The organism is Acinetobacter sp. S-1, from assembly GCF_059579785.1.
The window spans coordinates 576,715-634,385 of sequence record NZ_CM184207.1 but is presented as its reverse complement, the minus strand read 5'-3'; the positions used below and the strand labels follow the sequence as shown (position 1 = coordinate 634,385).

At 40.0% G+C, this 57,671-nt stretch carries 53 protein-coding genes, 2 pseudogenes and 1 riboswitch (2 of these 56 only partly in view); of the genes and pseudogenes, 26 read left to right on the top strand and 29 right to left on the bottom strand.

The genetic code is table 11. From position 1 onward, the window contains the following. Window positions 1–187 carry the 3' end of a thiolase family protein gene (locus AC52J8_RS03140; RefSeq protein WP_014207591.1) on the top strand. It extends 989 nt beyond the left edge of the window, so the window shows 187 of its 1,176 coding nt (coding positions 990–1,176); the start codon falls outside the window, past its left edge; its stop codon occupies window positions 185–187. Window positions 188–317: 130 nt separating this feature from the next. Continuing rightward, window positions 318–761 carry a VOC family protein gene (locus AC52J8_RS03135; protein WP_005072758.1) on the top strand — a complete coding sequence of 148 codons (444 nt, stop codon included), beginning with the start codon at window positions 318–320 and terminating at the stop codon, window positions 759–761. 51 nt (window positions 762–812) lie between these two features. Here the strand turns inward: AC52J8_RS03135 and AC52J8_RS03130 are convergent, their stop codons facing one another. The 6 genes from AC52J8_RS03130 to AC52J8_RS03105 form a co-directional block, all read right to left on the bottom strand. Further along, window positions 813–1,166, bottom strand: coding sequence for a DMT family transporter (locus AC52J8_RS03130; protein ID WP_002116446.1), 354 nt, complete (start codon window positions 1,164–1,166; stop codon window positions 813–815). Window positions 1,167–1,247: 81 nt separating this feature from the next. Beyond that, on the bottom strand, window positions 1,248–1,733 hold the full coding sequence (locus AC52J8_RS03125; RefSeq protein ID WP_002116122.1) for a DUF934 domain-containing protein: 486 nt from the start codon (window positions 1,731–1,733) through the stop codon (window positions 1,248–1,250). After that, complete coding sequence (locus tag AC52J8_RS03120; protein ID WP_005064287.1) at window positions 1,726–3,369, bottom strand: nitrite/sulfite reductase; 1,644 nt, start codon at window positions 3,367–3,369, stop codon at window positions 1,726–1,728. The genes AC52J8_RS03125 and AC52J8_RS03120 overlap by 8 nt, the downstream gene beginning before the upstream one ends. Before the next feature lie 166 nt (window positions 3,370–3,535). Next, the gene (locus tag AC52J8_RS03115; RefSeq protein WP_086399655.1) at window positions 3,536–5,941 is read right to left on the bottom strand and encodes a glucose/quinate/shikimate family membrane-bound PQQ-dependent dehydrogenase; all 2,406 of its coding nucleotides are present in this window, start codon (window positions 5,939–5,941) and stop codon (window positions 3,536–3,538) included. Window positions 5,942–6,115: 174 nt separating this feature from the next. Then, window positions 6,116–7,348, bottom strand: coding sequence for a carbohydrate porin (locus AC52J8_RS03110; RefSeq protein WP_080612991.1), 1,233 nt, complete (start codon window positions 7,346–7,348; stop codon window positions 6,116–6,118). A gap of 155 nt (window positions 7,349–7,503) precedes the next feature. After that, window positions 7,504–8,622, bottom strand: coding sequence for a CaiB/BaiF CoA transferase family protein (locus tag AC52J8_RS03105; protein WP_086399654.1), 1,119 nt, complete (start codon window positions 8,620–8,622; stop codon window positions 7,504–7,506). 210 nt (window positions 8,623–8,832) lie between these two features. On the opposite strand from AC52J8_RS03105, the gene AC52J8_RS03100 reads away from it, so the two are divergent. The 5 genes from AC52J8_RS03100 to AC52J8_RS03080 all read left to right on the top strand — a co-directional run bounded on the left by AC52J8_RS03100 (window position 8,833) and on the right by AC52J8_RS03080 (window position 14,667). After that, window positions 8,833–9,843, top strand: a complete 1,011-nt coding sequence (locus tag AC52J8_RS03100; protein WP_002116561.1) for an AraC family transcriptional regulator — start codon at window positions 8,833–8,835, stop codon at window positions 9,841–9,843. Between the two features lie 169 nt (window positions 9,844–10,012). Next, window positions 10,013–11,218, top strand: a complete 1,206-nt coding sequence (locus tag AC52J8_RS03095) for an acetyl-CoA C-acetyltransferase (protein WP_086399653.1) — start codon at window positions 10,013–10,015, stop codon at window positions 11,216–11,218. Between the two features lie 18 nt (window positions 11,219–11,236). Continuing rightward, window positions 11,237–13,372: a 3-hydroxyacyl-CoA dehydrogenase NAD-binding domain-containing protein gene (locus AC52J8_RS03090; protein ID WP_086399652.1), complete on the top strand. Its 2,136-nt coding sequence runs from the start codon at window positions 11,237–11,239 to the stop codon at window positions 13,370–13,372. 164 nt (window positions 13,373–13,536) lie between these two features. After that, window positions 13,537–13,791 (top strand): hypothetical protein, encoded by a 255-nt coding sequence (locus AC52J8_RS03085; protein WP_086399651.1) that lies wholly within the window; start codon window positions 13,537–13,539, stop codon window positions 13,789–13,791. 15 nt (window positions 13,792–13,806) lie between these two features. Further along, the gene (locus tag AC52J8_RS03080) at window positions 13,807–14,667 is read left to right on the top strand and encodes a patatin-like phospholipase family protein (RefSeq protein ID WP_086399650.1); all 861 of its coding nucleotides are present in this window, start codon (window positions 13,807–13,809) and stop codon (window positions 14,665–14,667) included. A 29-nt stretch (window positions 14,668–14,696) separates the two neighbouring features. On the opposite strand, the gene AC52J8_RS03075 is transcribed toward AC52J8_RS03080, so the two are convergent. Both AC52J8_RS03075 and AC52J8_RS03070 read right to left on the bottom strand, forming a co-directional pair. Further along, window positions 14,697–15,116 (bottom strand): GNAT family N-acetyltransferase, encoded by a 420-nt coding sequence (locus AC52J8_RS03075; RefSeq protein ID WP_086399649.1) that lies wholly within the window; start codon window positions 15,114–15,116, stop codon window positions 14,697–14,699. Between the two features lie 12 nt (window positions 15,117–15,128). Next, window positions 15,129–16,340 carry a class I SAM-dependent methyltransferase gene (locus AC52J8_RS03070; RefSeq protein ID WP_078219684.1) on the bottom strand — a complete coding sequence of 404 codons (1,212 nt, stop codon included), beginning with the start codon at window positions 16,338–16,340 and terminating at the stop codon, window positions 15,129–15,131. A gap of 129 nt (window positions 16,341–16,469) precedes the next feature. Between AC52J8_RS03070 and trhA the strand changes: the two genes are divergently transcribed. Together trhA and AC52J8_RS03060 are read left to right on the top strand one after the other, a co-directional pair. Continuing rightward, a complete protein-coding gene (gene trhA / locus AC52J8_RS03065; RefSeq protein WP_031944657.1) occupies window positions 16,470–17,111 on the top strand; it encodes a PAQR family membrane homeostasis protein TrhA in 642 nt (213 codons plus the stop codon). Window positions 17,112–17,243: 132 nt separating this feature from the next. Continuing rightward, window positions 17,244–18,554 carry an MFS transporter gene (locus AC52J8_RS03060; RefSeq protein ID WP_002116183.1) on the top strand — a complete coding sequence of 437 codons (1,311 nt, stop codon included), beginning with the start codon at window positions 17,244–17,246 and terminating at the stop codon, window positions 18,552–18,554. Between the two features lie 67 nt (window positions 18,555–18,621). Here the strand turns inward: AC52J8_RS03060 and AC52J8_RS03055 are convergent, their stop codons facing one another. Both AC52J8_RS03055 and secA read right to left on the bottom strand, forming a co-directional pair. Continuing rightward, window positions 18,622–19,065: a hypothetical protein gene (locus AC52J8_RS03055; protein WP_033850706.1), complete on the bottom strand. Its 444-nt coding sequence runs from the start codon at window positions 19,063–19,065 to the stop codon at window positions 18,622–18,624. Between the two features lie 131 nt (window positions 19,066–19,196). Further along, on the bottom strand, window positions 19,197–21,917 hold the full coding sequence (gene secA, locus AC52J8_RS03050) for a preprotein translocase subunit SecA (RefSeq protein WP_086399648.1): 2,721 nt from the start codon (window positions 21,915–21,917) through the stop codon (window positions 19,197–19,199). A 406-nt stretch (window positions 21,918–22,323) separates the two neighbouring features. Here secA and AC52J8_RS03045 point away from each other — a divergent pair, with 406 nt between their 5' ends. From AC52J8_RS03045 to AC52J8_RS03035, 3 genes are all read left to right on the top strand, one after another. Further along, entirely contained in the window at window positions 22,324–22,974 is a 651-nt protein-coding gene (locus AC52J8_RS03045; RefSeq protein WP_005050084.1) for a peroxiredoxin, read from the top strand. A gap of 204 nt (window positions 22,975–23,178) precedes the next feature. After that, window positions 23,179–23,991, top strand: a complete 813-nt coding sequence (locus AC52J8_RS03040; RefSeq protein ID WP_197739000.1) for an MBL fold metallo-hydrolase — start codon at window positions 23,179–23,181, stop codon at window positions 23,989–23,991. Beyond that, window positions 23,988–24,566, top strand: a complete 579-nt coding sequence (locus tag AC52J8_RS03035) for a dual specificity protein phosphatase family protein (RefSeq protein ID WP_197738968.1) — start codon at window positions 23,988–23,990, stop codon at window positions 24,564–24,566. Before AC52J8_RS03040 ends, AC52J8_RS03035 begins: the two co-directional genes overlap by 4 nt. A gap of 29 nt (window positions 24,567–24,595) precedes the next feature. On the opposite strand, the gene AC52J8_RS03030 is transcribed toward AC52J8_RS03035, so the two are convergent. The 5 genes from AC52J8_RS03030 to AC52J8_RS03010 all read right to left on the bottom strand — a co-directional run bounded on the left by AC52J8_RS03030 (window position 24,596) and on the right by AC52J8_RS03010 (window position 29,881). Then, on the bottom strand, window positions 24,596–25,615 hold the full coding sequence (locus AC52J8_RS03030; protein ID WP_086399645.1) for an SPOR domain-containing protein: 1,020 nt from the start codon (window positions 25,613–25,615) through the stop codon (window positions 24,596–24,598). Then, a complete protein-coding gene (gene folC, locus AC52J8_RS03025; RefSeq protein WP_086399644.1) occupies window positions 25,606–26,892 on the bottom strand; it encodes a bifunctional tetrahydrofolate synthase/dihydrofolate synthase in 1,287 nt (428 codons plus the stop codon). Before folC ends, AC52J8_RS03030 begins: the two co-directional genes overlap by 10 nt. Then, a complete protein-coding gene (accD, locus tag AC52J8_RS03020) occupies window positions 26,889–27,785 on the bottom strand; it encodes an acetyl-CoA carboxylase, carboxyltransferase subunit beta (protein WP_002116475.1) in 897 nt (298 codons plus the stop codon). The genes folC and accD overlap by 4 nt, the downstream gene beginning before the upstream one ends. Next, the gene (gene trpA / locus AC52J8_RS03015; RefSeq protein ID WP_002116163.1) at window positions 27,782–28,585 is read right to left on the bottom strand and encodes a tryptophan synthase subunit alpha; all 804 of its coding nucleotides are present in this window, start codon (window positions 28,583–28,585) and stop codon (window positions 27,782–27,784) included. The genes accD and trpA overlap by 4 nt, the downstream gene beginning before the upstream one ends. Window positions 28,586–28,831: 246 nt before the next feature. Beyond that, window positions 28,832–29,881 (bottom strand): AraC family transcriptional regulator, encoded by a 1,050-nt coding sequence (locus tag AC52J8_RS03010; protein ID WP_086399643.1) that lies wholly within the window; start codon window positions 29,879–29,881, stop codon window positions 28,832–28,834. 121 nt (window positions 29,882–30,002) lie between these two features. Here AC52J8_RS03010 and AC52J8_RS03005 point away from each other — a divergent pair, with 121 nt between their 5' ends. Next, the gene (locus AC52J8_RS03005) at window positions 30,003–30,878 is read left to right on the top strand and encodes a metal-dependent hydrolase (protein WP_197738967.1); all 876 of its coding nucleotides are present in this window, start codon (window positions 30,003–30,005) and stop codon (window positions 30,876–30,878) included. A gap of 8 nt (window positions 30,879–30,886) precedes the next feature. Here the strand turns inward: AC52J8_RS03005 and AC52J8_RS03000 are convergent, their stop codons facing one another. The 4 genes from AC52J8_RS03000 to AC52J8_RS02985 are packed head-to-tail and all read right to left on the bottom strand — an operon-like array spanning window position 30,887 to window position 34,314. Beyond that, window positions 30,887–31,882, bottom strand: a complete 996-nt coding sequence (locus AC52J8_RS03000; protein ID WP_014207614.1) for a DUF2804 domain-containing protein — start codon at window positions 31,880–31,882, stop codon at window positions 30,887–30,889. A gap of 37 nt (window positions 31,883–31,919) precedes the next feature. Beyond that, a complete protein-coding gene (locus AC52J8_RS02995) occupies window positions 31,920–32,432 on the bottom strand; it encodes a DUF1543 domain-containing protein (RefSeq protein ID WP_005072710.1) in 513 nt (170 codons plus the stop codon). A gap of 9 nt (window positions 32,433–32,441) precedes the next feature. Further along, the gene (trpB, locus tag AC52J8_RS02990; protein ID WP_060466013.1) at window positions 32,442–33,671 is read right to left on the bottom strand and encodes a tryptophan synthase subunit beta; all 1,230 of its coding nucleotides are present in this window, start codon (window positions 33,669–33,671) and stop codon (window positions 32,442–32,444) included. Then, window positions 33,646–34,314, bottom strand: coding sequence for a phosphoribosylanthranilate isomerase (locus AC52J8_RS02985; RefSeq protein WP_032005535.1), 669 nt, complete (start codon window positions 34,312–34,314; stop codon window positions 33,646–33,648). The genes trpB and AC52J8_RS02985 overlap by 26 nt, the downstream gene beginning before the upstream one ends. 126 nt (window positions 34,315–34,440) lie before the next feature. Then, a riboswitch (cobalamin riboswitch) is annotated at window positions 34,441–34,647 on the top strand. Between the two features lie 36 nt (window positions 34,648–34,683). Here AC52J8_RS02985 and AC52J8_RS02980 point away from each other — a divergent pair. From AC52J8_RS02980 to AC52J8_RS02970, 3 genes are all read left to right on the top strand, one after another. Then, the gene (locus AC52J8_RS02980; RefSeq protein ID WP_086399642.1) at window positions 34,684–36,516 is read left to right on the top strand and encodes a TonB-dependent receptor plug domain-containing protein; all 1,833 of its coding nucleotides are present in this window, start codon (window positions 34,684–34,686) and stop codon (window positions 36,514–36,516) included. A gap of 93 nt (window positions 36,517–36,609) precedes the next feature. Further along, complete coding sequence (locus AC52J8_RS02975; protein WP_086399641.1) at window positions 36,610–37,188, top strand: cob(I)yrinic acid a,c-diamide adenosyltransferase; 579 nt, start codon at window positions 36,610–36,612, stop codon at window positions 37,186–37,188. Window positions 37,189–37,263: 75 nt separating this feature from the next. Continuing rightward, window positions 37,264–37,977 carry a glycerophosphodiester phosphodiesterase gene (locus AC52J8_RS02970; RefSeq protein ID WP_064786015.1) on the top strand — a complete coding sequence of 238 codons (714 nt, stop codon included), beginning with the start codon at window positions 37,264–37,266 and terminating at the stop codon, window positions 37,975–37,977. 28 nt (window positions 37,978–38,005) lie between these two features. Here the strand turns inward: AC52J8_RS02970 and AC52J8_RS02965 are convergent, their stop codons facing one another. Next, window positions 38,006–38,539 carry an META domain-containing protein gene (locus AC52J8_RS02965; RefSeq protein WP_064786014.1) on the bottom strand — a complete coding sequence of 178 codons (534 nt, stop codon included), beginning with the start codon at window positions 38,537–38,539 and terminating at the stop codon, window positions 38,006–38,008. 208 nt (window positions 38,540–38,747) lie between these two features. Here AC52J8_RS02965 and AC52J8_RS02960 point away from each other — a divergent pair, with 208 nt between their 5' ends. The 3 genes and pseudogenes from AC52J8_RS02960 to AC52J8_RS02950 form a co-directional block, all read left to right on the top strand. Further along, a complete protein-coding gene (locus AC52J8_RS02960; protein WP_017385625.1) occupies window positions 38,748–39,920 on the top strand; it encodes an acyl-CoA desaturase in 1,173 nt (390 codons plus the stop codon). Window positions 39,921–40,019: 99 nt separating this feature from the next. Continuing rightward, complete coding sequence (locus AC52J8_RS02955; RefSeq protein WP_086399640.1) at window positions 40,020–41,462, top strand: protein adenylyltransferase SelO; 1,443 nt, start codon at window positions 40,020–40,022, stop codon at window positions 41,460–41,462. 71 nt (window positions 41,463–41,533) lie between these two features. Beyond that, window positions 41,534–41,689: pseudogene (locus AC52J8_RS02950) on the top strand (L,D-transpeptidase family protein); the annotation flags it as partial. Between the two features lie 29 nt (window positions 41,690–41,718). Here the strand turns inward: AC52J8_RS02950 and tnpC are convergent. The 3 genes from tnpC to tnpA form a co-directional block, all read right to left on the bottom strand. Next, window positions 41,719–43,323 (bottom strand): IS66 family transposase, encoded by a 1,605-nt coding sequence (tnpC, locus tag AC52J8_RS02945; protein ID WP_130120076.1) that lies wholly within the window; start codon window positions 43,321–43,323, stop codon window positions 41,719–41,721. Window positions 43,324–43,392: 69 nt separating this feature from the next. After that, window positions 43,393–43,728 (bottom strand): IS66 family insertion sequence element accessory protein TnpB, encoded by a 336-nt coding sequence (gene tnpB / locus AC52J8_RS02940; RefSeq protein WP_004691519.1) that lies wholly within the window; start codon window positions 43,726–43,728, stop codon window positions 43,393–43,395. Then, complete coding sequence (tnpA, locus tag AC52J8_RS02935) at window positions 43,725–44,108, bottom strand: IS66-like element accessory protein TnpA (RefSeq protein ID WP_004762545.1); 384 nt, start codon at window positions 44,106–44,108, stop codon at window positions 43,725–43,727. The genes tnpB and tnpA overlap by 4 nt, the downstream gene beginning before the upstream one ends. A gap of 90 nt (window positions 44,109–44,198) precedes the next feature. Here tnpA and AC52J8_RS02930 point away from each other — a divergent pair. Continuing rightward, window positions 44,199–44,630: pseudogene (locus AC52J8_RS02930) on the top strand (L,D-transpeptidase family protein); the annotation flags it as partial. A 69-nt stretch (window positions 44,631–44,699) separates the two neighbouring features. Here AC52J8_RS02930 and AC52J8_RS02925 read toward each other — a convergent pair. Further along, the gene (locus tag AC52J8_RS02925; RefSeq protein ID WP_002116101.1) at window positions 44,700–45,386 is read right to left on the bottom strand and encodes a response regulator; all 687 of its coding nucleotides are present in this window, start codon (window positions 45,384–45,386) and stop codon (window positions 44,700–44,702) included. Window positions 45,387–45,407: 21 nt separating this feature from the next. Beyond that, window positions 45,408–47,066 carry a sensor histidine kinase efflux regulator BaeS gene (gene baeS, locus AC52J8_RS02920; protein ID WP_086399860.1) on the bottom strand — a complete coding sequence of 553 codons (1,659 nt, stop codon included), beginning with the start codon at window positions 47,064–47,066 and terminating at the stop codon, window positions 45,408–45,410. 132 nt (window positions 47,067–47,198) lie between these two features. Here baeS and AC52J8_RS02915 point away from each other — a divergent pair, with 132 nt between their 5' ends. The 3 genes from AC52J8_RS02915 to AC52J8_RS02905 all read left to right on the top strand — a co-directional run bounded on the left by AC52J8_RS02915 (window position 47,199) and on the right by AC52J8_RS02905 (window position 51,618). Continuing rightward, window positions 47,199–47,576 (top strand): hypothetical protein, encoded by a 378-nt coding sequence (locus AC52J8_RS02915; RefSeq protein ID WP_086399638.1) that lies wholly within the window; start codon window positions 47,199–47,201, stop codon window positions 47,574–47,576. 290 nt (window positions 47,577–47,866) lie between these two features. Continuing rightward, a complete protein-coding gene (locus AC52J8_RS02910; protein WP_005804712.1) occupies window positions 47,867–49,669 on the top strand; it encodes an acyl-CoA dehydrogenase C-terminal domain-containing protein in 1,803 nt (600 codons plus the stop codon). A gap of 167 nt (window positions 49,670–49,836) precedes the next feature. Further along, window positions 49,837–51,618: an acyl-CoA dehydrogenase C-terminal domain-containing protein gene (locus tag AC52J8_RS02905; RefSeq protein ID WP_002116088.1), complete on the top strand. Its 1,782-nt coding sequence runs from the start codon at window positions 49,837–49,839 to the stop codon at window positions 51,616–51,618. 72 nt (window positions 51,619–51,690) lie between these two features. On the opposite strand, the gene AC52J8_RS02900 is transcribed toward AC52J8_RS02905, so the two are convergent. After that, window positions 51,691–52,569 carry a LysR substrate-binding domain-containing protein gene (locus AC52J8_RS02900; RefSeq protein WP_080973434.1) on the bottom strand — a complete coding sequence of 293 codons (879 nt, stop codon included), beginning with the start codon at window positions 52,567–52,569 and terminating at the stop codon, window positions 51,691–51,693. Between the two features lie 123 nt (window positions 52,570–52,692). Between AC52J8_RS02900 and AC52J8_RS02895 the strand changes: the two genes are divergently transcribed. Continuing rightward, on the top strand, window positions 52,693–53,403 hold the full coding sequence (locus AC52J8_RS02895; protein WP_032006075.1) for a glutathione S-transferase family protein: 711 nt from the start codon (window positions 52,693–52,695) through the stop codon (window positions 53,401–53,403). A 161-nt stretch (window positions 53,404–53,564) separates the two neighbouring features. Next, window positions 53,565–54,047: a phosphate-starvation-inducible protein PsiE gene (locus tag AC52J8_RS02890; RefSeq protein WP_086265224.1), complete on the top strand. Its 483-nt coding sequence runs from the start codon at window positions 53,565–53,567 to the stop codon at window positions 54,045–54,047. Window positions 54,048–54,085: 38 nt separating this feature from the next. Here the strand turns inward: AC52J8_RS02890 and AC52J8_RS02885 are convergent, their stop codons facing one another. Beyond that, window positions 54,086–54,469 carry an RcnB family protein gene (locus tag AC52J8_RS02885; RefSeq protein WP_130625697.1) on the bottom strand — a complete coding sequence of 128 codons (384 nt, stop codon included), beginning with the start codon at window positions 54,467–54,469 and terminating at the stop codon, window positions 54,086–54,088. Window positions 54,470–54,634: 165 nt separating this feature from the next. Between AC52J8_RS02885 and AC52J8_RS02880 the strand changes: the two genes are divergently transcribed. Next, entirely contained in the window at window positions 54,635–55,081 is a 447-nt protein-coding gene (locus tag AC52J8_RS02880; protein ID WP_130625696.1) for a hypothetical protein, read from the top strand. A 196-nt stretch (window positions 55,082–55,277) separates the two neighbouring features. Here AC52J8_RS02880 and AC52J8_RS02875 read toward each other — a convergent pair whose 3' ends face one another. Then, window positions 55,278–56,741 carry a phospholipase D family protein gene (locus AC52J8_RS02875; RefSeq protein ID WP_208753403.1) on the bottom strand — a complete coding sequence of 488 codons (1,464 nt, stop codon included), beginning with the start codon at window positions 56,739–56,741 and terminating at the stop codon, window positions 55,278–55,280. 75 nt (window positions 56,742–56,816) lie between these two features. Beyond that, a protein-coding gene (gene znuD, locus AC52J8_RS02870) for a zinc piracy TonB-dependent receptor ZnuD (protein ID WP_208753404.1) crosses the window boundary here: on the bottom strand, window positions 56,817–57,671 show its 3' portion. The gene runs 1,221 nt beyond the window's last position; 855 of the gene's 2,076 nt are visible here — the last part of the coding sequence; its start codon lies beyond the right edge, outside the window — the gene reads right to left on this strand; it ends in the stop codon at window positions 56,817–56,819.

Below are 57,671 nucleotides of genomic sequence, written 5' to 3'. Positions count from 1 at the left end.
ACTTGATGCAGAGAAAGTGAATATCAATGGCGGTGCTTGTGCCCTAGGTCACCCTGTAGGTTCTACGGGTTCTCGTATTATTCTTACTCTTATTCACGCACTCAAACGTACTGGCGGTAAAAAAGGTATTGCTGCACTCTGTATTGGTGGTGGTGAAGCAACAGCAGTTGCAATTGAACTCATTTAATCCAAATTCATTATTTTAAAATCCCACTTCGGTGGGATTTTTTTATGAAAAAACTACAAAAAATGACCCACAAAATCACTTTTAAGTTATAACTTACTCCTTTAAACGAAAACAACAATGGACAATAACAATGCAACTCAATCACTATCTCAATTTCCAAGGCCAAGCAGAACAAGCCTTTAACTTTTATAAATCAGTATTTGGTGGTGAATTCGGTATGTTAAGTCGTTATGGCGATATGCCAGCGCCTGAAGGTGTGACGTTATCGGAAGCCGACAAAAATCTGGTTCTACATGTTTCACTGCCAATTAATGAATACACTGTGCTTATGGCCTCAGATACAAATGATCAGTTCTGTGCTCCTAACAGCGTTTTTACCCAAGGAAATAATCACTATATCTCGATCAATCTTGAAAAAGATGAGCAAGAAAAAGCAAAACAACTTTTTGATGCTTTATCTGTTAATGGTCAAATTGAAATGCCTTTAGAAAAAACGTTCTGGGGCGCATTGTACGGTGCTTTTACCGATCAGTTCGGTATAAAGTGGATGGTTAACTGCCAGCTTGATACCTAATATTTTCAATATTTAGCCCTTATAGAGATACCCACTATTTCTATAAGGGCTTTAAACATCGATATTGGAATATTGTGCAATAATCATTAAACCTACAGTAATAAAACCAATTCCCACCCATCCTGCCACATCAATATTCTGACCAAGAAAAATCTTTGCCAAAAAAGCTGTTGCTAATACACCTATCCCAGACCAAAGCACATATAAGATTCCGGCTTGCATATATTTCAAAGCAATAGCAGCGCATGCAAAAGAAATAATATACAAAACCAGAGCAATACCCTGAGCTGTTTTATTGACTAAGCCATTCCCCTTAGCAGAATAAAATGTTGAGAGTACATCTGTCGCAATAGCAAAAAGTAGCCACCAAGCACCAGGATTTATTTTTGAAATTAAACCTAACATTGTTGTTCTTCAGTTGAGTCATTTAAAAATTATTCATAAAAAAAGCTGAACCTGAGTTCAGCCTTTATATTTAAAAACTATTTAAGCACCAGTTTGATAACTTGCTTGCGGTACGGCTGTTGAAGCTTGGTATGGGTTGGTAAAGTCTTGCAAACCAGCTGCCGCTTCTTGCACATCTTTACCTTCTTTAATCACAAAACTATCAAAACCTGAACGTTTTAAGTAGTTTAAGACATCCTTAAACACATCACCAGTTGCACGCAATTCACCTTGGAAACCTTGACGGCGCAATAGTGCAGCAAATGAATAACCACGACCATCACCAAAACCTGCAAACTCAATGAAGATTGCATCAAGTTCACTTAATGGAAATGTGTGCTCTTCAGGTGAATCATTTACGGTCACATACAAAGCTTTTTTGCCTTGAACGTTAGCTAATTGATCGAGTTGAGCTGTTGTGACCACAACATCACCTTGGGGAATAACACCATCTTCAGCAATGATTTGATAAGTATTATCTGCAATCGTGCCATCTTTATAAAGCACTGGTAGAGCTGTATTAAGCATATGCACGCTCCTTAAATGGTTGAATTCCTACACGGCGATATGTATCAACAAAACGCTCACCTTCAGTACGCAAATCAAGATAAGTATTCAATACTTCTTCAATAACATCAGGCACAGCATCTGCTGCAAAAGATGGCCCTAAGATGTCACCGATTGATGCATCATGGTCTGAATTACCACCTAATGTAATTTGATAGAACTCAGCGCCTTTCTTATCTACACCTAAAATACCGATGTTACCTACATGGTGGTGACCACAAGCATTCATACAACCAGAAATATTTAGATCTAAATGACCAAGATCATAAACTTTGTCTAAGTCATCAAAACGACGTGTAATCGCTTCAGCAATTGGAATTGATTTCGCATTTGCAAGTGAACAGAAATCACCGCCTGGGCAACTAATGATATCGGTAATAAAGCCGATATGTGCACGCGCCATATTTTGTTGTTCAAGCGCTTGCCATACATCGAACAAATCTTTTTGAGGTACATCCGCCAAAGCAATGTTTTGTTCGTGAGTTGTGCGAAGTTCACCAAACGTATATTTATCAGCAAGATCTGCAATAAAATTCATTTCTTCGGTGGTCATATCACCCGGTGCGATGCCTGCACGTTTTAAAGAAATCGTAACAATACGATAGCCCTTTACTTTATGTGCATGCGTATTGATGTTGAACCACTGTTTGAATTTTGGATGCTCAGCAAATAAAGCTGTGAAGTCTTCATCTGCTAAATCTTGGTAAGCAAATGGAGTGAACTCTTCATCCAGTTTTTTCAAGATTTCTGGCTGAATCTTCAATGCTTCACGTGTATGTTCAAATTCAGCTTCAACTTTCTGTGCAAACACTTCAGGAGTTAATGCCTTAACTAGAATTTTGATACGCGCTTTATATTTGTTATCACGACGACCATGCAAGTTATAAACACGTAAAACCGCTTCTAAATAAGCAATTAAATCTTCACGTGGTAAAAACTCACGAATCACACTACCGATGATTGGGGTACGGCCTAAACCACCACCAGCCATAATTTTATAGCCGATCTCGCCTGCTTCATTACGCACGATATAAACACCAATATCGTGGAATGCAGTTGCCGCACGATCTTTTTCTTCAAGTGCAGAAACAGCAATTTTGAACTTACGTGGCAAGAATGCAAATTCTGGGTGGAATGTACTCCACTGACGAATCAACTCACATGTTGGACGTGGGTCTGCAATTTCACCAGCAACCACACCTGCATATTGGTCAGTTGTCGTGTTACGAATACAGTTACCACTGGTTTGAATGGCATGCATTTGTACAGTTGCAAGTTCAGCCAAAATATCTGGCACATCTTCAAGCGCAGGCCAGTTCAACTGGATGTTCTGACGTGTAGATACATGTGCATAACCACGGTCATAAGCAGTTGAAACTTCAGCAACTTTACGTAATTGTTTAGAATTCATTAAGCCATACGGCACAGCTATACGCAGCATAGGCGCATAACGTTGCACATATAAACCATTTTGCAAACGTAATGGACGATATTCGTCTTCAGAAAGTTTGCCAGCTAAATAGCGTTCTGTTTGATCACGGAACTGAGCAACTCGTTCATTAACCAGCTGCTGGTCGAAATCGGTATATAAATACATGGCGTATGGCTAGTAGATTCATTATTAAGGCGGATAGCATAGCGAGCTTTTATTCATCAATAAAATGCTTTTTTTGCATATTTAATAACGGTTTTATTGATAAGCTTTAATATAAATCGATATAAAAAAAGCCCGGATAAATCCAGGCCCTTTCTATAAAAGCTTTTTATTTGTTATCTGGTAAGGCATAAGCCACTAAATAGTCGCCCATTTTCGTACCAAATGAACCATGACCACCAGCCATGATCACAACATATTGCTTACCATTGATTTCATAAGTCATTGGTGTTGCTTGTCCACCTGCTGGTAAACGCGCTTCCCAAAGTTTCTTACCGTTAGTAACGTTAAACGCACGTAAGTAGTTATCTTGAGTTGCACCAACAAACATGACATTACCGGCAGTAGAAATTGAACCACCTAAACCAGGCACACCAATTTTCACAGCTGGTAACTGGAACAAGTTCGGCAAGCTGTCACGAATTGTACCAATACGTTTTTTCCATACCACTTCATGCGTTTTCAAATCAACGCCAGCTACATAGCCCCAAGCCGGTTGTTTACAAGGTAAACCAAGCGGAGATAAGAATGCGCTAATTTCAACACCATATGGTACGCCGTACATCGGTTGTACGCCCTGCTCAGTTCCCGCACCTTTTGCAGTTTGTGCACGGTTTGGATCAGCAGGAATTAAACGACTGACGAATGGCAGACCAATCGGGTTCATTACAGCAACCTGACGATCAGGGTTAACTGACATACCGCCCCATTCAAATACACCTAAGTTACCAGGGAAAACTAAAGTACCGTTTTCAGATGGTGGCGTATAAATACCGTCGTAATTTAAACGTTTGAAAGATACACGACACATGAGCTGATCAAGCATAGTGGCACCCCACATGTCTTTATCAGTCAATTTATCTTGTGGCGCCAAGTTCAAGTCAGAGAATGGCTGAGTTTTTGAATAGAACTCACCTTTAGTTTGTGGTCCACGTTTAACTATTTGTGGAACCGGTTTCTCAGTTACAGGAACAATCGGTTGACCATTACGGCGATCAAGCACAAAGGCATTACCTGTTTTCGTCAATACATAGATTGCAGGAACAGTTTGGCCAGCTTTATTTTTGATATCAGCTAAAGATGGTTGTGATGGTACGTCCATATCCCATAAATCATGATGGGTCGTCTGGAAGTTCCACACTAATTTACCAGTAGAAGCATTAATCGCTAACATTGAGTTTGCATAACGCTCTTTCAGCTCGGTACGGTCACCACCCCAGATATCTGGTGTACCTACACCTGTTGGTACATAAACGATATCAAGTTTGGCATCGTATGCTAAAGGTGCCCACGCATTTGGTGAGTTATGAACAAAAGTAGTACCTTCGCCCGGCATTGCATTTGGATCTGCTGCGCCAGTATCAAATACCCAAAGAAGTTTACCAGTGTTAACGTCATATCCACGAATCACACCAGATGGCTCTTTATTGGAGTAGTTATCTGTTACAGAACCAGCAATCACAACAGTTGAACCAGTCACGATACCAGGAGATGTTGGGTTGTAACCGCCTGGATAAGCATATGGCATAAACTCTTGTAAGTTCACTTCACCATTTTGACCAAAGTCAGTACATGCTTTACCAGTGTCAGCATTTACAGCCACTAAACGACCATCGTTGACTGGTACAAATACCTTACGTGGACATTGTGTAGAGCTAGATTTCTTGCTTTGAAGACTCGTTGCAAACTCAGTTGTATTGTTTGCATCGTAGTACATCACACCACGACAAGTTAAATGCTGGAACGATTTATCCGTTTTAAGTTTCGGATCAAAACGCCATTTTTCTTTACCTGTAGCAGGATCAATCGCAATTAACTGCTGGTGAGCTGTACAGATAAACATGTTATTACCGATTTTAATCGGTGTAACCTGATTGGTCGTTTCGCCAGAGTCGTTATCTGTCTTAAGATCGCCAGTACGTAAAGTCCAAGCAACTTTCAAGTCTTTTACGTTTTGGTCATTGATCTGTTTCAATGGAGAATAACGCACACCTGCTTGAGTACGACCATAAGCTGGCCAATCACTTTCAGCAACACCAGGCACGGCTTGAGCTGTTTCTGGTTGAGGTGTTTTGATTTCACCATTAATTTCTTGCGGATCATTGAAGATAGAATAAACCATCAACACGATTGCAATTGCTAAAGTTGAAGATAAGGCAATCTTACTTGATCCAAGGTTGTTGATTCCACGAGTTACAGCCGGAACCAATAACCATAAACCAAGAATACCTAAAATATCTAAACGTGGTGCAAGCGCCCAAAAGTCTGTTCCAACTTCCCAGACACTCCAGATAATAGTTCCTAGCATTAATGCAGCATAAACCCACAAAGCAGTAGAAGCACGCTTGTAGAGTTGCCATGCAACAATGAGGAGTAATACTCCAGCTATAATGTAGTAAATTGAACCGCCTAGTGTAGCGAGCCAAATACCTCCAATTAACAGGAATAACGCCAGTAACCCAATAATAATTACGGTAAAAGTCGTTAAACCTGATCTTGAAGTAGGTTGATTCATAAACCACCTCTTATCAATCATCATTTTTATAGGAAAGATGTGCCAAGAACCTTATAGAAAAATGGCATCACCAATACATCTAAAACAAATTCAGGCATCAAGAAAAAACGGAAGGTCAGGATAATTCAATCAATGACTTAGCCCTCGACAATCCGTTTTTCGGAGTAATTACGCTTAGAATGCAGTTGAGAATTTAATACCGCCAACCCAAGTGTTATCACCATTTTTTAATGCACCAACATGACGAACATATTGCACATTTGGACGAATAGTTAACCAGTTAGTGGCATGAATACCGTAGTAAAGCTCGGTATTGTATTCAGTGTCATATTCTTTAGTTTGAACATCGTTCCAGTCATCATTGATATGGATACGAGCAACACCGAGTGCCAATTCATCTTGAGGACGTTGATTGAGCAAACCTTTATAGACCAAGCCTACATTTTGCATGTTATCAATTTTGTTGGTATCAGAGTCGTGGAAAGTCAGGTTCACAAAACCTGTTAAACCGCGATCTGTTTGATCAGCAGGCTGGAATAATTTTTGTTTTGCAGTTACCCAAACACCTTGTTTATGAGAGTTTTTAGTTTCATCTGCAATTTCTTTGGCATCAGCAGTGCTGTAGTAATAACCTAAACGGTATTCACCCGCCATACTTTGAGCACCTAATTTAGGTGACCAAACCACTTCGGCAGGAATAATTGCACCGTGAGAACCATCAGTACTTAAGTTAAAACCTTTGCCTCGCTCCAGATTTTCTGGGTTATATTCATATACACCAACTTGAGTATATAAGTCAGGTTGCAAGTTATATTTAACACGCATTGCCCATTGGCTAACCGGCCAGTTATACCACTGATCACCCACCCAGTTACCGACTTGCGAACCACAAAGCGCTAAATTCTGGAAATCACAGTCAAAACTGTTAAAGTCTTCACCTTCACCAAAACGACCGACTTTAACGTCTAATTTTTGATCCATGAATTTTTTCTTAATCCATAAATCTGTTAAACGCCAAGTTTGCTCACGCCCCCACACTTCTTGTACCGAGCTTAAGTGCCCTGCTAAAGCTGGTGAATGTTCAGAAAGCGACTGCCCATCACGATATGTTAATGTGATTTGAGCTTCCGTATCTTGCCAACCTAAAATTTTATTTAGGTCAAAATGAGTTCCTAGTGCAAGTTGCCCCGTATAAGCACTACCATGCGTAGACGTATTTTTTGAATCTAAAATACCGGCATATTCGCCGGTATATCCAAAAGAAAAATCATAACCTTGTGCTTGTAACGCGGTGCGTTGACCGTTCCAATCACCCAACATCCAAGGACTATTTGGGTCGAATGCAGCAGCAGCTTGTGCATGCTGTATAAAAAGAGTAATTGATAAAACGGATAAACAGGAAGCCATCAAGGATTTATGTGTTTTCATGTTTACATACCTTTTATGTCTTTGTTTATAAAGGGTACGCTAATTTTATGTAAAGAAATTATTCAAAATGTTAATCGATTGATTAATCTAATAATAATCTTAATACACATTGTATGAAAAATGACCCCAGCTCTTTACCACTGCCCTTCACCAAGTTTTTGACCTATAAAGGAATATCTCATTTTCGATCTTGAAAACTTAATTGGACAAGCCAATTGTGGTTCTGTATCCGCTGTATTATTTTGCAAAGGTACATCCACAATCCATCCACGTTCTTGTGCTAAAGGCGAGTTTAAGGACTCCGTTAGGCTTAAAACAGGTTCTACACACACATCAAGATTTGCAAAAATTTCATGCCATTCTTTAAATGATTTCGTTTTGATTTTCTCTTGAATGGCTTGTTTAACTTCCTGTCGGTCTTCTACATCTAAAGAAGCACCTTTTTGTAATAATAAAGGCAAATCAAGGGCTACTGACAAACCAGACATAAATTGTGGTTCAAGACTACCTATTGAAAAATAACGGCCATCTTGAGTCATATAATAATCATAGAAAATGCCGCCATTGAGCATGCCATGCTCTGGTGCCTGTTCAACCTGTGCAGCAAGTGTGGCGGATGCCGCCATACTATTTAGGCTAGCAACACAATCAGTCATAGAAATATCAATATATTGTCCCATTCCACTATGTCCGCGTTCGACGACCGCAGCTAAAATCGCAATGACAGCATGAAGTGAACCACCTGCAATGTCTGCAACCTGAATACCGAGCGGTGGCGGACCACTGTCTTGTCGGCCGCTATATCCAGCAATACCAGCTAAAGCTAAATAGTTAATGTCATGCCCAGCCCTGTCTTTATAGCTTCCTGTTTGTCCATATCCTGTAATTGAACAATAAATGAGACGCGGGTTAATTTCGGCAAGCGTCGCGTAGTCTAATCCTAGACGGCGCATGACATCAGGTCGGAACTGCTCTATGACAATATCAAACTCAGAAATTTTGGCTTTAATCAGATCAATACTCGCTTTATCTTTTAAATCGAGAACAATCGACTGTTTATTTCGGTTTAGATAGCTATGTGCTGTTGCTTGACCATTTGCGTATGGCGGCATGATTCGGATTAGATCTGGTCGTGATGGAGATTCGATATGGATGACTTCTGCTCCCATATCGGCCAGATACATTGTGGCAAAAGGTCCAGGTAAGAGCGTCGAGAAATCGAGAACTTTAAGTCCATTTAATGCTGTCGTCATCGTATTTTTAACCACTATTATTCGAATTTTCTTTTATATTAGTTAAGCAAATATACTAAAACAATGTCATGTTCAGCCATTTACCTTGATCATTTCGGCAATTTAACATGTAAAAAGTGCTTTTACTCTGTTGTAAATCGCCAATTTATTTTTTTAGACGGTCATTTAGGTCAATTTAAAGTGAACATCAAAGAGACTGAAGGATTCAATATGAGTCGCGATACGATTAGCATCCACTTCGTGAATGCGGCTTTGACAGGCGTAAAACGCCTTGGCATGGATGTTGAAATGCTCCTTTCACATGTGGGTATTGAAGCGGAATTATTACGTCAACCTAAAGCTCGAATCTCACCAGAACAATATACTCGTTTTATAAAAATGTTGTGGATGGTCACACAGGATGAACACGTTGGATTTGACGTACAACCGCGTCGTCTGGGCACTTTTGCCATTATGTGTCAGTTGATTATTCACGCAAAAACATTAGGTCAAGCCCTTGAACTGTCATCTCAATTCTACAAATTATTTGGCGATGAATGGTCTGTAACTCTAGAGCGTGACAAACATGAAGCACGCCTAGTTCCCCTCATTCCAAAAACTTTAGATCCAGACCATTTCATTACTGAAAGTATGCTTATGATTTGGCACGGTCTAGCATCATGGTTGATTGAACGCCGCTTGCCATTAGAACGTGTTCATTTTAGCTATCCACGTCCTGCACATGCAGATGAATATGATGCATTATTTTTTGCACCAGTTATGCAGTTTGATGCACCGCGTACTGAAATTACCTTTGCAGCTGATTATCTTGATTTACCAATCCGCCAAGATGAGAAAACGCTAGAAGAATTCTTAAAAGCAGCACCTGCTCAGCTTTTAGTAAAATTCAAAAACACCAACTCGCTAACTTCTCGTATTCGTGAAGTACTTAAAAGCCAAATTGGTGAAGAAATGCCAACGCTTAATGACGTTGCATCAATGTTGTATTTATCTCCGCAAACTTTACGCCGCCGCTTGGCTGCCGAAGGTAAAAGCTACCAAGGCGTAAAAGATGCTTTACGCCGAGATGCTGCGATTCACTTGTTACTTAACCCAGAATTAACACTTGAAGACGTTGCTCAACAAGTTGGTTTTAGTGAAACCAGTACGTTCCACCGCGCATTTAAAAAGTGGACGGGTGTAACTCCTGGCCTATATCGCCAGCTACATGGTTATCACTAACTCTTAAATCTCTTTAGTTTCACATTTAGCCCAAGTTCAACTTGGGCTTTTTTGTATTTCTATTGGCAAAAATCATCACCTGACTGGTGCGCTTATCGTCATTGCGTTGCCTTTTAAAACCAGTACACTCAAAACACAACAAAGTTTAAGTAATAAAAAAGGAACTGTTATGAGCGAGGCTTATATTATTGATGCCATTCGCACACCACGCGGAAAAGGAAAAAAAGATGGCTCTCTTTACGAAGTAAAACCAATTACCTTACTCACCACCTTATTAAATGAATTACAGCAGCGCCATCAACTCGATACGTCTAAAGTCGATGACATTGTTTTGGGCTGCGTAACACCAATTGGCGATCAAGGTGGTGATATTGCCAAAACTGCAGCGATTGCAGCAGGTTGGAATGATGATGTTGCTGGGGTGCAAATCAATCGCTTTTGTGCATCAGGCTTAGAAGCAGTCAATATGGCAGCAATGAAAGTCCGCTCTGGTTGGGAAGATTTAGTGGTTGCTGGTGGCGTTGAATCAATGTCACGCATTCCAATGGGTTCTGATGGCGGACCATGGGCTCTAGATCCAGAAACAAATCTTAAGTCATCATTTGTTCCACAAGGTATCGGCGCTGACCTCATTGCAACCCTAGATGGCTATAGCCGTGAAGATGTTGATAATTTTGCTGTAAAGTCACAACAAAAAGCGGCAGCAGCTCAATCAAATGGTTATTTCAATCACTCAATCGTACCAGTAAAAGATCACGCAGGTGTAGTGATTTTAGATAAAGATGAATTCATTAAAGGCAATACAACACTCGAAGGTCTAACGAAGCTCAACCCAAGTTTTGAAATGATGGGGCAAATGGGTTTTGATGCAGTTGCTTTACAAAAATATCCAGAAGCACAAAAAATAAATCATGTTCATCACGCAGGTAACTCATCAGGCATTGTCGATGGAGCAGCTATAGTTTTATTGGCTTCTGAAAAAGCGGTAAAAGAACAAAATTTGAAACCACGCGCTAAAGTTTTGGCGACTGCATTAGTCGGGACTGACCCAACCATCATGCTGACTGGCCCTGCTCCTGCTGCACGTAAAGCTTTAGAAAAAGCTGGCCTCACGATTGATGATATTGACCTATTTGAAGTCAATGAAGCCTTTGCAGCTGTTGTAATGCGTTTTATTAATGAACTCAACGTCCCTGCTGAAAAAGTCAACGTAAATGGTGGTGCGATTGCTTTAGGCCATCCATTAGGAGCAACAGGTGCCATGATTTTAGGCACACTACTTGATGAGCTTGAACGACAAGATAAAAAGCGCGGTTTAGCGACGCTCTGTGTTGGCGGTGGAATGGGTATTGCCACCATTATTGAACGCGTATAAAAATTAGGGATATAAAAGATGAGTGCAATTCAATACGAAAAAAATGCCGACAATATTGTCATTTTAACGCTTGATTCAACAGGTCAATCTGCGAACACCATGAATGCCGAGTTTCGTGACTCGCTTGATGAGGCGACTCAGAAACTTAAATCAGAAACAGAACTTTCAGGTGTTATTTTCCGCTCAGCTAAGAAAACTTTCTTTGCAGGCGGTGACCTAGATGAGCTAATTCAAGTTCAACCTGAACATGCGACTGACTTTTTCAATATGGTTGAAAAGCTAAAAGGTCATTTACGCACAATTGAAACGTTAGGCATTCCAGTCGTTGCAGCATTAAATGGCACTGCACTTGGCGGTGGTTGGGAAATCGCATTAAGTTGCCATCACCGTATTGCAATCAATGACGCGAAAAGTAAATTTGGCCTACCAGAAGTCACTTTAGGTTTGTTACCGGGTGGCGGCGGTATTGTGCGCATGGTACGTCTGCTTGGGCTTCAAAATGCATTTCCTTTCTTAATGGAAGGCAAACAGTTCGGTGTTGATAAAGCAAAATCTTTAGGCTTAATTCACGATACTGCTGAAAATGAACAAGAGCTTTTAGATAAAGCAATTGCTTGGATCAAGGCTAATCCAAAATCTCAACAGCCTTTTGATGTAAAGGGCTACAAAATCCCGGGTGGTGATCCAAAAACTCCAGCAGTTGCACAAGTTCTTGCAATTGCGCCAGCCATGTTAAGAGACAAAACCAAAGGTTGTTACCCTGCCCCTGAAGCAATTATGGCTGCCGCAGTTGAAGGTGCTCAAGTTGATGTCGATACTGCTCTGCGTATTGAGTCTCGCTACTTTACTCAGCTTACCACAGGCCAAATTTCTAAAAATATGATCGGCACTTTCTGGCATGGTCTAAATGCAATTAAGTCTGGTGCGAGCCGCCCTGCCGACGTTGCAAAATGGCAAGCCACGAAAGTGGGTGTTTTGGGTGCAGGCATGATGGGTGCAGGGATTGCATATTCAACAGCCATAAAAGGCATTCCAGTTGTACTTAAAGATGTATCTGTTGAAAATGCTGAGAAAGGCAAAGCATATTCACAAAAGCTCTTAGATAAACGTGTATCACAAGGCCGCATGACCGCAGAAAAACGTGATCAGGTTTTATCACTCATTACCGCTACAGCTTCAGCTCAAGACTTACAAGGTTGTGATTTAATTATTGAAGCGGTATTTGAAAACCAAGAACTCAAAGCTAAAGTCACTCAAGAAGCTGAACAATACTTAGCGCCTAACGGTGTGATGGCATCAAACACCTCAACCCTGCCAATTACAGGTTTAGCTCAAGCAAGTAAGGATGATAAAGCATTTATCGGCCTACACTTTTTTAGCCCTGTCGACAAAATGCAATTAGTCGAGATTATTAAAGGCAAAAACACCTCCGCAGAGACACTTGCCAAAGCTTATGACTTTGTACAACAAATTGGAAAAACACCGATTGTTGTTAATGATAGCCGTGGTTTCTTTACCAGTCGTGTGTTTGGTACCTTCATTCAAGAAGGTATGCGCTTGCTTGCCGAAGGTGTCCACCCAGCGCGTATTGAAATGGCAGCACTGAAAGCTGGTATGCCAGTTGGCCCCCTCGCTATTCAAGATGAAGTATCTTTAACATTAACCGAACATGTTGCCAGTGAAGCACGCAAAGCTCTTCAGGCCGAAGGAAAAGATTTACCTAAAACTTCTGTAGATGAAGTGGTTCACACCATGATTCATGAGTTAAACCGTAAAGGTAAAGCTGCTGGAGCTGGTTTTTATGAATACCCTGAAAATGGTAAAAAGCACCTTTGGGAAGGCTTGAACCGTTGGCAAAAAGATCACGATATTTCTGAACAAGATATGATTGATCGCATTCTGTTTGTACAGGCCTTAGATACTTTACGTTGTTATGAAGAAGGTGTGTTGGAGTCTGTAATTGATGCCAATGTCGGTTCTATTTTTGGGATTGGTTACGCACCTTGGACGGGTGGAGCAATTCAATTCCTAAATCAATACGGCACTGATAAAGCACAAAAACGAGCTGAAGAGTTAACTGCCAAATATGGTGAACGTTTTACACCGCCTGCACTGCTAAAAACCAAAGCTGAGCAGAAACAAAATATTCAATAACTTAGACTTATTAAATATTTAAAAACTGCATAAACCTTGCCCATATAAATATATTTTATTTATATGGGTTTTTCTTTATGACCTTTAAGATTTCAGCCTCACACCTAAATATGCTATAAATAGACTTCATTTTTGTGCTTCTACAGCACATTCGAGAAATCCTTATGTCCGATAAAAATTCTTCCGAGTCAGCAGTTCTAGGCTGGAAATTTGTTCTGATCGTTGGTGTTTTAAGTGCGATTTTCCTTGGCTTTTTCTATTTAGCAATGAGTAATGAACCTGACTATATGCCAGGAGCACAGCGCAAAGCACAACAAGAGCAAATGCAGCAAAAAGCTGAACATTCTACAGAGCAACACGCGCAACATGACGATATGCCTGGAATGGATATGCAAGAACATAAGCACTCAACTCAGTAATCAGATATTTTTCAAATGACAGATTTTTCCCGCAACGCACTGGTTGTAGAAGGTGGAGGCATGCGTGGTGCCTTTACCAGTGGTGTACTTGACGCGTTTTTACAACAACAGTTCGACCCATTCGATTTATATGTTGGTGTATCGTCTGGTTCAACTAATGTCGCCAACTACCTAGCAGGCCAGCAAGGCCGCACTTTAACATTTTATATTGATCATTCACTGCGTCCTGAATTTATCGATTACAAGCGCTTTTTTAAGGGCGGCGATTTACTTGATTTAAAATGGATGTGGGAAATTGGTGAGCAAGAGCATCCTCTTGATCAACAGAGTCTTTTTTCCAAAAATCCTGATTTTTATATGGTGTTGACGCATGCCAAAACAGGTCATGCAGAATATCTTCGTGCGGGTAAAGACAATTTACTCAATGCGCTTCGTGCTTCTAGCTCAATTCCAGTTTTAACGCGTCATCCCGTCGATATTATGGGTGAACCTTATTTTGATGGTGGTGTTGCAGATGCCCTACCCGTTCGCTGGACGGCTCAGCAAAGTGGCGTCAAAAAACTGTTAGTTTTACGTACTCGTCCGAAAAACTATTTCAAAGCAAGTAGTCGAGGTGATCAATTCCTCGCAAAATATGCGTTTAAACATCATTATGGTTTCGCTAGTAGCTTGCGTAGCCGCTGTGCTCGTTATAACGCTTCGGTCGATTTTGTTCGTGGTGAAAATCCAGACCAGCAAATTTTAGAAGTGTGTCCACCGCCTCTTAAAAATATGGCTGGCCGTTTAACTACCAATCCAAAAAAGCTTCGCTACAGTTATGAAGTCGGTTTAGAAACTGGCTTACAGGCCATCGAAAGTTGGAATGCAATGAAATAAATTAAAATTGAGATTTCTAAAAAGAAGTCTCAATTTAACTTCAAAACCATATCAATATGTGGAATACCACAGTCTTGGTAAACTTCACCTTGTACTTTAAAGCCTAAAGCTTCGTAAAAAGCGGTCACATAGGTTTGCGCTGAAAGCTTTAAGTAAGGCAGTTTATGACGACGTGCATAGTCAATAATATGCTGCATTAAAATTTTACCAATACCCTGCTTTCGATAAGGCATTAAAACAGCAACACGCCCTACGCTATGCTGCGGCAACAAACGTGCTGTAGCGATAGGCTGCTCTTTGTCATAGACAATAAAATGTAGAACTGTGGCATCCAAGTCGTCCCATTCATCTTCAGGTGCAATTCCCTGTTCTCGGATAAAGACTTGTTCACGGATGTATTTGGCATCTTGCTCAAGCTGTTCCCAACCACCCTCTACAATTTTATACATCCATTCACCGTCCTAGCACTTACAGCCGATATTTTCGATCGGCAACTGATCTTGCAATAATAATTCCAACGTTTGTTTTTTAATTCCGTACATTTCTTTCAATGCTTGGATTTGAGCCATAATCTTGGTGTCAGGCTGTGAAACGTTTTTGCGTTTCGTTGCCAAAATCATTTTATTTTTGCTGGTATGTTCAAGCGATACAAACTCAAAAACTTTGGTTTCATAACCATACGCTTTTAAAAGTAACGCACGTAAAGTGTCAGTCAGCATCTCAGCTTGTTGTCCAGCATGAATACCAAACTGTAGCATTGGTTGTAAAACTTCTGGGCTATGTAATTGAGGGCGTAACTCTTTGTGGCAACATGGCGCACACATAATCATCGAAGCGTTTAAACGGATTCCAGTATGAATAGCAAAATCTGTCGCAATATCACATGCGTGTAAGGCAATCATTACATCCAGCTTTTCCGGTTGATAACTACGAACGTCACCTTCAAAAAAGTCTAAGTGGTTAAAATGCACTTTGTCTGCAACGTTCTGGCAAAATTCCACCAAATTACGGCGCAGCTCTACACCAGTAATTAATGGCGTCTTCTGTTGTTGTTGCAGATAATCATACAATGCAAAAGTTAAATAACCTTTCCCCGAGCCAAAATCGACAATGCGTAACTCTTGTTGAGACGCATCAATCTGTTCATAGGCACTCGCAAAAATTTCGATAAATTTATTAATCTGTTTCCATTTACGGGCCATGCTTGGAATGACCTGAGCTTTTTCATCAGTAATACCCAGCTCTTTTAAAAATGCATTGCCCTGCTGTACATAGCGCTGCTTTTCACGGTCATGCGCCTGAACCGTTTGTGTCGTATTTACGGCCTGCTTTTTACCCATATTTAATATGGCTTTTTTCTTATTTTTTTTAAGTTGAATTTCTTGAGTAGTCGAAAATAAGTTTGCTTGCTTACACTGAGTGATTAATTGCTCAATCTGCTGCAAGCCTTCTTGAAATGAATAGTTTTTAGTCACATCTTGAGTCGTGTGATGGTATAGAGCTGAAAGCTGTTTTTGTCCATGTAGCTCTACAACGCGGAAAGTGATTTTTTCCAGCTGCGCCAGCTCTCCCTTATATTGGCTCAAGATCAAACGTTCAAAAGCTTGTTGGTCAAGCATTTGCTTGATTTCATGAAAGAATTGCTGTTCTTGCTCAAAGGAGAAAACCGACACGGATATACCTGAAAAATGAAGACTCATATAAAATAGAAGTTTAAAGGGTCTAGGATTAAAAATAAAATAACTTTACGACTGTTTTGTATTTCTATACATTTGTATTTTTAATCAAAAAAAATTAAAGTTATGAGTAAATCTGTGTTGGAAACTTACGATCCAAAAGAAGAACTATTTAATGCCTATAGTCATGGTGCTGGCGTTGTTATGGCGGTTGTAGCTTCTATCTTTTTAATTATAAAGGGATCTTATCTTTCCACTGCTCAATGGGTGGGCTTATGGGTATATTCATTTAGCCTAATTTTAGTTTTTACCAGTTCTACACTCTATCATTTTGCTCAAACACAAAACCTACGCTACTGGTATAAAAAACTCGACCACACTGCTATTTATTATTTAATTGCGGGAACATATACCCCGTTCTTAAGCATTGCTATACCTACGCAAAAAGCTCATATTTTACTTATTGCTCTCTGGAGCATTGCTGCAATTGGTACACTTTTCAAGTTAGTTTTTATTCATCGTTTTCAGAAAATTTCGCTACTTGCTTATGTTCTTATGGGTTGGCTTGCTGTATTTGTTATGGATGATATGCGCACCTATCTGAGTAAAGACGCGTTGATTTTGTTAATTATTGGCGGATTAGCTTATACGGTTGGAGCATTGTTTTACGCGTTAAAAAAGGTAAGATATACCCATGCGATCTGGCATATTTTTGTGCTTTTAGGTGCAGGGGCACATTTTCTTGCAATCTATTGGTACGTAGTTTAGTCCATTTTTCACTCATATTCAGTGATCCTGAAAGAGTCATGGATGATGTTCTTTCACGCTATTCTTTGAGAAAAATACGTCTTTAAAAAGAATAGTCATTAAAAATAAATTTTAACGGATATAAGGACTTATATGGAGTCAACTTCTGCGACTGCTGCTCCTGTAGTAGCCACTAATTCAAAAACACGAGTTTTGTTTGCAAGCTTAGTCGGTACAACCATTGAGTTCTTCGACTTTTATATCTATGCAACAGCTGCCGTGATTATCTTTCCTCACCTGTTTTTCCCTGCTAGTAGTGGCAGTGCCGCAGTCTTACAATCTCTGGCAACCTTTGCAATTGCCTTTATTGCTCGTCCTATCGGTGCCGCATTATTTGGCCATCTAGGAGACCGTATTGGCCGTAAAGCAACTTTAGTTGCAGCTTTACTGACCATGGGTATTTCAACCGTATGTATTGGTTTACTTCCCACCTATGCCCAAATCGGGATTGTCGCACCATTACTATTAGCTGTTTGTCGTTTAGGACAAGGCTTAGGTTTAGGCGGTGAATGGAGTGGCGCAGTATTATTAGCGACTGAAAATGCCCCAGAAGGTAAAAGAGCATGGTACGGCATGTTTCCGCAGCTAGGTGCTCCAATCGGCTTTATTCTGGCAACAGGTTCATTCTTATTATTGAGTGCAGTTATTCCTGAGCAAGCATTCATGCAATGGGGTTGGCGTATTCCATTCATTGCCAGTGCTGTATTGGTTATTGTTGGCTTATATATCCGTTTAAAACTTCATGAAACTCCAGCTTTCCAAAAGGTTTTAGATAAGCAAAAAGAAGTTAATATTCCATTTAAAGAAGTCTTAACCAAACATACAGGTAAGCTTATTCTTGGTACAGTTGCAGCAATCTGCACCTTTGTTGTGTTCTATCTTACTACCGTATTTGCCTTAAACTGGGGAACCACTAAACTGGGTTATGCGCGTGGAGAGTTTTTAGAACTTCAATTGTTTGCCACACTTTGCTTTGCCGCATTCATTCCTTTATCGGCTATTTTTGCAGAAAAATTTGGTCGGAAAACAACTTCTATTGGCGTCTGTATCGCTGCTGCGATTTTCGGTTTGTTCTTCTCTAGTATGTTAGAGTCTGGAAATACCTTAATCGTATTCCTTTTCTTATGTACTGGCTTGGCAATTATGGGCTTAACCTATGGTCCAATTGGTACAGTTCTTTCTGAACTTTTCCCAACTTCAGTTCGTTATACAGGCTCAGCATTAACCTTTAACCTGGCTGGTATTTTTGGTGCATCGTTTGCCCCACTGATTGCGACTAAACTTGCTGAAACTTATGGTTTATATGCGGTTGGTTATTATCTTACTGCTGCATCACTTTTATCATTAGTTGCCTTCTTACTTATTCGTGAAACAAAAAATGATGATGTAAATAATCAGATTTAAAGTTTTAAAGACACCCCTATAAAAAAAGCCAGTTCAATTTGAACTGGCTTTTTTATACGTAAATGAATTAATTCATTGATGCAGGATTTGCTGGAGCAACACTATTTGTTGCAGCTGACGTTGTCACATTGCTTGCTGCAACTGCCGCTGGTCCTGCTACAGCTGCTTCACCGATTAAAGCAACTTTTGCTTTTTCTTGGCTTTTTGCAGAGAGAGCTGGGTTACTTGCCACAATACGATTAATATTTGCTGAGTTTGCGGGAGCAATCGCAGTAGTTTGTAAAATAATTGGGCGATTACCTGTATTACCCAACGTATAGCGAATACCTGTACGTGGACTAATCACTGTAGTATTTTCTTGCTTCACTACAGCTTGAGCCGAAGTTGGGCCTTTTGCTGCAAGTACTTTGTCAACCGTTGTCGTTTGAGGGGCTGAAGCTGCTTCTGCTGCAAAAACAAAACTTGGTACAGCAAGAACAGTTAAAAATAAAGGTTGTAATACTTTTTTCATTGTCTTTCCAACATACACTCTGGATGAGAAGTAAATAGCATTTAATGCTTAAAACTGCAAACATTATTCACAGGCTTACTACAAACATAAAAAAAGCAGAACAATTGTTCTGCTTTTTTTGTGAAGGCAGATTAGATCTTACCGTGACATTGCTTATATTTTAGTCCTGAACCACATGGGCATGGTGCATTACGGCTTTCTGGAACAGGGAAAGCTTGCTGTTCAGCAGACTCGTTCATGGTTTCTTGAGAAAGTGTAACTTCACCAGTTAAACCATCTACATCATCATGTTCAAAAGAAAGCTTCATTGATTCAGCTTGCTGCTGCTGTTGAGCTTCCATTTCTGCAAGTTCTTCTGGTGTTGGGATATGTACACGAGACAAATCAGTCACAACATCAGTTTTAATAATACCCAACATGTTTACGAACAGGTTGAAAGCTTCTTTCTTATATTCCTGTTCAGGGTTCTTTTGCGCATAGCCACGTAAGTGAATACCTTGGCGCAAATAATCCATTGCAGCCAAGTGATCTTTCCAATGGCGATCAAGAGAGTTTAAAACGAAATGGCGCTCAAGCATTGCTGCTGATTCATCACCCATTTGAGCGCGGCGCTGACGATAACGTTCAATTACTTCATCACTAATACGCTCAACCAAACCTTCTTCATCTAAACGACGATCTTGGTCTAACCATTCTTGAATTGGCAGCTCAATACCTAAATCAATACGTAAAGCATTTTCTAAACCTTCCACATCCCACTGATCATGAATTGACTCTGGTGGAATAAAGTTAGCAATCATGCCTTGCATCACTTCACGATGCATTTCTTCAACGTAGTCTTTTAAGGTGTTTTCAGCTAATACTTCATCACGTTGAGAATAAATGATCTTACGCTGTTCATTATTCACGTCATCGTATTTCAATAAGTTCTTACGAATATCAAAGTTACGCGCTTCAACTTTACGCTGAGCATTCTCAATCGAACGGCTCACCATTTTATGTTCAATCGCTTCGTCTTCTTTCAAACCCATCGCACGCATCATGCCAACAACACGATCGCCTGCGAAAATACGCATAAGGTCATCTTCAAGAGACAAATAGAAACGAGAAACACCAGGGTCACCCTGACGACCGGCACGACCACGTAACTGGTTGTCAATACGACGTGATTCATGACGTTCAGAACCAATGATATGCAAACCACCTGCTTGCAATACATCTTCGTGGTCTTGTTCCCATTGTGCTTTTAGACGTGATTCATCTTCTGCAGTTGGGTTCTCTAGTTTGGCAAGCTTAGCTTTCCAGTTACCACCCAAGATAATGTCCGTACCACGACCCGCCATGTTAGTTGCAATCGTTACTGCATTCGGGCTACCCGCTTGAGCAATAATGTCAGCTTCACGCTCATGCTGCTTTGCATTCAACACTTCATGATGAATACCAGCTTGCATTAACTTAGAAGATAAAATTTCGCTGGCTTCAATGGTTGCTGTACCAATCAGAATTGGAGCCACACCCTGCCCACGAATGTTCATAATCTCTTGAATAATCGCGTTATATTTGCCGTTACGGTTTAAATAAATTAAATCGTTTTGGTCGTTACGAATCATTGGACGGTGAGTTGGAATAATCACAACATCAAGACCGTAAATTTCTTTCATTTCCGCAGCTTCAGTATCAGCAGTACCTGTCATACCTGAAAGCTTTTTATAGAGACGGAAATAGTTCTGGAATGTTGTTGTCGCTAAAGTTTGGTTTTCAGGCTGAATTTCCAAGCCTTCTTTTGCTTCAACAGCTTGATGCAAACCTTCTGACCAACGACGACCCGGCATCGTACGACCCGTATGTTCATCGACAATAACCACCTCACCATCATGAATAATATAGTGAACATCACGTTGGAATAGGAAATGCGCACGAATGGCAGCAGATACATGGTGAACAAGGTTTAGGTTTGTTGCTGAATATAAGCTTTCGCCTTCAGCCAACAAGCCCATTTGAATAAGTTCTTGTTCAACAGTTTCATAACCAATTTCAGTCATTTCAACTGAACGTTGCTTTTCATCAATCCAGAAATGCCCACCATCTGCAACTTTTTCTTCTTTTTGCGGATGTAATTTAGGAGGAATCGTATTGATTGCAGAATACAGATGCGAAGAGTCTTCACTTTGACCAGAAATAATTAATGGTGTACGTGCCTCGTCAATTAAGATGGAGTCAACTTCATCGATAATGGCATAGTGCAAACCACGTTGTTTCTTTTCTGCTAAAGAAAACACCATGTTGTCACGTAAGTAGTCAAAACCGAATTCATTATTGGTACCGTAAGTGATATCAGCAAGATAAGCTTCCGCTTTTTCTGACGGACCTTGCATTGAATAAATTGTACCAATTGATAGACCCAAAAACTCAAATAATGGGCGGTTCAACTCAGCATCACGCTGTGCCAAATAATCGTTCACAGTAATGACATGTACACCTTGGCCACTCAAAGCGTTTAAATAACACGCCAGAGTGCCCATAAGGGTTTTACCTTCACCAGTACGCATCTCGGCAATCTTACCTTCATGTAAGGTAATACCCCCGATTAACTGAACGTCATAGTGACGCATACCCATCACACGCTTAGCAGCTTCACGACAAACCGCAAACGCTTCTGGAAGTAATTTATCTAAACTTTCGCCATTATTATAACGTTGTTTGAATTCTGGAGTTTTTGCAGATAAGTCTGCATCGCTTAAAGCTGATATCGTCGGCTCGAGCGCATTGATTTGCTCAACAATTTTGCGCATGCGTTTGAGTTCACGCTCATTTTTTGTACCGAAGATACCTCCGATCAGACTTGCCAACATGGATAAACTCTCTAAATCTTGCTTGGTCAAATGAATAAACTTTTTCTCAGTCGTTTATTATGGTGTCAGAAATTTGAAGTACAAGGGGTTTGCACAAAACCCCTAAAAAAAATCTGATAGTTAGACGAATGGTTTTTCATTCATCTAATCTCCCCTTAATGTGCCGAGCACCAAAAACACACCATTAACGCTCATCGATTAAGCATAACTTCCGAGAAATCTAATTTAGCAAATTTACCTTAAAGTTACATTGATTAAGCACTTAAAATAATGAGTTTTAGTCATATATATTTACACTTATATAAAAAGTTCATAATAAAATACAAAAACAATAATTTTAATCATAAAGTAAATGCTGCATATTCATTCAATCGAATAACAAATTATGAGCAATTGAGGAAAGATCATGACACTACGATTAGGAGATACTGCTCCCGATTTTCAACAAGAATCGAGTGAAGGCACAATTAATTTTTATGATTTTTTAGGGGATAGTTGGGGAATTTTATTTTCACATCCAGCCGACTATACTCCCGTATGTACCACTGAATTAGGTTATACAGCAAAATTAAAAGATGAATTTACGAAGCGTAATGTTAAAGCGATTGCTTTGTCAGTAGATGATGTAGAGTCTCACAAAGGCTGGATCAACGACATCAATGAAACACAAAATACAACTGTAAACTTTCCAATCATTGCAGATAAAGATCGTAAAGTATCTGAGCTCTATGGCTTCATTCACCCTAATGCCAGTGAAACTCTAACAGTGCGCTCATTAGTGATTATTGATCCTAACAAAAAAGTTCGCTTAATCATTACCTACCCTGCTTCGACGGGCCGAAATTTTAACGAAGTCTTACGTGTTGTGGATTCATTACAATTAACAGACAAGCATAAAGTCGCTACACCTGCGAACTGGCAGCAAGGTGAAGATGTCGTTATTGTGCCATCACTTAAAGATGAAGAAGAAATTAAACAACGTTTCCCTAAAGGTTATACAGCTGTTAAACCTTATTTACGCCTCACGCCACAGCCTGAAAGCAATAAAACCGACTAAAGGTTTTATTGCTTGCAAGACAAACGCAGTGCGTAGGCAAGCATCTGAAAAATTCCCTACCAGATAAGCAAACACTTAGATTAAATATCACACCCGAAAAAGTCATCCGTAGTGATGGCTTTTTTATTTATGTATTGAATACTCATGGTTTTTATTGTTCAGATCAGTTATAACTCGAAGCGATTCGGTAAAAAAATAAAAATCATGATCTATAAAATTCATCATTTAAAGTGTGGCAGCATGTGCCCAGTTTGCGCCCCTTTATTTGGACAAAAAGGCTTCCGAGCTGAAGTCATCTGTCATTGTCTTTTAGTTGAAACTGATCGAGGCTTAGTGCTTATCGATACAGGCTTTGGCTTGCAAGATTACTTACATATGAAGCAACGCCTAGGCTCATTAGTTAAGCGTTTAGGCAAAATTGAGCATAATCTTGAATTTAGTGCGATCCAACAAATTCAAAAGCTAGGATTTAATCCGAAGGATGTACAGCACATCTTTGTCACTCATCTTGATTTTGATCATGCTGGTGGAATTTCAGATTTTCCACATGCCACTGTGCATGTTTTAGCTGCAGAATATAACGCAGCCCAACTTCCAAATTTTAAGGGCAAACTTCGCTATAGAACCAATCAATATAAAGATCATCGCTACTGGAACTTTATTGAATATCAAAAAGGTGAAGCATGGTTTAACCTCGAAAAAGTAAAAGGATTTCCACTGTTTCAAGATGAAATTTTAATGGTACCACTGTTGGGGCATTCAGCTGGACATTGCGGTATTGCAATAAAGCAACAAAATCAATGGTTATTATTTTGTGGAGATGCCTACTACTCACACCTAGAGTTAAACCCTAAAAATAAATTAAGATCACTTGGTCTGTTGGAAAAAACATTTGCAGAAGACAATCAAAAACGTCTTTTTAATCTCAAGCGTTTACAGCATTTAGCTCAACATGAACCAATGATTGAAATAATTTGTGCTCACGACCCTGATGAGCTGAAACGGTATCAAACATGAAAAAATTATCGCTCCTTACACTTGTCATCTGTATAAGTTTACAAGGGTGTATGCAGCACGAAAGTATCGCCCATGAGCATCGACCACAAGATTGGGGAAGCTTAGTTTCTCAGACTCATAACTTTTATCAAATTAGTAATGATGTTTATCGCAGTGAACAGCCTGATGCTGCAATGATTTCTGAATTAAAGAATCATCAAATTGGAACGATCATTAATTTAAGAGCCAAAGACGCAGATACTTTAGTTTTTAAAAATGAAAATTTTAATCTTGTGCATATTCCTATCAACACTTGGGCAATTGACCGACAAGATCTCTTAGAAGTCATGCAACAAATCAAAATTGCCAAGCAGAATGACCAGCGCGTTTTATTACACTGCTACCATGGTTCAGACCGTACCGGCGCCAGCGTTGCCATGTATCGCATTATTTTTGAAAATTGGGCAATTGACGATGCGGTTAAGGAAATGAAACAAGGTGGTTACGGTTATCATATTATCTGGAAGAACATTGACCGTTTATTTACACCTGAAAATGTAAAATGGATTCAACAGCAACTGTCGAATCCATCTTAGTAACATTTTGAGTGGAATTTTTAATCTGGTTAACGTTGGTCTAACGGTACCCAGTCAATCACCCACGCTGATTTCATGTTTAAACTTGAATCAGAAGTAATTTTCTTACGAGCAGCATCTGCTGTATCACGGTCTTTTGCAGGTCCAACCATAATACGAATCCCCTTACTGGTTGGGCTTGTAGTGACCTTATAGCCTTTAGCTCGTAATTTAGAAACAACTGCATCTGCATTTGCTTGGTTAGCAGCCAAAGCGACTTGAACCATCCACTTTTTATCGCCATTTTCAAGCAGTTCACGTGCTTTTTCAGCTTCAGCTTTTTTCTCAGCTTCAGCTTTTCGTTTAGCATCAGAGGCTTTTTTATCAGCTTCTGCTTGTCGTTTGGCTTCAGCAGCTTTCTTGTCTGCTTCTGCCTGTCGTTTAGCTTCAGCTGCTTTCTTTTCTGCTTCTGCTTGGCGTTTTGCTTCAGTTGCTTTTTTGTCTGCTTCTGCTTGACGCTTAGCATCAGCCGCTTTCTTGTCTGCTTCTGCTTGGCGTTTTGCTTCTGCAGCTTCTTTGTCTGCATCTATTTTTGAAGTATCAGTTGTTTTATTCACCGTATTGGTTTGCTGGTTTTTAGCTTTCGCCTCACCCACTAACTCCGGTGGAATATTATCTGAACTTTCTTGAGCCGCTGTACGGCGCGCATTAATCGCAGCGTACTCTGCTGCAGCTTTACGAGCAGCATCAGCTTCAGCTTGCTGCTGCATTGCTAAGAACTCAGCTGCACGTGCTTCTTGTTCAGCAACGGCCTTTTCACGCGCACGACGCTGTTCTTCTAGCAAACGTTTTTCAGTTTCAACATCAACCGCAAGAGGTTGTAGTTGTACCATTTGCCCTTCAGTTGTCTGTTTTGGTTTAGTTTGAGTTTTTGGCGATGTGGATGCGGATGGTTGAGCTTCAACCTGTTTTATTTCCTCATTTCCTTTTAGAAGTAATGCTGCCAATAAAACACCACCTCCTAGTAAAACAACGCCACCCATCCAGCGTTGTTTGTTATTCATTGACATTCTTCCAAATACTCCCAAATCGCTTCTAAAGTATGAAACGAACCACAGGCCAAAATCAGCTGATTGTTATTTGTTTGCTCAAGCGCTGATTTAAAAGCCTCTTTGATATTGCCATATTGTTGTACTGTCTGGCCTTGCAAGGCATCATTGAGTTGCTGAATCGGTGCAGCACGCGGCACATTCAATTCAGCAATTTTCCAATGTAAAACAGTAGGTTTCAATAAATCGACTACTGATTTTATATCTTTATCTGCCAGCATTGAAAATACTGCGACAACTTCTGTGTACTGTTTATTGTATTCTAAGAAATTTCGCAATTGCTTTAACAAAAATTCAACACCATGTGGATTGTGCCCAGCATCAAAAATGACCGTTTTCCCGTCCACTTGGCGCTGTTCAAAACGCCCTGCTAAGCGAGCAGATTGAATACCTTTTTCTAATGCTGACTGAGAAATCTCAAGTCCGCTATTTAAAATGGCCGCAACTGCTCCTGCAATATTTTCAATCGCTAATGTACCTAAAGGAAGTTTTAAAGTGGTTCCTTCCGAAGCAAAGTACCAGTTTTGTCCATCTTCTGCGAGCTTATAAAAATAATCACGATTAACGGTATATAAGTCTGCTTGTGAACTTTGTGCTTTATCTTGAATTGCTTGCGGTAATTGTTGCTCACCCGCGAAGATAACCGGAATATATGGACGAATAATGCCTGCTTTTTCAAAAGCAATTTTTTCGATGGTATCGCCTAACCAGTCTATATGATCTAGGCCAATATTAGTAATCACTGCAATGTCGGGATCAATCACATTGACGACATCTAAACGTCCGCCCAAACCGACTTCGAGCACCCATACATCACATTGTTGTTGTTTAAAAATAACAAAAGCAGCCAAAGTGGTTGCTTCAAAAAAAGATAAGCTTAAATCACAATCGCGACGAGCCTGATCGACTTGAACAAAAGCATCAATCAGACTTTGATCATCGACTTCAACTCCACCTAACTTAACTCGCTCATTAAAGTGATAGATATGCGGTGACTGATATAACCCAACTTTATAACCCTGTGCGTTTAATATCGCAGCCAGTGTGGTTGTGGTTGAGCCTTTACCATTCGTTCCGGCTACTGTAAAAACTTTAGCATTAGGCTGAGTTACACCCAGCTTTTCTGCAACAGGAATTACACGTTCCAGACCAAGATCTATCCCTGTAACGTGAACATGGCTCCAATAATTGAGCCATGTATCTAAAGAGTCTATTGAAAGTGGAGCTTGTTGGTTCAAGGTAAATTCATCAATTTCGATACAAGTCGAGATACAGTATCACGTAAAGCATGACGATGAACAATCTGATCGATTACACCATGATCAAGCAAATATTCAGCACGTTGGAACGGTTCTTCAAGAGTTTCACGTACAGTCTGCTCAATTACACGCTTACCAGCAAAGCCAATCATCGCTTTAGGTTCAGCAATATGAATATCACCCAACATTGCTAAAGAAGCTGTTACACCACCATACACAGGATGTGTTAACACAACGATATATGGTAAGCCAGCATCTTTTAATTTTTGAATCGCGGCAGAAGTACGCGCCATTTGCATAAGCGATAACATACCTTCTTGCATACGCGCGCCGCCAGAAGCTGCGAAACAGATTAATGGCTGACGTTTTTCAATTGCAAGCTCGGCAGCCTTTACAAAACGGTCACCTACAACTGTACCCATTGAGCCGCCCATAAAGTCGAACTCAAAAGCACAAGCAATCATATCTACGCCATTTAAGTTACCTTGCATGGCAATTAACGCTTCCGTTTCACCAGTTTTGCTTTGCGCTTCACGCATACGATCTGGATACGGTTTAGAGTCAACAAACTTTAATGGATCTTTAGCAGTAAATTCTTGACCCAATTCAGTTACAACATTATCGAAGAACCAGTTCAAGCGGTCACGAGCTTTCATTCGTAAGTGTTCGTCGCATTGCGGACAAACATATGCATTGAAAGAAATTGCTGTACGTGTCACTAGTGCATGACATTCAGGACATTCAATCGTTGGCTCAGTAAATGTTGCTTTGAGAATTTGTTGCTCATCTGCGACTTCAATACCTGGAACCGGACGTTTTGTCCATGGTGTCGAAGGGCTAAGAACTTTCCCTGGTTTCACTTCTTGATTCATACTAACTCATCGAGCGCTGCTCGAAGCTCCTTGACTTTACTCACCGTCTGTTCAACAGCGTCATCCGCTGCCAACGTTGCAAAATTTTTAACGAAAGCACTACCTACAATCACGGCATCAGCAACATTACCCATTGCTTTTGCTGAAGCGGCATCACTAATACCAAAACCAACACCCACTGGAATATTCGTGGCATTTTTGATTTTTTGAATACGCGCAGCAGCTTCTGCCGTATCAAGTGTTGCTGCTCCAGTTACACCCTTAAGTGAAACGTAGTAGATAAAACCACTTGCCTGATTTGTCACATGTTGAATGCGTTGATCTGTAGAAGTTGGCGCAAGTAAGAAAATTTGGTCCATATCATGTTGTTTCAACACAGCACCAAACTCTTTTGACTCTTCTGGTGGTAAATCTACAAGTAGTAAACCATCTACACCACATTGTTTCGCATGAGAAACAAACTTCTCGTAACCAATCACTTCAACCGGATTCAGATAACCCATTAAAACAACAGGTGTTTCCTGATCCTGCTCACGGAACTCTTTTACCATGTTAAGTGCATCCAACGTATTGGTCCCTGCTGCAAGCGCACGTTCAGCTGCAAGCGCAATTACCGGACCATCAGCCATTGGATCTGAAAATGGTAAACCAAGCTCAATGACATCTACTCCTGCCGCAACCATTTTATGCAGTAACGGAACCGTTACTTGTGGCTGTGGATCACCCGCCATAACATAAGATACAAGCGCTTTACGTTGTTGGGACTTAAGCTTTTCAAAACGGGTGGCAAGACGTGACATAGGGTTGTGCTTTCCTTGAATTATTTAAAATTGAGGAGTTGTTTGTAGAAATACAAGAACATCGCATTTTAACGCTATTTTTTGTCCATTGAACAGGTCTAACGTTATGGCGATATTCGATTGTATGATTCATACAACCCATGGTGTACATTTATCAATATTTTGAAACTTTTCTCAATGATCAAAGCTTCCTATTTTCGAGCCATTATTAGATCGCCATCAGATCAAAAAACAATCACGCAAAACTTATTTCTCAATATTTTTATTGGCGAGTTGTAATTCCCTTTTCCGCGTGAGTAAAGTTTGTCCTGTCAAATTTTTATGAGCCCGTGCAAGTGCCGACTGATCCGAATATCCCAACTGTTCAGCAATTGTAGTAAGGCTTTCATTTTGGTGAAGTAATATTTCACAGCGTTTCATGCGTTCAGTATCTAAAATTAATTTAAATGAAGTATTTAATGACTGTAATTGACGCTGCAAGCTCCGTACTGAAATATTCAACTCGATGGCAATATCCTCTATTTTAGGGGCTTGTTGCTTGTGTTTGAAATATTCATGAACAATCCAATGTATTTGCTGGGCTAAATCTGTATGTATTTTCCGCTGAGCTAATGCCTCTTCTGCTTGTTTCACTAAAAGTTGCATTAAGCTGGGGTCTGCATGTCGAGGGCGAACATTCAATCCCTCACTTGCAAAAGTTAATGCATAGTAAGGTTGCTCAAATGATAATTTACATTGAAAGAAACGCTGATAGTGAACTAAGGGACCACGTGAGCGATGCACAAACTCAACATGCTGCAAGAGAAAATCATGGAAAGGAGCAATTTGTTTAGCAAGCTGAACCATAGCAGCTAAAGTCAGTTCACAAAGTATGATATTACTGGCATCAACTAGCGGCCAATACAAACGAATGTTAGAAGCATCTTGTTCAACTTGCATAGGCACGACTTGCTCACCGTCAATCACGAGACGATGAAATTTCATGACATATTCAAGAACCTCTGCAAAGCTGCCACTTCGAGAAGCCATATATCCCAGTACACCAAAATTGGCAGGTGTAATACAAGTTGCCATTTCTAGGGCTAAATTAGAAACTTGTAGACGAGACTCTGTCAGCTCTAAAAGTTCAAGAAAAAAGTTTAAAGAAGATTGAGCATCAATAGATGAAGCTAAGATATTTTGAACTTGACGGGCCTGAACATCTGTAAGGTTTAATGCCTGCCAATCGACTCCTTTTTCTTTTAGATAAGTATTCCACAGATAAAAGTAGCCATTTGAAATCGTAAAATCCTGCATGGCTCATCCTTTTTTTAATGCCATCTTGTCGCAAACTGTATAAAAATTGGCAATAACTGTCAAAACAAAGCCGACTATTAGCGACATACTAATGAACATGTTAGATGCGAGAAATAAAAATATGAACGCACATGTTTCTTATCAGGTCGAGCCAGTAGTTCGTAAAGATCTAGATTTTCATTTAAACGAAGCGCCTCGCTTTTGGTTTAATAATGATCCTTTTTTGACTCGTATGTTTGATGCGCTCAGCTTAACCTTTCCAGATGGAGAGCGTTATTTTATTGAATGTGTTCGTATGTTCCGAGACAAAATTGATGATCCCGAACTACAAAAACGGGTTGCAGACTTTATTAAACAAGAAGCTCAACACGGTATTGCACATGACAAAATGAATCAGCTCATGAAAGAGCAAGGTATGCCTGTTGACCAGTTCACAGCCACACTTAAAAGAGTTTTTCGTTTTGAACTCACCAAACGCTCACCACAATACAATATTGCGATGACGGCAGCAGCTGAACATTTAACAGCGTTAATGGCGGAAACTTTTTATAGCAATAAAAAAACTTTGGAAAATGCTCACCCCTATGTTCGAGCGCTATTCGCGTGGCATGCCATTGAAGAGATGGAGCACCGCGATGTTGCTTTTGATGTTATGAAACAGGTGGGTGAAGTTCCTGAGTCGACTCGTCGTTTTGTCTTGGTTCTTACGACAGTACTGATGTTTGGCTTTACACTTTACCGCACGAATATCATGTTGAAATGTGATGGCTTTAGTCCAAGAGAAAGACTCTTGATGAATGTTAAAGGTTTACCTTGGTTCTTTGGCAAAAATGGCACATTAACCGCTATGAAAAACCAATATTTAGATTGGTTTAAAAAAGACTTTCATCCAAGTCAGCATCCAGTCATTCGTCAATATCCTGTTTGGATTGAAACACTCGAAAAGACAAATGATCCTATTGCAGCTGGTGAGGCATTCTGGCAAGCAGGTTTATAACCTGCTTGTTACCATTTTGCATAATGTTGTTCTAGTAAACCGTATTGCTCATTGCAATTGATTATATCGGTTGCCTCATGCTCAATCGTGCCGCTAATTTTAGCTTGCCACTGATTGAACTGGCTGCCGATCATTCTTAAGTTTATATTTTCATATCGGCACCAACCAATATGCACTTGGAGATTAAGCTTTTGATCTAAAGAGCTAATTTGCCAAAGCTCATCATTTACTTTTTCAAATAAAACATCAGTTAGTGGAAATAAAACGCCGTTAATCCACAAGCAGTTTTCATTACCAAAACTTTCATTAACACCAGAAGCTAAATTTAAACCAATACGACGCCCTTGCTCATCCCAGAAATTACATGAAAGCCAGAACCAAGCCGTTTCAGGTCGCAAAAAACCGCAGGTATCATCTAAAGAGGCAAATGTCTTTTCATCAAATTGTACGACTTGGTTTTGCTTATTAATAAACATTCCCTCTACAGCCAATGTGGTCTGCTTTTGGGTATAAGTCCAACCATTGATTCCTGTTGGTGTACACAAGCTTAATATATCGGTTCCAGCACAAAAAATACGAGCGCTAAGTTGAATCTCACCATATTTAGTGACTCGAATGTATCGCACACCATTGGCATGCTGGATATCAAACTGATAAGGCGATTTAGAAAAATAGCTTTGATTAAACAATGGCTGTTCATCGAGATAGGTTTTATGACCTAAAGGCTGAATGGCATTCCACTCGATGACTTGCTGAGTTTCATGGTCATAAATATAGAAAAAGCCATGCCCAACCCAGCCAATATCTGCAATTGCCAGACCAATACTATAGTGTTTATGTTGAATGCCGCAGAATTTAAATTTTTTATATTTTAATTGTTTACGCCAGCCTTTAAGGACCTTACCGTAAGGGGTTTTATAAATATAATGTTGTACGTGAATGGTTGACGGTACAGATTCAAAACGCCCGTAGCGAGGCTGTCCATTTTCTTGAATTAAATCCATTTACCCACTTCCATATGAATATTAGATTTCAAATGACCTATACCACGGTCAAATACGTATTTTCCCAAATTGTTTCAGCAAAATCGCCTTTTATTAAATGAATATAGCGCCCTGCTACACAATCTATCGCTAAGCAGTCATCAATATCAATGACTCGATCTGTATGTGCTTTTTGCCACTGTCGATCTATAAATTGTTTACCTAATTGTTTGGCAACTACCGCATTTGGTGCAACCACAAACTCATAACGGTGAAGTTCACCGAATTCACTTGCATTATATCCGCCCAGATTAATTAAATATAATTTTAAATCATCTGGTTGTGGAGCAGCGTCTGTAAAGTGAATTTGATAATTTTGCCCTTGAGAGCTAACACCAGAGAGCTTGGCCCAAGCATCAATATGTAATCCTTGAGCCTCACCAAACCAAGCCTGTTTAAGTTGAGGATAAACTTCTTCCAAAGTATCTCCTACAGCCATGACTACATCATGAACTTCTGTATTAGCACGTGCATGACGCCCGCCTAACATCACCATAAACAAACTTGGCATTGTATCCTCTTATATCTCAACCATTTCTACGCCATCAATACGTGCAACTGTCATTAAATCTTTATCACCGCGACCTGAAACAGTCGCAATAATAATCTGATCTTTAGACATCGTCGGTGCAAGCTTAGACACATAGGCCATCGCATGCGAGCTTTCAAGTGCAGGAATAATCCCTTCGATTTTGGTTAAATCACGAAAACCTTGCAAAGCTTCTGTATCATTAATCGGCACGTATTCTACGCGCTTCATATCTTTCAAGAAGCTATGTTCAGGACCAACACCCGGATAATCAAGGCCCGCCGAGATACTATGTGTCTCAATAATCTGGCCTTGTTCATCACTCATCAAGTAAGTACGGTTACCATGTAATACACCCACGTGACCCGCATTTAATGGTGCAGAGTGTTTACCAGTTTCAATACCAAAACCAGCTGCTTCAACACCATACATTTTCACGTTGGCATCGTTTAAGAATGGATAGAACAAGCCCATTGCATTTGAACCACCACCCACACAGGCAACTAATGCATCTGGTAAGCGACCTGCTTGTTCCAAAATCTGTTTACGCGCTTCACGACCAATAATTGACTGGAAGTCACGAACCAATTGAGGATATGGATGCGGGCCTGCAACTGTACCAATCACATAGTACGTCGTATCAACATTCGTTACCCAATCACGCATCGCTTCGTTCATGGCGTCTTTCAGCGTTTTAGAGCCGCTTTGTACAGGAACAACTGTAGCACCCAACAAACGCATACGATAAACGTTCATCGCTTGACGCTTAACGTCTTCAGCGCCCATATAAACAACACATTCGAGACCTAAACGTGCTGCAATTGTTGCTGTCGCTACACCATGCTGCCCTGCACCAGTTTCGGCAATAATACGTTTTTTACCCGAAAGCTTTGCCAATAACGCCTGACCAATCGTGTTATTTACCTTGTGTGAACCTGTATGGTTTAAGTCTTCACGTTTAAGGTAAATTTGCGCACCACCTAACTCTTTTGACCATCGCTCAGCATAATAAAGTGGACTAGGACGACCTACATAGTAGGCGAGGTCACGGTCGAATTCTGCCAAAAACTGTTCATCATTTTTCATACGGGAATAGAGATTTTCTAAATCTTCTAATGCCGCCATTAGAGTTTCTGACACAAAACGTCCGCCATGGATACCGAAATGCCCTGCAGCATCTGGGTACTGTGTATAGTCAATCACATTGTTTTGCTGATCCACGTTGGACTCCTTGCATAAATCGTTCAATGAGTTGTTGGTCTTTTATACCTTTTGCGGACTCTACGCCTCCGCTCACATCTACTGCAAAAGCACCGGTAGTATGAATAGCGTCAATGACATTGTCAGGGGTTAAACCACCTGCCAAGATTAAGGGAATATCAAGTTTTGGGAATTTAGACCAGTCAAACTGATGTCCTGTGCCCCCTTTGAGCTCAGGATGCCACGCATCGAGCAATACAGCACTGGCACCAGCTGCCTGATATTTTTGAATTTCAGCAACTACATCCAGATCAGGTTTAACCTGAATCGCTTTATACCAGCGACGTTTACAATGGCGAGCAATTTCCTGACATTGTTCTGGAGTTTCATCGCCATGTAGTTGTAATACATCTAGGGGAACACAATCAAGTACATCCTGAATTTCAGTAGCACTCGCATTTACAAACAAACCTACCATTTGTACATAAGGTGGAATTACTTTTGCTAATTCTTGGGCCTGTTCAACTGTTACATGTCTTGGACTTGGCGGAAAAAAAACAAAACCAATCGCATCTGCTCCAGCAGCAACAACTGCCTGAACATCTTGAATACGAGTAATTCCACAGATTTTTGCTCGTGTACGTTTTTGGTTTGATGGGCTCATGATCTGCCTAAACTACAACCATTTCTTAAAATAAGCGCCATTGTAATGCAATTTTTGTCCCTTGCGTAAAAGTTCTCGGGGAATTGCTCCAAATGACATTGTATGAAGTAAATCGCCACTTTATACTGCGTAAAATTGGAAGCAAGTGTAAGCAATTCATGCTTTAGGGAAGCTGGTGAAAGTCCGGCACTGCCCCCGCAACGGTAACAATGTAAAGCATATTTTTTAAGTCGTTCTCGACTTACGCCACTGCAGTAATGTGGGAAGGTGAATATGTCCATAAATTAAATATGGCGCTGAAGTCCGGAGACCTACTTGTTTCATCTATCTACCCGATCATTCACGTGGGGTGAATGTATGGAGCATGTTATGTCTAAGTCTTTTCAACCTACTCGTCTGGTAGGGGCTATCGCTATTGCGATGGGGTTTTCACCTGTTATTTTTGCTGAAGATACAATGAATGTAACTCAGCTTGATCCAATTGTAGTGACTGCTTCAAAAAGTGCTGAAAAAGCAAGTGAAGTTCCGGCACGTATTGATATTATTGAACCAAAAGTTCTCGAACAATCTCCTATCGCTTCTTTACCACAATTATTACAAACCGATGCTTCCATCAATATGGTACAAAGTGGTGGTATGGGACAACTTGCAGAGATTTATTTAAGAGGTACAGAATCTGATCATACTCTCGTGCTACGAGATGGAATTCGATTAAATAATGCATCCTCAGGAACAGCAAGTCTTGCATTTATTGACACAACAGATATTAAACAAATTGAAGTATTGAAAGGGCCTGCCTCTGTTCTCTATGGTACTGATGCCATTGGCGGAGTAATTCAGCTCGTTTCAAAAACACCTGAAAAGAATAGAGCTTTTATCACAGGTGAAATTGGTGAGAATAAAACTTATAAATCAGTTATTGGTGCTGATTTATATGAAGATGGTTTTTATGCCCAAATTCGTGGACAACGCTTAGAGTCTGATGCAACTAAAGTAACTAACCAAAAAACTAACTCATCGGATACAGCATCATTTGATCAAAAAGGTTTTAGTACAAAGTTTGGTGTTGAGCAGAAAGATTACGGTATTTCTGTCGACTATAGCCATAATGAAGGTTCAAGTCTTTATGATGCTTATACATTTAATGGTGCATTGCTTAAACAAGACTTCGAAAATGAGATTATCAATTTACGTAGCCGTTTAAATGTAACAGATAACTTAGAATTAAATACTCGTTTATCACAATTCAAAGATGAAGTTAATCAAAAAGACTCTACTGATTTCGTTCATAGCAAAACTCAGGAAGTAGAGCTATATAGCAAATGGAAGTTTTTACCACAGCAAACACTCTTAGTTGGTGCCACCCACCGTACATTGGATGGAGATATTCTATCTTATGGAGCACCATACAATGAAAACGTAGACTCGACGGGGTATTATTTTCAACATCAATTCAATGGTGATAGATTAAACACTCAAGCCGGTGTTCGTATAGAAGATAATGAAAAATATGGCTCACATACTGTTGGTCAAATTGCTGCACGTTACCAACTTTTAGATAAAACAAGTATCTATACTAATATTGGTACTGCTTTTAAATCACCAACGCTTAATGAACTTTTCAACTCATGGAACGGCAACCCAGATTTAAAACCAGAAGAAAGTACATCTTATGAAATTGGTATAGATCAAACTCTACCAGCAGGTTTTAAAACTGGTTTATCTGCTTACTATACGGAAGTTGAAGATCTTATCGGCTCAGTGAACTTTGGCAAATTAACTAATATTAATAAAGCAACTTACCAAGGTGGTGAATTTTATGTTGGTTGGCAGAAAGATGATCTATTTGCAAAAGCAACTTATAGCTATGTCAAACCTGAGAATGAAGAGACTCATCAGGATTTAAATCGCCGCCCTCGTCAAGGATTAACCTTAACAACAGGCCTGCAAAATGAAGTTTATGGTATTAGCGCTTCTCTCGTTGCAAAATCAAAGTCGAAAGACTGGGATAGTAATTACAAGAATCCAGGTTACGCAACTGTAGATATTAATGCTTATTGGAATATGAATCCGCATATTAAATTGTTTACTAATATCCAAAATATTGGAGACGTGGATTATAAAACAGCTTATCAAGACCAAGGATACTACTATGTAAATGGTGGCCGCCTTGCATCAGCTGGTGTGACCTTAAGCTACTAAGCAAAACTTTATTATAAAAATATTTTCTTAACTCCAGTTTCGGGGTAATGTTCTGACCGACATTATCCCTTTTTTATGTTCAGGATATCCATCATGGGACACCGTTTAAGCAAAATCTATACACGCACAGGCGACTCAGGTACAACAGGTTTAGGCGATGGTTCTCGTGTTGCCAAGGACGATTTACGAATTGCAGCACTTGGTGATGTTGATGAACTCAACGCCATTATTGGGGTACTTCGTGCTCAAATCACAGATAGCCAAGTAACTAACAAGGTTGATTGGGATAAAAGCTTAAGTCTGATTCAACATTGGCTTTTTGATTTAGGTGGAGAGGTTTGTATTCCAAACTACAATTTACTTCAGCCCGTTTGTATTGAATTTCTTGAAAAAGAAATTGACCGTATGAATGAAGACTTACCGATGCTTAAGGAGTTTATTCTACCGTCTGGTTCTTTATCTTGTAGTTATGCTCATCAAGCTCGTGCCGTTTGTCGTCGTGCAGAACGATCGCTCATGTCAGTACAGACTCGTGATCAAAATATTCAAGCTACAGCACTCCAACTTTTAAACCGTCTATCTGACTGGTTATTTGTCGCATCACGCGCTTTACAGCGTGCTGAAGGTGGCCAAGAAGTGCTTTGGCAAAAAAATATTAATGAGATTATTTAAAAATAGATTAGATTAAACATGGTCTCTGCTCTTTTTTAAAGAGACCATAGTCAAAATATTTCATAGAAGAAAATCATGCGCATTATTGGTCATCGTGGTGCACGCCGAGAAGCTCCTGAAAATACACTTGGTGGGTTTCAGCACATAAAAAATTTAGGTATTCGTGGTGTCGAATTCGATATTCGTCAGCTTCAAGACCAAGAGTTAGTTGTTATTCATGATGACAATTTTTTGCGTACAGCTGGAGTAGATCAAATTGTAGAGCAATCGACTTTGGCTCAAGCGTTGTCATTTGATCATCGTCAAAGCTGGCCCAATTGGCCGACTCCTGAACCAACGCCTACACTTACAGCTGTTTTAAACTTACTTGATAATTTCGATCATATTGAAGTTGAAGTTAAAGCTGTAAGAGATATGGCGTTAGCCGAACAACTCGTTCAAAAGCTTGAGACGGAATTACAGGGTTTTGAGAAAGTCGTAACCATCACAAGTTTTGATCTTCAAATTTTAACTGCCTTACGTGATATCAACTCTCAATTTAAACGTGGATTGTTAGTTGAACTTCCTGTTGGGGCAACGGCAATTGAACTCGCGCATCAATATGGGTGCTGTCATATTGGTTGGCACGACCAACTGGCAACAGATGAAATGATCCAACTATCACATCAAGCTGGTTTGAACATTAGTGTCTGGACAGTCAATGATGTAGAAAGAGCAAAAAGACTACGTGATTTAGAAATTCAGGGCTTAATTACAGATATTCCAACCACGATGTTAGAAGCCTTATAAATATAAAAAAGGTGGTAAAAACCACCTTTTATTTCTTTTGTGCCTGAATGAGGCGCTGACCACTCTGGTCAAGTAGATATAGCGTATTACCTACGAGTTGGAAGCGTTGGATACGTTGCAAAGCATCTACCAGCTCTGCTTCTTGAGCCAAAGCACCATCACAGCTTGAATGACCTGCATTTACTTGCATATCAAGTTTTTGCTGGCTGAAATTAAATGTATAACGGCCAAAAATAGCATTACAACCAGTATGTCCCGATACTGTTTTGACTGCTGAGTTCAGTGAAAGAGTTGGCCATTGGTTAAAGAATTTTGCCTTATGACCACTGATCTGAGTGATCTGCCAATCAATATCTTGAATGCCATCTGGACTCACTCTCTTTTTTACAACAGGGGTTTGAGTCTGATGAACTGTTCTTTTTGGTTGAACTTTTTTCGTAGTTTGTTCGGGTGCACTTTGACATGCGGCTAATACAAGACTGATTGTGACCAAGATACACTTCAATGATAATTTTCTTGAAATATCAATGCTGTTCTTTTTTTTCAATCGTTGTACGTTCATTAAACAACTTCTCCTGCTTGAAAAACTCTTTGACATAGTTTAATTCTGTTACGGTTCTTTCAATACATCTGTACAATAATGCTAGTGATTCTCACTAAGCACGTGCTAATATGAAGGATAGAATAGCAATATATCTTGATGATTGGTTTTGCTATGTCGTTTTGTCTTTGTACCTTGTTTCACAAGGATTCTAGGAGCGCTGCCGGATATGACTTCCGCCCCACTCAAAGCCCCAATTAACTGGACCGCTAGCATTACCTTAATTGGTTTACCAATTCTTGCCGCAATCATAATCCCGATTTATGCGTATTTTTATGATTTTAGTGTAAGCGCATGGGTAAGCTTATTTTTTCTTTTAGCTCTAAGTAGTATGGGGATTACTGCTGGTTACCATCGCCTTTGGGCTCACCGAGCTTATGAAGCGTCGTTACCGCTTAAAATTCTTTTAATGATCGGTGGAACATTTGCCGTACAAAATAGTATTTTGTTCTGGGCATCTGGTCACCGTACTCACCATCGACATGTTGATGATGTTGATGAAGATCCATATTCAATTGAACGTGGTTTTTGGTATGCCCATATGGGTTGGATGATCCGCGATCATTCACCATCTGAGCCAGACTTTAAAAATGCACCAGACCTACTCAATGATAAATTGGTCATGTTCCAGCATAAATATTACGCGCTACTTGTAGTTGCAGTTCATGTTGGTATTTTAGGTTTAATTGGTTGGGCAACTGGCGACCTATGGGGTGTAGTCCTTCTAGGTGGTCTCTTACGTTTAATCATTAGCCATCAAGTTACATTCTTTATTAACTCGCTTTGCCATATGTTTGGTAAACGTCCTTATACAGACGAAAACTCAGCACGTGATAATTTCTGGTTAGCCATTGCCACTTGGGGCGAGGGTTACCACAACTATCACCATATCTTCCAATACGACTATCGTAATGGTGTGAAATGGTGGCAATATGACCCAACTAAATGGTTGATCTGGTCATGTTCTAAAATTGGTTTAGCTAAAAATTTACGTCGTATCCCCAGCTTTAATATTAAAAAAGCAGAACTGGCGATGAAATTTAAATACGCTGAACAAGACCTCGCTATTTATGGTCATGATGTAAATGCAGACATTACTCAAATGAAGCAACGTATTGCACAAGAGTACGAAGCATTTACACACACCTTAAATGATTGGGCAAAACTTAAAGAACAAGAGTTACAAGCTAAAAAAGCAGCAATGGCTGAAAAGATTCATAGAATGGATCATAAGCTTAAAGTTGATTTCCAATTGCTTGAACACCGTTTAAGTCATCACCGCGAATGCTTAGAAACACTGATGCGTAGTGTTAAAAAGAATACCAACGTGGTGTCAGACTAAAATAAATCCTGATCTAAAATAGCTCTTACGGGAGCTATTTTTATGCCTGCTTTTTAACTGTGTTATAGTGAAATCCGCTCTCTCTATTTTGCTAAGCCTATGCAGTTTAATCCGCTCTACCCTTCACTTCCATCTAAATTATTCCATGTTCAGCAACCATCACCTTTACGGGGTGCAAAAGCAGGACATTTTAACAGTGCTTTGGCTGATGAACTGCAATGGTCAGAAGATGATAAAAATGCATGGGTTGAGATCTGTAGTGGACAGCGTACATTCCCTGCATTTCCGTCTCTTGCGATGGTCTATGCTGGCCACCAATTCGGACAATGGGCAGGACAACTCGGCGATGGACGTGGTTTACTAATTGCACAAATACTGAATACAAAGGGCCAAACCATCGACCTTCATCTCAAAGGTGCAGGTCCTACGCCTTATTCAAGAATGGGAGATGGGCGAGCAGTATTACGTTCTGTGGTCCGTGAATATTTAGCAGGACATGCTTTAAATGCTTTAGGCGTCGCATCTAGTCATGCAGTCGGTTTTACAACCTCGACTCAAGGTGTACAGCGTGAAAAACTAGAGTTAGGCGCAATGCTACTTAGAACATCTGAATGTCATATTCGTTTAGGGCATTTTGAATGGATTAATCAATATGCGCCTGAATTGCTGTCAGAATTCACTCAAAAATGTATTGAATGGCATTATCCAGAATGCTTAGAAACTGAAAATCCAATTTTATCCTTTGCTAAAAAGGTAGTTGAATGTACTGCAATTATGATTGCGAAATGGCAATTGGTTGGGTTTGCTCACGGCGTGATGAATACCGATAACTTAAATATTACGGGTTCAACACTCGATTTTGGCCCATATGGTTTTATGGAGCGTTTCCGCCCGAACTGGATCAACAATCACTCGGACTACCAAGGTCGTTATACTTACCAAAATCAACCAAGTATAGGCCATTGGAATTTATGGACGTGGCTAAACAACTTAATCCCTCTTGCTGAGCCTGAAAAAAAAGATGAGTTTAAAGAAGAGTTAGCACGTTGCTTAGAACAATTTGAACCAATCTTTTTAGAACACTATGGACAAGGTTTATGTGAAAAAATGGGACTTCCCCATTTCCACAAAGACAGCCTTGATTGTAGTTTTGCGTTTTTAAGAATCTTACAAACTGAACAACTCGATTACACTCAAAGTTTTATTCGTCTTCAAAATAAAGAATATAAAACTCTACGAGATGATTGCCTTGATATTCGACAGTTTGATGAGTTTCTTAGCCAATATGAAAGCATTCGTGAACATCAAGATATTGATGAGCTGGATGCAAATATGCAAAAAGCAAATCCAGTTTATATTTTACGTAATCACATGGCTCAGCGTGCTATTGAAGCAGCAGAACGAGATGATTTTAGCGAAGTAGACCGTTTGTTTAAGCTGCTTAATCATCCTTACACAAGACAACCAGAGCTTGAGCAACCACAAGATTTAGGGCCGTTACCAAGTGATGTTCCAGATGTAGCAGTGAGCTGTTCGTCTTAATATTAAAAAACTAAACTCTCTTAAGTCATTCTCAACACTTAAGAGAGTTCATTAAGTATAAAAAATAATATATGAAAATTAGCTCCATCATTATTTGCACACTTCTTATCGTTCCACTGGGAATCGCTTTTTATAATTATGAAAAATATTTACCGACTTTTACGTCAAGTCATCAAGCACTCTCAAATGAAGAAATATTAGAACTCATAAAGACCAAGCAAGTTAGTAAGCGTCCGCTGAACCCCATGCCTATTTTTTAATTTGAGTTGGATTTCCAGCGATGTGGCAGTAATTCTTCTATTTGGGTCGCTTTATGCGTCGGCAGCCTTTTCAGCACATCACTTAAATAGGCATACGGATCCAGCCCATTCAGCTTTGCTGACTGGATTAAAGTCATGATATTGGCTGCTCGTTGGCCACTGCGCAGCGAACCTGCAAATAGCCAGTTCTTTCGTCCCAAGGCCCAGGGGCGCATTGAGTTCTCTGCCCAGTTATTGTCAATGGGTAGATTGCCATCATCCAGATAGCGGCTTAAGGCTGGCCAACGCTTCAGACTGTAATTGATGGCCTTGGCGGTTGGAGAACTCGATGGCACCGTCAGATAATGTTGGTTGAGCCATTCATACAGTTGTTGCATCACCGGTTGGCTGTGCTGTTGTCGGTATTCGCGGCGGTGTTCTGCTGTACTATCGGTCTTTTTCCTGAGTTCGGCTTCTATCGCATACAGTTTCTGAATCATCAGTAATGCCTGTTCAGCGATCTGACTTTTCCCAGTCACATGTAGCTCATGGAATTTACGACGTGCATGCGCCATGCAGCCCACCTCAATGACATCGCCTGATTTAAAGCGTGCTTTATAACCACTGTAATCATCACAGACCAGATGGCCCTGCCAGCCATTCAGGAACTCTTCTGCATGCTGACCTGAACGGCTATCCTGAAAGTCATAGATCACCGCTTGAACTGGATTGTACTGTGTAGTGGCATAGGCCCAGACATAACCTTTCTTCGGTTTTTTCTCATCATCACCCATCCGCATGATGGTGACCGGCGTTTCATCGGCATGGATCACCCGCTGTTGCAGCACCACCTGTTTTAAGGCATTGGCCAGAGGTTCCAGTTCCACACCGCAGCGACCAATCCAGTCAGATAAAGTAGATCTGGACAGATCAATGCCCGCCCGCTGATAGATCAGGCGCTGACGGTACAGCGGCAAATGATCGGCATACTTCGATACCAGCACATGGCTGAGCAGTTCAGGTGAAGCAATGCCTTTATCAATCACATAGGCGGGCATCGCTTGCTGAGTCAGGGTGTCACACTGATCACAGACCCATTTGCCACGCACATGCTGTTCCTTATAGAACTGTGCCGGTCTGAAATGCAGTTTTTCACTGATATCTTCGCCGATACGACGTAACTGGCAGCCACAACTGCATTGGGTTGATGCAGGTTCATGCTCAATACGGATGGTGTGTAAATGATCCGGCAGCAGTCGACGTTTAGGTTTGTTGACTGTGGCTTTCTCTGTCGCTGCATCGGTTTTATCTGCATTCAGCCGCTCCAGTTCCAAATCAACTGCTGCGATATCCTCTTCAACCGCTTCGTCCCACAGATGGATTTGTTTTGCGGTGAGATGTTCGTTTTTACTGCCAAATTTGTGCTGTTTAAATAGTGCGAGCTCATGCTCGTATTTTTGCGTGAGAATGGAAAGATGTTGAACTTTGGCATCCAATTGCTGGTTTGATTTTTCTAATTCTTGATTTGATTGTGCCAGAGACTGATGCTGCATTGCCAACTGTCTGGTAAATTCCAGCAGTTGTTCATGGGTCAGTTGGCTTAAGTCTGGCAGCGTATTCATGACCGCAGTATGCCTGAGGTCATGACGCAGAGGAAATAGAACGTTTGGAGAATAGCAGAATGGACCAGTTTAGAGCATCGTCACCACCTGCTGTCGTCCAATGCGCTGCCAAGGTAAACCCTGGATCAGTGCCTGTAACTGTTCCGGACTGATCGCCATGCTTTCACCCTGGTGAACCTGCGCCCAGTGGAATTTTCCCTGTTCCAGCCGCCGGGCACACAGCCAGATGCCCAGTCCATCATGTACCAGCACTTTCATGCGATGGCCACGTTTATTACAGAACAGGTAAGCACAATGCGGTTTAATGTAGCCAAAGGCTCTCACCACCTGAGCCATGATAGTATCCATCCCTGCTCGCATATCCAGAGGTTGGGTAGAAAGCCAGATTTCATCAATGCGGATCATGTTGCAAGTGCCTTGAGTAATTCTGCTAAAGCAGATATTTCTGATACTTGCCATTTCAAGCCAATTTCTGCTTTTGAGTGGGGTAAAGTAATTTGAACCGTTAACATGTCAGTAGGAGTAGGATCTAATGGTGCAGAGCAAGATAAGGCAATAAATGCAGGTTTATTCGGTAGTGGTGAGCGATCATTCCCTGGCTTACCATCAATTAAGCGAATCCATTTGGATACAAGATTTGTATTCAATCCATGTTGCAAAGCGACCGAAGCAATTGAAACGTCCGGTGCTTTACAAGCCTGAACGATCTGCTGTTTAAATTCAGCACTGTATGTTCTTCGTTTTTTCGCAAGAGATGCGATGGATGTCTGGTGATTTGTAGTCATAAATTTTAGTCCCCACTTGTTTTTAAGTGGGGACTAAATTAAGGCTTATAGGATGAATTCATAAGGTGTGTTCAGCGGACGCTTACGCAAGTTACCTCAATTGAAGTGTTTAAAAACCAACGCCTACTTCTACTTAAAAATAATGAAGAGGTAATTCGGCAATATCCGATTCGTCTCGGCTTTAATCCTAAAGGACATAAACACTTTGAAAATGATGGTAAAACACCAGAAGGGATTTATTCTATAGATTGGCGAAACTCACAAAGTGCTTACTATAAATCGCTGCATATTTCCTATCCCGATGCGAAAGATATTGCTTATGCCAAGCAACATAATCAACCAACGGGAGGAGATATCATGATTCATGGATCTGTTCCAAAATCATTAATATCGATGCCTTTTAGCTCGACTTATATGCCCCATAAGGATTGGACCTTAGGATGTATCGCTGTTAGAAATGTAGATATAGATGAAATTTGGCAATTAGTACCCAATCACACCAAGATTATAATTTATCCATAACTCTTCAAAACTATCCACATTTTCTGTGGATAACATTGTGGTTATCCACAGAATAACTTTTATAAAGACTTACTCTTCAGGATATTCGAAGCGATAACCTACACCATAAACTGCTTGAATCCACTCATGGCGGTTACCAGTTTCAGCCGCTTCACTAATTTTTCGGCGCAAGTTTTTAATATGGCTGTCAATCACACGATCGGCAACATCAAAGCTATCTGGATTAATGTGATCTAATAATTGTGCACGTGAATAAACTTGCCCCACATGCTCTAAAAATAGCTCAAGTAAACGAAATTCGGTTGGCGTTAAGCTCAATGATTTTTGTTGATACCAAATTCTTTGTTGTGCTTTATCAATTCGGAAAGAATCATTTTGCTCAGGCTCGGCCTTACGCTCTAAACGACGTAGCACAGCTTGTACACGAGCAACTAACTCTTTCGGACTAAATGGCTTACATACATAATCATCAGCACCCATGTTAAGACCTAATACTCGGTCAATTTCTTCGGTACGGGCAGTGACCATAATAATCGGTAAGTCTGACTGTTCACGAACTTTACGGCAAATCGTTAAACCATCCATTCGTGGAACCATTAAGTCCAGAATCATTAAATTAGGTTTACGTTGCTGGAAACTCGCATAGGCATCTTGACCATCATGAAACATACTTACTTCAAAACCGGCAGCTTCAAGATAATCACGCACCAAATGCGCTAATTCGACTTCATCTTCAACCAACATCACATGTTTCATGAGATATTTTTCCTTTTATATTTAACTCTGCTTTTTAAAAGTAAGTACACAACGTAAACCACCTAATGGTGAATGTTCAAAACTGAGTGTACCACCAAGCGCCTGCGCAATCTTACAAGACAAAGCTAAGCCCAGCCCTGTTCCACCTGTACTACGCGTACGCGAATCATCTACGCGATAGAAACGTTCACCTAAACGGGATAACTGCTCATCACTTAAACCATAAGGACTATCATCAACATACAAAGTCCACTCTTGAGGAGTCTGGCTTGTATGAATATGAATTTTGCCACCTGTTTCCGTGTAACGAATACTATTACTAATTAAATTAACAATAATCTGTTTAAACCGGTCACGGTCTAATAATAGCGGAGAACTTGTTCCTTCAACTTGAATTTCGAGACCAGCCTGCTCAAGTTTGGGTTTAAAGTTTTCAACTTCTTGTAGTACCACTTCCCATGGATTTACAGAGCTCAAATAACACTTAAGCTGCTGAGCATCTGCCTGCGCCAAGTCTGCAAGGTCTTGGGTCAATTTTTTCAAGCTTGAAACCTGACGCATCATTGCATCTAAATGTTCTGGGGTTGCTTTTCGAATCCCGTCTTGCATCGCTTCAATTTGTGCTTGCAATACAGCCAAAGGCGTTTTTAATTCATGAGAAGTATCTGCCACCCATTGACGTCGTGACTCTTCATGCTGATGTAAAATCTCTGCCAAATGGTTCAACTGGGTTGATAAATCACCTAACTCATCATTTCGCTTAATAACTACTTGGTGTTGATAATTTCCTTTGGTTAATTCATTGGTTGCATTTAATAAACGCTGAATTGGCTTTTTAAAATAAGTCGCCATTAACAGTGCTGCAACTAAACTTGATAGTAAGGTTAAAGCATAAATTAAGAGTAAATAACGCTTTTGATTACTAAAGAAATTAATACTCAAAGCGTCTTCTTTATCTAAAACAGGCTTTAAACCTAAATATCCCACGACTTTATTATTTAAAATAATCGGGCGAAATGACATTTGATCTGAAGAAGGCGGTTCACCTACCACAAACTGGTGTCGTGCATCATATAAAGATAAACGTGAACTCAACCCTAAACGGTCTGGTAAAGCAATAAAACGTTTCTTCCCATTTTGGGTTTCAATATCTTTTAGGCTTCCCTTCTTTGACTTATTTTTATCATCACTTGGACGAAACTGGTTTGCACTTAAGGGGAATCTTAGCCCTTCAAAGGGTTGATATTGAGAAGGTAAATTTTGCTCAAGCGTTCTTAACTCTTCATCACTAAAAATAGTATTTTTATTGGTCGGTGCAACTTGCGGTGAAATATTAATAAGGGCATGTTCATCAAAAGAATGCTGCTGTATGGCAATATCATATTGACGACGAAGCCACCACTGTGAGAGACGATCATAGTCGTCAGGAGCTGCGGTTCCTTCGATTTGTAAAATCTGTGCCTGAATCGCATTTCCCCAATCATGGTACACGGTATAGACATCACCCAGATTGGTTATAAGGCGGTCGAGCTTCTGCATTTCAACGTCAGCCACGTATTTGGCAAAGTTCTTTTGCATTGTCCAGTGCAAAACGCTCAAGCTTGCAGTCGCAATAAGCAATGTGGTGAGCAAGACTGTCAAAAATAACCGTAATGCAATGGGAACACGTAGAACGTTCAAAAGCACTCTCTCATTTTTACCCTATATTTTGCATTGTAACCAACAACGAAAAGAAAAACTCTCCATTGTTTCTACATCTTTATTATCTAATCTTTAACCCATCAGTAAACACAACATTAAAGGGCTTTAGATATGAAAATGACGGCAAAAATTGCATTATTCAGTGCGGCAATTGTAACAATGGGAAGTTTGGCTGCGTGTCAATCGACAACTCAACCACCTAAACCAGAGCGTGGAATGATGCAAGATGGCCCACGTGAGGGTCACCACCGTATGAAGCACCGTGAGTTCACTCCAGAACAAAAAGCTGCATGGGAACAGCACCGCGCAGAACGTCAAGCTCGCTTTGAACAAATCCAAAAAGCATGTGATGGTAAAGCGAATGGACAAACAGTAAATGTTCAAGTTGGAGATAAGACACTTGAAGGTACTTGTAACCTTCGTTTTGAACCAAAGCGCCCTCAACCACCAGTTAACGCTTCTGCTCCAGTACCAGCTCCAGCAAAATAATTCTAAAATTATGAAACAAAAAGGCGCCTATAGGCGCCTTTTTGTTTATACATAACTGTTTACGATTTTGACTATTTGTATCATATAAACATAACCAAAAGTATTTACACTCAAAGCACTTACATAGTTTCAGCATTTTTTTCTTGACTTTGCAGTCACAAAGTAAAGGTCCTGAGGTGCTTGTACAGTTATGCAAGTTGTTGCACGATGTAATAGTCCAAGGTGCCTCATGGCACATTATCATAGATTAAGATTATAACTCTGGTTTCACCAGTATTGAGGAACCCGATATGCCACAATACAAAGCGCCCTTACGTGATATGCAATTCGTTTTGCATGAATTATTAAATGCTGAAGAACACTATGCAAAATTACCTGATTTCCAAGGTAACGTAAGCCGTGAATTGGTTGATCAATATTTAGAAGCTGCGGCGGACTTCTGTGAAAATGAACTTTCTCCTCTAAACCAAGTGGGCGACCGTGAAGGTTGTACTTGGAATGATGGCGTAGTCACTACTCCAACAGGTTTTAAAGAAGCTTATCAAAAATATATTGAACTTGGCTTTCCGTCTTTATCAGCAGAAGAACAATACGGTGGTCAGGCCTTACCTAACTCTTTAGGTATCGCAATTTCTGAAATGGTGGGTAGCTCTAACTGGGCATGGGGCATGTACCCAGGCTTGTCTCACGGAGCTGTACGTACGTTAGAACATCACGGTTCTGATGAACAAAAAAATACTTATTTACCAAACCTTGTTTCAGGTGTTTGGACAGGTACGATGTGCTTAACTGAGTCTCATGCAGGTTCAGACTTGGGTATTATCCGTACTAAAGCAGAACCAAATGCTGATGGTAGCTATGCAATCTCTGGCGAGAAAATTTTTATCTCTGCTGGTGAACATGACATGGCTGAGAACATCATCCATATCGTTCTTGCTCGCCTACCTGGTGCACCCAAAGGTACTAAAGGTATCTCATTATTCATCGTTCCTAAATTCAATGTAAATGCAGATGGATCTATTGGCGAACGTAATGCGGTACGTTGTGGTTCTATCGAACACAAAATGGGTATTCATGGTAACGCAACTTGTGTCATTAACTTTGACCAAGCTAAAGGTTACTTGATTGGACCTGAAAACCGTGGTTTGAACTGTATGTTCACCTTCATGAACACAGCACGTATTGGTACTGCTGTTCAAGGTTTAGCTGCGTCTGAATCATCTTTCCAAGGTGCGTTAACTTACGCGAAAGAACGTTTAGCAATGCGTTCACTTTCTGGTCCTAAAGCTCCAGAAAAAGAAGCAGATCCTATTATCGTTCACCCTGCTGTTCGTAACATGCTTTTAACTCAAAAAGCGTTTGCTGAAGGCGGTCGTGCTCTTGTTTACTTACTTGCTCAATACGCAGATATCGTTGAAAAAGGCGAAACTGAAGAAGAGCGTAAGTTTGCTGACAACATCTTGTCTTTATTGACTCCAATTGCAAAAGCATTCTTAACTGAAACAGGTTCTGAATCTGCTAAGCACGGTGTACAAGTCTTCGGTGGTCATGGCTTTATTTCTGAGCATGGCATGGAGCAAATCGTACGTGATACACGTATTGCTTGCTTATACGAAGGTACAACTGAAATTCAAGCACTTGATTTGTTAGGTCGTAAAGTATTGCAAACTCAAGGTGCAATGCTACGTGACTTCACTAAGATCATCCATAAATTCGTAGAAGCAAACAAAGACAACGCTGCTATGAAAGAATTTGTTGAACCGCTTGCGGCGCTTAACAAAGAATGGGGCGATCTTACTATGCAAATCGGTATGCGTGCGATGCAAAACCCAGATGAAGTCGGTGCTGCTGCTGTAGATTACCTATACTTCGCAGGTTATATCACTTTAGCTTACCTATGGGCTCGTATGGCGCTTGTAGCACAAGAGAAATTGGCAGAAGGTACAACCGATGTTGACTTCTACAATGCGAAAGTAACTACTGCTCGTTTCTACTTCAAGAAAATCTTGCCACGTGTACGTTCTCACGTAGATGTAATCGCTGGTGGTCTAGATCCATTAATGTCATTAGACGCTGAACATTTCGCTTTCTAACCATAGTTAGTTGCGATATGCAATGTTAAAAAACAAAAAAGGACTGCTCAGTTTTGACGGTCCTTTTTTTATAAAATCAATGATAAATTTACACTTTAAATTCCATATCCATTTCGTTTTACAGGATATCTAGCACAGGCCAATGTGCACAAAAAAGGTGAACGATTATGCCAATTTACAATGCTCCTTTAGCTGATATGAAATTCATCTTAAATGATGTATTTAAAGCAGAACAATTTTGGCAGTCTAATGAGAAACTCGCTCATGTAGATGCTGCAACAGCTGAAGCAATTTTAGAAGAAATGGCTAAATTTGCTCAGAACGTGACTCATCCATTAAACCGTACTGGTGATGAAGAAGGTGCTCGCTATGAAAACGGCGAAGTATTCACACCAGCTGGTTTTAAAGATGCATTTCGTCAATATGCAGAAGGTGGTTGGATTGGCTTAGGTGCCGATGAAGAATGGGGCGGTCAAGGCATGCCAAAAATGCTCACCGTTCTTTCTGATGAAATGTTATTTGCGACTAACCCATCTTTCATGCTTTATCCGCTTCTTTCAGTAGGTGCTGGTATGGCTTTAAGCAGCTACGCATCTCAAGAACAAAAAGAAACTTATTTACCTAAGATTTATTCAGGTGAATGGTCAGGTACCATGTGCTTAACCGAGCCACATGCAGGTACTGACTTAGGTATTATCAAAACTAAAGCAGAACGTAATGAAGACGGTACATATAACATCACAGGTACTAAAATCTTCATTACAGGTGGTGACAACGATTTAGCAGAAAACATCATTCACTTGGTACTTGCTAAAACTCCAGATGCCCCTGCTGGTTCACGTGGTATCTCGTTATTTATAGTACCGAAATACCTTGTAAATGAAGATGGTTCTTTAGGCGACCGTAACCATGTTGGTCCAGGTTCTATTGAACATAAAATGGGTATCAAGGCATCTGCAACTTGTGTGATGAACTTTGATGGAGCTAAAGGTTACCTCGTTGGTAAAGAAAACGAAGGCCTTGCTGCAATGTTCGTTATGATGAACTACGAACGTTTATCAATGGGTATTCAAGGTTTAGGTGCATCTGAATTTGCTTATCAAAATGCTGCTCAATACGCGACTGACCGTTTACAAGGTCGTAGTGCAGCTGGTGTTCAATCACCAAACAAACCTGCTGACAGCATTTTAGTGCATGGTGATGTACGTCGTATGTTGTTAAATGTACGTGCCAATAATGAAGCATCTCGTGCATTTGCTGTCTATGTAGGTCAACAACTCGATATTACTAAATTCTCAACTGATGCAGCAGCAGTGAAAAAAGCCAATGACCGTGTTGCGCTTTTAACTCCAATTGCAAAAGCTTACCTCACAGATACCGCATTCCAAGCAACTTTAGATGCTCAAATGGTTTTTGGTGGTCACGGTTACATCCGTGAATGGGGTATGGAACAATGTATTCGTGACCTTCGTATTGCTCAAATCTACGAAGGAACCAACGGCGTTCAGTCTCAAGATTTAATTGGTCGTAAAACCATTAAGTGTGGCGGCGCTTTCATTGCTGAATACATCACTGAAATCCGTGACTTTGCAAATGACCTAGACACTGACTTGAACTTCATTAAAGATGCAACTTTAGATGCTGCAACTGAAATTGAAGCAATCACTCAGTTTATTATTGAGCAAGCTGCTGAAAATGTAGAGTTCCCGAACTCAGCTGCGGTTGATTATTTACATGCGGTTGGTTTACTCAGCTTCTCATATATGTTTGCAAAAATTGCTGCCGCTGCTAAAGATAAGTCTGGTGATTTCTATCAGAACAAACTTGCTTTGGCTCAGTACTTTGTTGAACGTATCTTGCCGGATATTGATGCGCGTATTGCTAAAATCAAAGCTGGTTCTGACTTAATTATGGGCTTTAGTGAAGATTACTTTACAAATCAAGCTTAATTAAGCTCTTTATAAAAAACGCCTGAATAATCAGGCGTTTTTTTATTTCTAATCATAAAAGATAGATAGCTTTTAAGTTTTTAATTTCTCGACCAAGAAGTCAGCAGTAATATTGACACTGGGTAAAAGCCCTCGTCTTGTCAACATCAATAAACTTGTCGTTACGCTACCAGCAGACCAGTCTGGCAAAACATGAATTAAGCTACCCTCAGATAGTTCATTCATACAAAAAGTTTCAGGTAAAAGCGTAATACCCAATCCCCTTTTTGCAGCCCCCTTTAAGATCTCCGACTCATTTGCTACAAAGCGGATGTTTGGACGTACTATCTCTTTCTGACCATTTATATTTTGAAAATGCCATGGATTCATTTGCAATTCAGGCCATAAGCCTTCGTGTTTAAGCAAATCTTCTGGTGTATGTATAGGAGCCGATTTCATTAAGTAGGTAGGCGCTACAACAGCAATGATTTTATCATTTTTAAGCACACGTTGAATTAATCCAGAATCCGGCAATGGTTGAAAATGACTACGGATCACAATATCAAAGTTTTCACTCATAACATCAACGTAACGATCAGTTACCTCTACTTGTAATAACAGCTTAGGATAACGTTCTGCAAGTTCAGGCAAACAATCAGATAGAAGATACTGAGCAATGGGTACAGAAGCACTGAGCCTGACTACACCACTTGGCTCTTGTTGTTGTATTAATAAATTTTCTTCTGCGTAACGAAACTCATCTACTGCATTTTTGGCATGTTGATAAAACAGTTTTCCTGATTCGCTTAAGACAAAACTACGTGAACTACGATGAATTAACGTTAAGCCCAGCTTATTTTCTAATATTGCAACACGCTTACTAATAGTTGATTTAGGTAAATTGAGCTGTTTAGCTGCGGCAGAAAATCCTTGATGCTCTACAGCAACAACAAAGAGATAAACATCATTCAAGTTTTGTCTAAGTAGCATTCTTCAATGTCCATATATGTAGACAATAAGTTTCATAATACCTGACTACTAGAAACTTTTCTGTCGACTTATGATGATTTTACACATCAAAAAAGAGTAATCATCATGTCAACTTTCACTTTATTTTATGGCGTACCTTCTGGATGTTCATTTGGTTCAATAGTTGCATTGGAATGGTCAGGTTTACCATATCAACTCTGTAGAATCGAGATGCCAGCTCAATGCAACACCGAGGAATACCGCCAAATTAATCCAGTCGGTGAAACGCCTGCACTGCTCTACGATAATGGTAAAGTTTTAACGGAAAGCATAGCTATCTTGAACCATGTCATGGCAAAAAGCCTGAATGCGGCTTTTCATTATGAACAAGGAACAGAACAATTTAATATGTTTAATCAGAAACTAGCTTTTTTGAATACGACTTTATTCAATGCATTTAGCCCACTCTGGTATAGCCTTGAACACTCGTCCTCAGAAAGTAATAAACAAGCATTACGTGAATATGGAGCAGCCCAAGTTAAAAGAGCATTTACAGCTTTAGAGAATAGCCTGATAAATCAAACTTGGTTAATGGGCGATCAATTGTCTTTTGTGGACGGATACTACGCAGGTATCGCACGATGGTTGAAATATCATAATGTTATTGATATTGATCAATTTCCAAACTGCAAACGACTTTATGAACAATTACAGAATGAGGCAGCAGTTAAATTTGCACATGCAATTGAACAAGAACAGTCAACAAAGAGTATAAGCAACTTTTTAGGTCATATTGCATTTGAAGATGTCATTCAACAATATAAAAACTTGAAATAGACTTTGTATTTATAGTGGATATCACCTTACTACCTGAGTTGAATTAAATCTTCATAAAAACGCCTGAATAATCAGGCGTTTTTTATTTTATATTTACTATTTCCATTGGCACAAAATTTGTTTAATTTCTAAATATTATGAAGTAAACAAAAGATCTCATTATGCCTGATTCTAAAAAATACGAACGGATACTTGACCGCTTCGGACATTACGCCGTAGAAGCCTTCCATTATTTAGCCTTGTTTATTATTGGGTGTATGGTGGCATGGTCGGCAGCCAATACCGTTTTTGAAATTCTGACTGTCAAAAAGTACGCTTCAATTGATGATATTTTATTATTATTTATCTACTTGGAATTAGGAGCAATGGTTGGAATTTACTTTAAAACCAATCATATGCCTGTGCGCTTTCTTATTTATGTTGCAATTACAGCCTTAACCCGACTACTCATTTCAGATATTCAACATGATCATAAAGCGGATATCGATCAAGTCATTATTACGGGCTCAATTTTGATTTTAGCCTTATCTATTTTAGTTGTACGATTTGCTTCATGGCACTACCCATCAGTAATGAAAGAGAAACACGCAAAAACCTCAAATAATTTGAAAACCCCTCAACCGCAAGATGACGAGTTAGCATAGAAAAAGGCCTCAAAATAGAGGCCTTTGTTATTTTACTTTTAACGAACTCGATAAATGTTATGTCTTGAGTCTACTAATAAGTATTGATTAGGGGTTTTAACCCAATGGTATCCACGTGGTGGCGCATATAAACGGTGCGCTCTCCAGTCCGAAACATAATAGCGGCTATGGCGATATTGAGTAGGAATACGTTCACCACGTTTAAAAGCAACATAGTTACCATAATGCTTACCACGATCAGCATTTGACCAAACTGGCGCTCGATGATCATTACGATAATCATGACGGCGGTCATCACGATGCTCATATCGATCATAGTTTTTACCATGTTTATTGTCCCAACGATGACCTGAATCAGCCATCGCGGTAGCTGATATACCTAACATCAATGTTGAAAGTACAAGAATGATTGGCTTTTTCATGGCCTATTTCCTTTTAATCTTGATATGGAGCTAGATTAGAAGACAGTCGAGGAGAAACCATGAATAAAACAGCTTTGATTGCTAAACTTTGTAATGACTATAAAGAAAATATGAAGAATCTGTATCTGTGCTACCATTAGCATTTTTCAAACTAGGTCAATTGCTGTGTCTGAAATCAGTTTTGAGCGTCTTCATCAATTCTTTTGCAAAGTTCCAAGTGTACAAGAAGCCCGTATCATGGCTCATGGAGCAGATGGCGAACATGCTTGGTGGTTTAAGTTCAGTATTGACGTAGAGCATGCACTTGCATGGCAAACAGTTCAAGAACTAGGTCATGTTTTAAATTACCTATCGACGAATGAACGCCTACCCACATTATTCTTTCCTGTTTCACCACCACCTTATATGAATGGTGAAGCCAAAGATTTTTTATCATGGATTATTCAGTGTAATCATCCGGAGTTTTCTCCAGATGTGGTCTGTGACTGGCTTGAAGCACGTTTGCCGAATCCTGTTGACGACGAGTCGCAGTGGAAAATTAAGACAGATTTGAGTGAAATAGAAAAACTTGATGATAAAGCGTTGGATCAATTGATTCCGCCAGTACCTTAAATCGGACTTATAGCACAGCCTTTGCTTACAGTGATGTTCTTATGTCTTTTGTATAGGCTAATGCCTCACTTTTGAGAGGTCAAAAGTGACAAAAACCTTTGTTTCACTGATGTTGCTTCCCTGCAACACAGTGAAACGGCGACATCCATGTCGCCAATCATCTTGCTATTTTTTTGGAAAACTCCAAAGATAGTGATTAAAAAGTCGACAACCCTGACCATTCCATAAAACGATAAATCCAATACTTCACTTTAGACTCATCTGCATATTTCGCGTAATCCACGCTCATCTGTCTATCTTTTAGGTTTGACCACGAGGTATTGAAGTAATCTTGTGCATCTTTAAAAACTTGATCTTGAACTTTGCCAATGACCAACATATCCGTTTCAAGGTTGTAATTTTTTAAATTACGGGCCGTAAAATTGGCAGATCCTACAATCAACTCAGCGTGTTGAGCGTTATATTTTAAGATCATTTTGCTATGGTTCTGTTCGCCATGGGTATCACACCAACGGATTGGAATACCAGCAGCATGTAGCTCTGAAGCCACCTGACGGTTTGGAATACCATTCTTTTGTCTACCAAATGCATCTTTATTTGGATCGAGTAAAACACGAACAATAACACCTCGTTCTTGAGCATTTTTTAGTGCTTGAATAATCTTGCGTTCAGATAGATAGAACATACTTAAATCAAGATGCTCTTTCGGCTTCGCTGAGTTAATCAATTTCAATACAGATTCATAAATTGCGCCCTCAGTTAAAACTTGCACTTGAGGTTTAGTTACGTCTTTCTCAAAGTCACCTAAAATGAGCGATGGGGAGCTACTGCCTGACATTTGTGCAACTGCAGCTTCAGTTTGAAGAACATCAGCAGCTGTCGCCCCTGTTACAACCAATGCGACATTAGAATGTCTAGAGCTGCCATCGTGTGGATTTGCTGAGGTCACCAATGACTTCCAACCAGCATCGGTATCAACAACAACTGTTTTACGGTGATTGGCCTTAAAATTAAATAAGTTTAAATAGCTGCGCAGTGTAATTTTTTCATCACCGAATGGATTTGGTAACCAGCCCTTTTCAGGGTTATTGCCAATATTTTGACAGCAGATGTACCAGAAGCCTGACCAGAATGGGTTAGAAGCACGCAAAGGGGTTAAATTTGTTTCAATCACATCAACACCTGCCTGACGTAACTGGCGGTAGTGTTCAGGGCTTAGACCACCGTATACCGAGTTAATCGGGTCGGTAATCATAACGATCTGAATTTGACGATTTTGTCTTTTCTTACTTACTAATGCATCGGTTAGCTCTTGCATTAATGGTCTTTGCTTCAGCTTTGAATCACCCACTTCTGAATTAAACAAGAACATATCCACCACAATCGTGGTTTTTGCCTCATCAATCATTTTCAAGATTTCATCAAAGATGTGCTGGTCAACCTGCTGTTGCCCTTTTGCATCAAGATAAGTTTTGTCTGCTAAAAATTTAACATCGGCATGTCTAAGCTTGCCACTAAAGTTAATCCCTTGTGGTAATGGTTTTACTGTGTGGTAAATCGCCGATGCAACATATGCAATAGCAACAACGCAAAGTAATACCGCCATATAACGACGCCCTGACCAATTTAACTTGTGATGAATTCGTTGAAAAATACGCATAAAAAAGACCTAACTTGATGGTTTCAAATTAGGTCTTTTGACTTGATTTTTCAAGTTTAGTTTCGTGTTAAAGCCTTAGAAAGTAAAATCAACACCCACAGTAAAATTACGTCCAACTTGTGGAATATTTGATAAGAATGAAGCATGTTGATAAACCGTGTCATCTAACAAGTTATTTGCTTTCATATAAACACGATAATCTGTTTTTGCACCATATTGTCCAGAATATGCCACGCCAAGATTGAGCATGTTATAGCCTTCAGTTTCGGTCTCGTAAGCTGCGATCTTATCTTGGTTAAAGACATGATAGTACTCAGCAGAACCACTAAAACCATCGCCAAAGTCTGCATCAACTTTAGTACCTAAACGTCCCGCTGGAATACGTGGAGCGTTACCCTCGGCATCAATTTTACCGCGTACATAGTCACCAAAAGCACTGATCTTGTATATTGGGGTAATTTGATAACCAATTTCACCCTCTGCACCATAGAAACGAGCTTTATCTTGAGTGTATTGAACTAAACGGAAGTCTTTATAACGGTCAAGGGTTTGCGCATAGATGTAGTCATCAAACCAGTTATGGTAAACATGAAGATGATAATCAAGTTTGTCATTATCAAAATGCAAACCTAACTCAACATTATTCGATTTTTCCTTACTGAGTTGATCATTTCCTAACTCATAAGTATTCGTCGCAAAATGTCCACCATTTGCATATAACTCTTGAGCTAAAGGTAAACGTTCCTGATGTGAAGCGACAAAAGAAAGTTTATAGTTTGGTGCAAACTCCCAATTTGCAGCACCTGCGTAAGAAAATGCCGAGCCATCAAAATCCTGTTTAGAATTATCGTCTACATCAATTTCTTGCTGATCTGCGCGGGCAGAAAGCTCAAAATGTACGTCTTTCCATTGTTTATGTTCTAAAGCAAA

Coding starts and splice junctions, on each gene's coding strand:
- AC52J8_RS03000 (WP_014207614.1), bottom strand. CDS start 31,882: ATGGATTTAATTCAAGAAAATGGACAGCCTCGCTACGGGCGTTTTGAA.
- AC52J8_RS03125 (WP_002116122.1), bottom strand. CDS start 1,733: ATGCTTAATACAGCTCTACCAGTGCTTTATAAAGATGGCACGATTGCA.
- AC52J8_RS03035 (WP_197738968.1), top strand. CDS start 23,988: ATGAAAAAATTATCGCTCCTTACACTTGTCATCTGTATAAGTTTACAA.
- secA (WP_086399648.1), bottom strand. CDS start 21,917: ATGTTGGCAAGTCTGATCGGAGGTATCTTCGGTACAAAAAATGAGCGT.
- AC52J8_RS02965 (WP_064786014.1), bottom strand. CDS start 38,539: ATGAACGTACAACGATTGAAAAAAAAGAACAGCATTGATATTTCAAGA.
- AC52J8_RS02875 (WP_208753403.1), bottom strand. CDS start 56,741: ATGCGTATTTTTCAACGAATTCATCACAAGTTAAATTGGTCAGGGCGT.
- AC52J8_RS02980 (WP_086399642.1), top strand. CDS start 34,684: ATGTCTAAGTCTTTTCAACCTACTCGTCTGGTAGGGGCTATCGCTATT.
- AC52J8_RS03135 (WP_005072758.1), top strand. CDS start 318: ATGCAACTCAATCACTATCTCAATTTCCAAGGCCAAGCAGAACAAGCC.
- tnpB (WP_004691519.1), bottom strand. CDS start 43,728: ATGATCCGCATTGATGAAATCTGGCTTTCTACCCAACCTCTGGATATG.
- AC52J8_RS03080 (WP_086399650.1), top strand. CDS start 13,807: ATGACAGATTTTTCCCGCAACGCACTGGTTGTAGAAGGTGGAGGCATG.
- AC52J8_RS03045 (WP_005050084.1), top strand. CDS start 22,324: ATGACACTACGATTAGGAGATACTGCTCCCGATTTTCAACAAGAATCG.
- AC52J8_RS02925 (WP_002116101.1), bottom strand. CDS start 45,386: ATGAAACATGTGATGTTGGTTGAAGATGAAGTCGAATTAGCGCATTTG.
- AC52J8_RS02915 (WP_086399638.1), top strand. CDS start 47,199: ATGAAAATGACGGCAAAAATTGCATTATTCAGTGCGGCAATTGTAACA.
- accD (WP_002116475.1), bottom strand. CDS start 27,785: ATGAATCAAGAAGTGAAACCAGGGAAAGTTCTTAGCCCTTCGACACCA.
- AC52J8_RS03115 (WP_086399655.1), bottom strand. CDS start 5,941: ATGAATCAACCTACTTCAAGATCAGGTTTAACGACTTTTACCGTAATT.
- AC52J8_RS03095 (WP_086399653.1), top strand. CDS start 10,013: ATGAGCGAGGCTTATATTATTGATGCCATTCGCACACCACGCGGAAAA.
- AC52J8_RS03100 (WP_002116561.1), top strand. CDS start 8,833: ATGAGTCGCGATACGATTAGCATCCACTTCGTGAATGCGGCTTTGACA.
- AC52J8_RS03120 (WP_005064287.1), bottom strand. CDS start 3,369: ATGTATTTATATACCGATTTCGACCAGCAGCTGGTTAATGAACGAGTT.
- tnpC (WP_130120076.1), bottom strand. CDS start 43,323: ATGAATACGCTGCCAGACTTAAGCCAACTGACCCATGAACAACTGCTG.
- AC52J8_RS03055 (WP_033850706.1), bottom strand. CDS start 19,065: ATGAAAAAAGTATTACAACCTTTATTTTTAACTGTTCTTGCTGTACCA.
- AC52J8_RS02995 (WP_005072710.1), bottom strand. CDS start 32,432: ATGCCAAGTTTGTTTATGGTGATGTTAGGCGGGCGTCATGCACGTGCT.
- AC52J8_RS02910 (WP_005804712.1), top strand. CDS start 47,867: ATGCCACAATACAAAGCGCCCTTACGTGATATGCAATTCGTTTTGCAT.
- trhA (WP_031944657.1), top strand. CDS start 16,470: ATGAGTAAATCTGTGTTGGAAACTTACGATCCAAAAGAAGAACTATTT.
- AC52J8_RS03040 (WP_197739000.1), top strand. CDS start 23,179: ATGATCTATAAAATTCATCATTTAAAGTGTGGCAGCATGTGCCCAGTT.
- AC52J8_RS02985 (WP_032005535.1), bottom strand. CDS start 34,314: ATGAGCCCATCAAACCAAAAACGTACACGAGCAAAAATCTGTGGAATT.
- AC52J8_RS03030 (WP_086399645.1), bottom strand. CDS start 25,615: ATGTCAATGAATAACAAACAACGCTGGATGGGTGGCGTTGTTTTACTA.
- AC52J8_RS03010 (WP_086399643.1), bottom strand. CDS start 29,881: ATGCAGGATTTTACGATTTCAAATGGCTACTTTTATCTGTGGAATACT.
- AC52J8_RS02970 (WP_064786015.1), top strand. CDS start 37,264: ATGCGCATTATTGGTCATCGTGGTGCACGCCGAGAAGCTCCTGAAAAT.
- AC52J8_RS03130 (WP_002116446.1), bottom strand. CDS start 1,166: ATGTTAGGTTTAATTTCAAAAATAAATCCTGGTGCTTGGTGGCTACTT.
- AC52J8_RS02885 (WP_130625697.1), bottom strand. CDS start 54,469: ATGAAAAAGCCAATCATTCTTGTACTTTCAACATTGATGTTAGGTATA.
- AC52J8_RS02895 (WP_032006075.1), top strand. CDS start 52,693: ATGTCAACTTTCACTTTATTTTATGGCGTACCTTCTGGATGTTCATTT.
- AC52J8_RS03075 (WP_086399649.1), bottom strand. CDS start 15,116: ATGTATAAAATTGTAGAGGGTGGTTGGGAACAGCTTGAGCAAGATGCC.
- AC52J8_RS03060 (WP_002116183.1), top strand. CDS start 17,244: ATGGAGTCAACTTCTGCGACTGCTGCTCCTGTAGTAGCCACTAATTCA.
- AC52J8_RS03110 (WP_080612991.1), bottom strand. CDS start 7,348: ATGGCTTCCTGTTTATCCGTTTTATCAATTACTCTTTTTATACAGCAT.
- tnpA (WP_004762545.1), bottom strand. CDS start 44,108: ATGACTACAAATCACCAGACATCCATCGCATCTCTTGCGAAAAAACGA.
- AC52J8_RS03085 (WP_086399651.1), top strand. CDS start 13,537: ATGTCCGATAAAAATTCTTCCGAGTCAGCAGTTCTAGGCTGGAAATTT.
- AC52J8_RS02890 (WP_086265224.1), top strand. CDS start 53,565: ATGCCTGATTCTAAAAAATACGAACGGATACTTGACCGCTTCGGACAT.
- AC52J8_RS03090 (WP_086399652.1), top strand. CDS start 11,237: ATGAGTGCAATTCAATACGAAAAAAATGCCGACAATATTGTCATTTTA.
- trpA (WP_002116163.1), bottom strand. CDS start 28,585: ATGTCACGTCTTGCCACCCGTTTTGAAAAGCTTAAGTCCCAACAACGT.
- AC52J8_RS02905 (WP_002116088.1), top strand. CDS start 49,837: ATGCCAATTTACAATGCTCCTTTAGCTGATATGAAATTCATCTTAAAT.
- AC52J8_RS02960 (WP_017385625.1), top strand. CDS start 38,748: ATGACTTCCGCCCCACTCAAAGCCCCAATTAACTGGACCGCTAGCATT.
- AC52J8_RS02955 (WP_086399640.1), top strand. CDS start 40,020: ATGCAGTTTAATCCGCTCTACCCTTCACTTCCATCTAAATTATTCCAT.
- AC52J8_RS03005 (WP_197738967.1), top strand. CDS start 30,003: ATGAACGCACATGTTTCTTATCAGGTCGAGCCAGTAGTTCGTAAAGAT.
- AC52J8_RS03105 (WP_086399654.1), bottom strand. CDS start 8,622: ATGACGACAGCATTAAATGGACTTAAAGTTCTCGATTTCTCGACGCTC.
- AC52J8_RS02975 (WP_086399641.1), top strand. CDS start 36,610: ATGGGACACCGTTTAAGCAAAATCTATACACGCACAGGCGACTCAGGT.